Annotated in this window: 45 protein-coding genes and 1 pseudogene (1 of these 46 only partly in view); 23 read left to right on the forward strand and 23 right to left on the reverse strand. The window is 63.9% G+C overall.

Annotated elements, in window-relative coordinates; translation table 11 throughout:
- Positions 1 to 845 carry the 3' portion of a diacylglycerol/lipid kinase family protein gene (locus RY1_RS14235; protein WP_072804218.1) on the forward strand. It extends 502 nt beyond the left edge of the window, so only the last 845 of its 1,347 coding nucleotides appear in the window; its start codon lies off the left edge, out of view; its stop codon occupies positions 843 to 845.
- 9 nt (positions 846 to 854) lie between these two features.
- Here the strand turns inward: RY1_RS14235 and RY1_RS14240 are convergent, their stop codons facing one another.
- The 8 genes from RY1_RS14240 to RY1_RS14275 all read right to left on the reverse strand — a co-directional run bounded on the left by RY1_RS14240 (position 855) and on the right by RY1_RS14275 (position 11,153).
- Positions 855 to 2,543, reverse strand: coding sequence for a SulP family inorganic anion transporter (locus RY1_RS14240; protein ID WP_072804285.1), 1,689 nt, complete (start codon positions 2,541 to 2,543; stop codon positions 855 to 857).
- Between the two features lie 14 nt (positions 2,544 to 2,557).
- Positions 2,558 to 5,317 (reverse strand): cation-translocating P-type ATPase, encoded by a 2,760-nt coding sequence (locus RY1_RS14245; protein ID WP_072804219.1) that lies wholly within the window; start codon positions 5,315 to 5,317, stop codon positions 2,558 to 2,560.
- 6 nt (positions 5,318 to 5,323) lie between these two features.
- Positions 5,324 to 6,202 (reverse strand): polyphosphate kinase 2, encoded by an 879-nt coding sequence (gene ppk2 / locus RY1_RS14250; RefSeq protein WP_072804220.1) that lies wholly within the window; start codon positions 6,200 to 6,202, stop codon positions 5,324 to 5,326.
- An 18-nt stretch (positions 6,203 to 6,220) separates the two neighbouring features.
- Positions 6,221 to 7,711 (reverse strand): hypothetical protein, encoded by a 1,491-nt coding sequence (locus RY1_RS14255; protein ID WP_072804221.1) that lies wholly within the window; start codon positions 7,709 to 7,711, stop codon positions 6,221 to 6,223.
- A gap of 161 nt (positions 7,712 to 7,872) precedes the next feature.
- Positions 7,873 to 8,106: a three-helix bundle dimerization domain-containing protein gene (locus tag RY1_RS14260; RefSeq protein ID WP_072804286.1), complete on the reverse strand. Its 234-nt coding sequence runs from the start codon at positions 8,104 to 8,106 to the stop codon at positions 7,873 to 7,875.
- Between the two features lie 85 nt (positions 8,107 to 8,191).
- The gene (locus RY1_RS14265; RefSeq protein WP_072804222.1) at positions 8,192 to 9,280 is read right to left on the reverse strand and encodes a galactokinase; all 1,089 of its coding nucleotides are present in this window, start codon (positions 9,278 to 9,280) and stop codon (positions 8,192 to 8,194) included.
- Positions 9,277 to 10,374, reverse strand: a complete 1,098-nt coding sequence (gene galT / locus RY1_RS14270; protein ID WP_072804223.1) for a galactose-1-phosphate uridylyltransferase — start codon at positions 10,372 to 10,374, stop codon at positions 9,277 to 9,279. The genes RY1_RS14265 and galT overlap by 4 nt, the downstream gene beginning before the upstream one ends.
- The gene (locus RY1_RS14275; RefSeq protein WP_072804287.1) at positions 10,371 to 11,153 is read right to left on the reverse strand and encodes a DeoR/GlpR family DNA-binding transcription regulator; all 783 of its coding nucleotides are present in this window, start codon (positions 11,151 to 11,153) and stop codon (positions 10,371 to 10,373) included. Before RY1_RS14275 ends, galT begins: the two co-directional genes overlap by 4 nt.
- Before the next feature lie 167 nt (positions 11,154 to 11,320).
- Between RY1_RS14275 and RY1_RS14280 the strand changes: the two genes are divergently transcribed.
- Both RY1_RS14280 and RY1_RS14285 read left to right on the forward strand, forming a co-directional pair.
- A complete protein-coding gene (locus RY1_RS14280) occupies positions 11,321 to 13,027 on the forward strand; it encodes a sodium:solute symporter family protein (RefSeq protein WP_371829473.1) in 1,707 nt (568 codons plus the stop codon).
- 13 nt (positions 13,028 to 13,040) lie between these two features.
- On the forward strand, positions 13,041 to 13,328 hold the full coding sequence (locus RY1_RS14285; RefSeq protein WP_072804225.1) for a hypothetical protein: 288 nt from the start codon (positions 13,041 to 13,043) through the stop codon (positions 13,326 to 13,328).
- A gap of 10 nt (positions 13,329 to 13,338) precedes the next feature.
- Here the strand turns inward: RY1_RS14285 and RY1_RS14290 are convergent, their stop codons facing one another.
- Entirely contained in the window at positions 13,339 to 14,097 is a 759-nt protein-coding gene (locus RY1_RS14290; protein WP_139279852.1) for a hypothetical protein, read from the reverse strand.
- 160 nt (positions 14,098 to 14,257) lie between these two features.
- On the reverse strand, positions 14,258 to 14,869 hold the full coding sequence (locus tag RY1_RS14295) for a DUF4352 domain-containing protein (RefSeq protein WP_072804227.1): 612 nt from the start codon (positions 14,867 to 14,869) through the stop codon (positions 14,258 to 14,260).
- Positions 14,870 to 15,026: 157 nt separating this feature from the next.
- Here RY1_RS14295 and RY1_RS14300 point away from each other — a divergent pair, with 157 nt between their 5' ends.
- Positions 15,027 to 16,229 carry a sensor histidine kinase gene (locus tag RY1_RS14300; RefSeq protein ID WP_245819662.1) on the forward strand — a complete coding sequence of 401 codons (1,203 nt, stop codon included), beginning with the start codon at positions 15,027 to 15,029 and terminating at the stop codon, positions 16,227 to 16,229.
- A 36-nt stretch (positions 16,230 to 16,265) separates the two neighbouring features.
- Positions 16,266 to 16,919 (forward strand): response regulator, encoded by a 654-nt coding sequence (locus RY1_RS14305; protein WP_072804229.1) that lies wholly within the window; start codon positions 16,266 to 16,268, stop codon positions 16,917 to 16,919.
- A gap of 4 nt (positions 16,920 to 16,923) precedes the next feature.
- On the opposite strand, the gene RY1_RS14310 is transcribed toward RY1_RS14305, so the two are convergent.
- Together RY1_RS14310 and RY1_RS14315 are read right to left on the reverse strand one after the other, a co-directional pair.
- On the reverse strand, positions 16,924 to 17,718 hold the full coding sequence (locus RY1_RS14310) for an IclR family transcriptional regulator (RefSeq protein WP_139279853.1): 795 nt from the start codon (positions 17,716 to 17,718) through the stop codon (positions 16,924 to 16,926).
- 5 nt (positions 17,719 to 17,723) lie between these two features.
- Entirely contained in the window at positions 17,724 to 19,223 is a 1,500-nt protein-coding gene (locus RY1_RS14315) for an APC family permease (protein WP_072804230.1), read from the reverse strand.
- A 328-nt stretch (positions 19,224 to 19,551) separates the two neighbouring features.
- Between RY1_RS14315 and RY1_RS14320 the strand changes: the two genes are divergently transcribed.
- The 12 genes and pseudogenes from RY1_RS14320 (at position 19,552) to RY1_RS14375 (ending at position 29,492) form a co-directional block, all read left to right on the forward strand.
- Complete coding sequence (locus RY1_RS14320; protein ID WP_072804231.1) at positions 19,552 to 20,133, forward strand: MauE/DoxX family redox-associated membrane protein; 582 nt, start codon at positions 19,552 to 19,554, stop codon at positions 20,131 to 20,133.
- 26 nt (positions 20,134 to 20,159) lie between these two features.
- Complete coding sequence (locus RY1_RS14325) at positions 20,160 to 20,771, forward strand: thioredoxin domain-containing protein (RefSeq protein ID WP_072804232.1); 612 nt, start codon at positions 20,160 to 20,162, stop codon at positions 20,769 to 20,771.
- 31 nt (positions 20,772 to 20,802) lie between these two features.
- The gene (locus tag RY1_RS14330; protein ID WP_072804233.1) at positions 20,803 to 21,492 is read left to right on the forward strand and encodes a methylamine dehydrogenase light chain; all 690 of its coding nucleotides are present in this window, start codon (positions 20,803 to 20,805) and stop codon (positions 21,490 to 21,492) included.
- Entirely contained in the window at positions 21,489 to 22,802 is a 1,314-nt protein-coding gene (locus tag RY1_RS14335; RefSeq protein WP_072804234.1) for a hypothetical protein, read from the forward strand. The genes RY1_RS14330 and RY1_RS14335 overlap by 4 nt, the downstream gene beginning before the upstream one ends.
- Positions 22,799 to 24,403, forward strand: coding sequence for a multicopper oxidase family protein (locus tag RY1_RS14340; RefSeq protein ID WP_072804235.1), 1,605 nt, complete (start codon positions 22,799 to 22,801; stop codon positions 24,401 to 24,403). The genes RY1_RS14335 and RY1_RS14340 overlap by 4 nt, the downstream gene beginning before the upstream one ends.
- An 11-nt stretch (positions 24,404 to 24,414) precedes the next feature.
- On the forward strand, positions 24,415 to 24,753 hold the full coding sequence (locus RY1_RS14345; RefSeq protein ID WP_072804289.1) for a plastocyanin/azurin family copper-binding protein: 339 nt from the start codon (positions 24,415 to 24,417) through the stop codon (positions 24,751 to 24,753).
- The gene (locus RY1_RS14350) at positions 24,750 to 25,058 is read left to right on the forward strand and encodes a cupredoxin domain-containing protein (protein WP_174565381.1); all 309 of its coding nucleotides are present in this window, start codon (positions 24,750 to 24,752) and stop codon (positions 25,056 to 25,058) included. Before RY1_RS14345 ends, RY1_RS14350 begins: the two co-directional genes overlap by 4 nt.
- A gap of 28 nt (positions 25,059 to 25,086) precedes the next feature.
- Positions 25,087 to 25,923, forward strand: coding sequence for a methylamine utilization protein (locus RY1_RS14355; protein WP_072804290.1), 837 nt, complete (start codon positions 25,087 to 25,089; stop codon positions 25,921 to 25,923).
- 113 nt (positions 25,924 to 26,036) lie between these two features.
- Positions 26,037 to 26,144, forward strand: a pseudogene (locus RY1_RS30365) (BatC protein); the annotation flags it as partial.
- Positions 26,144 to 27,403, forward strand: coding sequence for a cupin domain-containing protein (locus tag RY1_RS14365; protein WP_072804237.1), 1,260 nt, complete (start codon positions 26,144 to 26,146; stop codon positions 27,401 to 27,403). The pseudogene RY1_RS30365 and the gene RY1_RS14365, both read left to right, overlap by 1 nt.
- Positions 27,400 to 28,278 (forward strand): ferredoxin family protein, encoded by an 879-nt coding sequence (locus RY1_RS14370; RefSeq protein WP_072804238.1) that lies wholly within the window; start codon positions 27,400 to 27,402, stop codon positions 28,276 to 28,278. Before RY1_RS14365 ends, RY1_RS14370 begins: the two co-directional genes overlap by 4 nt.
- Before the next feature lie 116 nt (positions 28,279 to 28,394).
- Entirely contained in the window at positions 28,395 to 29,492 is a 1,098-nt protein-coding gene (locus RY1_RS14375; protein WP_245819670.1) for a YbfB/YjiJ family MFS transporter, read from the forward strand.
- Here RY1_RS14375 and RY1_RS14380 read toward each other — a convergent pair.
- Positions 29,459 to 29,749, reverse strand: a complete 291-nt coding sequence (locus tag RY1_RS14380; protein ID WP_072804239.1) for a hypothetical protein — start codon at positions 29,747 to 29,749, stop codon at positions 29,459 to 29,461. The two genes, RY1_RS14375 and RY1_RS14380, sit on opposite strands and share 34 nt — an antisense overlap.
- A gap of 140 nt (positions 29,750 to 29,889) precedes the next feature.
- On the opposite strand from RY1_RS14380, the gene RY1_RS14385 reads away from it, so the two are divergent.
- The 3 genes from RY1_RS14385 to RY1_RS14395 all read left to right on the forward strand — a co-directional run bounded on the left by RY1_RS14385 (position 29,890) and on the right by RY1_RS14395 (position 32,152).
- A complete protein-coding gene (locus RY1_RS14385) occupies positions 29,890 to 30,303 on the forward strand; it encodes a CoA-binding protein (protein WP_072804240.1) in 414 nt (137 codons plus the stop codon).
- Between the two features lie 74 nt (positions 30,304 to 30,377).
- Entirely contained in the window at positions 30,378 to 31,061 is a 684-nt protein-coding gene (locus tag RY1_RS14390) for a TerD family protein (protein ID WP_072804241.1), read from the forward strand.
- A 95-nt stretch (positions 31,062 to 31,156) separates the two neighbouring features.
- Entirely contained in the window at positions 31,157 to 32,152 is a 996-nt protein-coding gene (locus tag RY1_RS14395; protein ID WP_072804242.1) for an MBL fold metallo-hydrolase, read from the forward strand.
- On the opposite strand, the gene RY1_RS14400 is transcribed toward RY1_RS14395, so the two are convergent.
- The 6 genes from RY1_RS14400 to RY1_RS14425 are packed head-to-tail and all read right to left on the reverse strand — an operon-like array spanning position 32,110 to position 41,044.
- Positions 32,110 to 33,195 carry a DNA polymerase IV gene (locus RY1_RS14400; RefSeq protein ID WP_072804243.1) on the reverse strand — a complete coding sequence of 362 codons (1,086 nt, stop codon included), beginning with the start codon at positions 33,193 to 33,195 and terminating at the stop codon, positions 32,110 to 32,112. The two genes, RY1_RS14395 and RY1_RS14400, sit on opposite strands and share 43 nt — an antisense overlap.
- A 31-nt stretch (positions 33,196 to 33,226) precedes the next feature.
- The gene (locus RY1_RS14405) at positions 33,227 to 33,727 is read right to left on the reverse strand and encodes a hypothetical protein (protein WP_072804244.1); all 501 of its coding nucleotides are present in this window, start codon (positions 33,725 to 33,727) and stop codon (positions 33,227 to 33,229) included.
- On the reverse strand, positions 33,724 to 34,578 hold the full coding sequence (locus RY1_RS14410) for a ParA family protein (protein ID WP_072804245.1): 855 nt from the start codon (positions 34,576 to 34,578) through the stop codon (positions 33,724 to 33,726). Before RY1_RS14410 ends, RY1_RS14405 begins: the two co-directional genes overlap by 4 nt.
- Before the next feature lie 31 nt (positions 34,579 to 34,609).
- Complete coding sequence (locus tag RY1_RS14415) at positions 34,610 to 37,528, reverse strand: Z1 domain-containing protein (RefSeq protein ID WP_072804246.1); 2,919 nt, start codon at positions 37,526 to 37,528, stop codon at positions 34,610 to 34,612.
- Positions 37,525 to 39,003: an ATP-binding protein gene (locus RY1_RS14420; protein WP_072804247.1), complete on the reverse strand. Its 1,479-nt coding sequence runs from the start codon at positions 39,001 to 39,003 to the stop codon at positions 37,525 to 37,527. Before RY1_RS14420 ends, RY1_RS14415 begins: the two co-directional genes overlap by 4 nt.
- The gene (locus RY1_RS14425) at positions 38,996 to 41,044 is read right to left on the reverse strand and encodes a hypothetical protein (protein ID WP_072804248.1); all 2,049 of its coding nucleotides are present in this window, start codon (positions 41,042 to 41,044) and stop codon (positions 38,996 to 38,998) included. Before RY1_RS14425 ends, RY1_RS14420 begins: the two co-directional genes overlap by 8 nt.
- A 151-nt stretch (positions 41,045 to 41,195) precedes the next feature.
- Between RY1_RS14425 and RY1_RS14430 the strand changes: the two genes are divergently transcribed.
- On the forward strand, positions 41,196 to 41,858 hold the full coding sequence (locus tag RY1_RS14430; RefSeq protein ID WP_072804249.1) for an SIMPL domain-containing protein: 663 nt from the start codon (positions 41,196 to 41,198) through the stop codon (positions 41,856 to 41,858).
- A gap of 36 nt (positions 41,859 to 41,894) precedes the next feature.
- Here RY1_RS14430 and RY1_RS14435 read toward each other — a convergent pair whose 3' ends face one another.
- The 3 genes from RY1_RS14435 to RY1_RS14445 all read right to left on the reverse strand — a co-directional run bounded on the left by RY1_RS14435 (position 41,895) and on the right by RY1_RS14445 (position 45,997).
- Positions 41,895 to 43,286, reverse strand: coding sequence for an LLM class flavin-dependent oxidoreductase (locus RY1_RS14435; RefSeq protein ID WP_072804250.1), 1,392 nt, complete (start codon positions 43,284 to 43,286; stop codon positions 41,895 to 41,897).
- Between the two features lie 117 nt (positions 43,287 to 43,403).
- Complete coding sequence (locus RY1_RS14440; protein WP_072804251.1) at positions 43,404 to 44,762, reverse strand: NtaA/DmoA family FMN-dependent monooxygenase; 1,359 nt, start codon at positions 44,760 to 44,762, stop codon at positions 43,404 to 43,406.
- A gap of 14 nt (positions 44,763 to 44,776) precedes the next feature.
- Positions 44,777 to 45,997 (reverse strand): LLM class flavin-dependent oxidoreductase, encoded by a 1,221-nt coding sequence (locus RY1_RS14445; RefSeq protein ID WP_072804252.1) that lies wholly within the window; start codon positions 45,995 to 45,997, stop codon positions 44,777 to 44,779.
- A 188-nt stretch (positions 45,998 to 46,185) separates the two neighbouring features.
- Between RY1_RS14445 and RY1_RS14450 the strand changes: the two genes are divergently transcribed.
- Positions 46,186 to 49,458, forward strand: a complete 3,273-nt coding sequence (locus RY1_RS14450; RefSeq protein WP_139279854.1) for a DEAD/DEAH box helicase — start codon at positions 46,186 to 46,188, stop codon at positions 49,456 to 49,458.
- Positions 49,459 to 49,619: 161 nt separating this feature from the next.
- Positions 49,620 to 50,906, forward strand: coding sequence for an NtaA/DmoA family FMN-dependent monooxygenase (locus RY1_RS14455; RefSeq protein WP_072804254.1), 1,287 nt, complete (start codon positions 49,620 to 49,622; stop codon positions 50,904 to 50,906).
- Between the two features lie 76 nt (positions 50,907 to 50,982).
- Here RY1_RS14455 and RY1_RS14460 read toward each other — a convergent pair whose 3' ends face one another.
- Positions 50,983 to 52,356, reverse strand: coding sequence for an NtaA/DmoA family FMN-dependent monooxygenase (locus tag RY1_RS14460; RefSeq protein WP_072804255.1), 1,374 nt, complete (start codon positions 52,354 to 52,356; stop codon positions 50,983 to 50,985).
- Positions 52,357 to 52,450: the final 94 nt, after the last annotated feature.

Genomic DNA, 52,450 nt, shown 5'->3' on the forward strand with positions numbered 1-52,450 from the left:
AAGGCCCGACCGTCATCGACGTCTCGGAACTCGCCCGGCAGGCGGTCGCGCAGGGAGCGGATCTGCTGGGAGTCGCGGGCGGTGACGGCACCCAAGCGCTCGTGGCGGCTGTCGCGGCCGAGAACGACGTACCGTTTCTCGTCATCAGCGCGGGAACCCGGAACCACTTCGCGATGGACCTCGGACTCGACCGCACCGACCCGACATTGTCGCTCGACGCGTTGCGAGACGGTGTCGAACTGCACGTCGACCTCGGCACCATCGACGGCCGACCCTTCGTCAACAATGCCTCGTTCGGGGTGTACGCCGAGATCGTCCGCAGCCCCGCATACCGCGACGACAAAGCAGCGACCGTGCTGTCACTGCTCCCGGATCTGCTCACCGGGCATGCCGGACCTCGGTTGGAGGCACAGATCGGCGACACCGTGGTGACCGAACCCCAGGCCGTCCTGGTGAGCAACAATGCATACGGTGCAAGCGATCTGGCGGGTCTCAATCGGCGCGACCGTCTCGACCGCGGCGTGCTCGGGGCCGTCACCGTTTCGGTGGCCAACACCCGACAGGCGGTCGGGTTGTTGCACCGCAACAATGTTCGTGGTCTGACACAGACAACGGCAGCCGAGGTGATCATCCGCGCAGACACTCCGGAGATTCCAGTGGGAGTCGACGGAGAATCCCTTGTCCTGCGTACCCCTGTGCGGTGCACCATCGAACCGAATGCCCTACGGGTGCAGGTGCCGCGAACGAGGCCAGGGGTACGTCCCGCGGAGCCCAACTTCGACTGGGGCGCACTGTTCGGCACAGCATTTCGATCCCGTTCCGCAGCGTCCGCAACTGCCGACTGATCTCTCCGGTCAGGTTCGACCGCGGAATGCCGCGACCGCAGACTCGACGGTGGGATAGAAATGCGACGAGTCGAACCTGTCGCCGACCCCGAAACGAATCAGCCGATCCTTGATCGGGCCCTTCATCTCCGCGAACACCAACCGAATGCCGTTCCCTTCGAGATAGGTGTCGAGATCGACCAATTCATCGACGGCGGTCGTGTCGAGGCCCGTGATCGGCTCGGCTGCCACCACCACCCACTCGACCGGGCTCGGCGCGGTAGCGGCAACAGAGCGCACGTACTCGTCGAAGATCTCACCGTTGGCGAAGAACAGAGGGGCGTCGAAGCGCACGATCACCATACCCGGAATTCGCTGCCCATCGGGATGTCGACTGACGTCGTGAAAACCGGGCCGGTCGGCCGGCTTGACGAGTTCGGTGCGATACGGCTGCCACGCCCGCGCGACCACCGCGACGAAGGACAATCCAATGGCGACGAGGATCCCTTGGAGCACACCCACCAGCGCTACCCCGAGGAAGGCAGCCACGGCGAGACCGAACTCCACGAAGCTCATGCGCCACATCCGGACCATGCCTCCCACGTCCACCAGGGCCATGGCAGCCACGATCACCACGGCGCCGAGCGTCGCATCGGGTAGATACGCGGTGACGCCGGGCGCCACGAGTACGAAGACCAGTACTGCGAGCGCCCCTACGACACAGGCCAATTGCGTACGAGCTCCGCTCTGTTCGGCTACCGGAGTTCGAGACCCGCTCGCGGAGATGGGAAATCCGCCGAACATTCCACCGGCGATGTTGGCCACGCCGACCGCCTTCATTTCCGTGCTGCCGTTCACGTCCTCACCGTGCCGCGCGGCGAAGGTTCGCGACAGCACGCCGGTGTCTGCAAACGCGATCAGTGCGATGCCGGCTGCCGGGCCGACGAGGCTTCCCACATCGCCCCAGTCCACACCGCCGAACGAGGGAAGCGGCAGACCTGCAGGCAACGCTCCGACCATCCCGATGTCGTCGGTCAGCCCAGCCGCCGCAGAGACGATCATGGCCCCGACCACTGCCACGAGAACGCCAGGGACCCTCGGCACCCACATACGAAATCCGACGATGACCAGGAGTGAGCCGATGCCCATTGCAGCCGCGACGGGGTCGATGCCCCCGGTGATCATGGACCGACCGATCTCACCGATCTCCCCGATGAGGCCGGACGCATCGACGGAGAATCCGAGAAGCTTGGGCAGTTGACCGACCACGACGATGAGCGCGATCGCATTCAGGTAGCCGAGGCGGATCGGCTTCGAGAGCAATTCGGTGACGAACCCCAGTCGCAGAAATCCACCCACCAGCAGAATCAGTCCGACGAGTACGCCCAGAATACCTGCCAGCGCGAGCGCACTGTCCGGGTCGTCGGTCAGCGCCAGTGGGAGTACCGCCGCCGCGATGAGCGGTGCAAGCGACGAATCCGGGCCGAGCACAAGTATTTTCGACGGCCCGACCACCGCATAGGCAAGCAACGGAACGATCGTGGCGTACAGACCTGCATACGCCGGAAGGCCCGCAGCCTCCGCGTACCCCATTCCGGCGGGAATGAGCAGAGCGGTCAGAACGAGCCCGGCAGTGACGTCGGGGCGCAGCCACTGACGCCGATACACACGAACGGTCGCTATCCCGGGCAACCGGGTGAGGCTCGCGGTCCAGGACATCGATCTCGACGCTGTCACTGCGTGCGTGCGTGGTGAGGATCCACTGCGACTCTGGCCGGAATGGCGTCGATCGGTCGCGGGTGCAGGCGACGGCGCACTGCCTTCTCCACCTCGACCACCACCGGGATGATCAGCGACCACCCGATGCATGCGAGCCACTGGCCACCGGTCAACGACGTGGTCATGAGAAGGTCTTGGAGAAATCCTGCCTCGACCGCGAAAACGGTCACGACCACGGGAATCGACAGAATCTTCACCGCGGTGAGAATCGGCGACGTGAGGCCGGATTCGGGATCGCGCCGCATGACGAGTCCGGCGAGGATGGAGCCCAACGACAACACCACGAATGCGGTCGTCATCGGGACACTTGCCTCGGTAGTACTCATCTCCCCCGGTGCGAGCAGCATCGCCGCAAGTGTGACGGCAAACTGCAACACCCCGTACGCCGACCACTGCACGAACGCATTTCGGTTGGCGATCGGCAACTGCGGATCGCGCGGCGGCTTGCTCATCAGATTGGGGGCAGGCGGATCGGACATGATGACGGCAACCGGAAACAACGTGATGAAGAAGTGCTGGAACAACACCATCAACGGGGTGAGCGCAACGCCGTCGTTGATGTCGAAGATGCTCGCGACGAGAAACAACAGCACAAGCGAGAACAGCTTGGCCATCTGATAGCGGATGTAGGACACGATCTTGTCGTAGATGTTGCGGCCCAGGCGAATCGCCGTGATCAGCGTTCCGAAATTGTCGTCGGTCAGGATCATCTTGCCCGCCTGTTTGGTCACCTCGCTTCCCGATCCCATGGCAACGCCGATGTCCGCCTTCTTCAGCGCTGCCGCGTCGTTCACCGCGTCGCCGGTCATCGCCACCACTGCGCCGTTCTCCTGCATGATGCCGGCCAACCGAAGCTTGTCCTGGGGCGTCACTCGACCGAACACGTGCAGGTTCGGTAGCGCCGCCGTCAGCTCCTCGTCGTCCATGGCCTGCAGTTCGGGGCCGCCTATCGCGCCCGGCCCGAGACCGAGCTCGGCGCCGATCGCGGACGCCGTGATCGCGTGGTCTCCGGTGATCATACGAACATCGATCCCCGCAGCGTGGGCGGTACGCACGGCGTCGATCGCCTCGGGCCGAAGCGGGTCGATGATCCCGACCATGCCGACGAACGTGAGATCCTCGACGAACGACATCGGGTCGGCCTGCACTGCACCTTCCTGCCCGTCGAGACGGCGAGCAGCGAATGCCAGTACTCTCAACCCCTTTTCGGACAGCTCACGGTTTGCGTCGTCGATACTGTCACGAACGTCGTCGAGCGGTACCTGCCGACGGTTCGCGTCGAACGCCGTGGTGCATCGGTCCAGCACTACATCGGGACCGCCCTTGACCAACTCCACGAACTGAGTTCCGCCGTCGACGTGTAGATGATGAAACGTGGCCATGAACTTGTACGCCGAATCGAACGGCACCTCGGCGACGCGCGGATACGTCCGACGTGTCAGCGGGGCATCGACGCCGACCTTGGCCGCCAACACCACCAGCGCCGCCTCGGTGGGATCGCCGACGACGTCTCCGCTGTCGGATACCGTCGCATCGCTGTCGAGGCACAACCCGTACGCGAGCAGAGTGAAATCGGGGACGGCATCACCCGCGATCTGGGTGATGCGTCCTGTCTTGCTGTACCCCTCACCGCCGACGGCGTACCAGCGGCCATGGAAATACAGAGACCGCACGGTCATCTGGTTCATCGTCAACGTGCCGGTCTTGTCGGAGTTGATCGCGCTGGTGGCACCGAGAGTCTCGACGTCCGTGAGGTTCTTGACGACGGCTTTCGCGTCGGCCAGCTGTCTGGCCCCGAATGCCAGCATCGCCTGCACGAATGTCGGCAGACCCGTCGGGATGGCGGACACGCCCATCGAAATTCCCAGCAGCAATACCGTCGAAAGGCTTTGTCCGCGCACGACTCCGAGTACCACGATGAGTGCAACAGCGGTCCAGGCGATGATCCCGAGCACCTTGGTGAGCGAATTCAGTTCGCGTTGGAGCGGAGACTTGCTCGGCGCCACCGCGGAGAGCATCGACGCGATCTGCCCCATCTGAGTACGCATTCCGGTTTCGGTGACCACCATGGTTGCCGTCCCGCGCGTCACCGACGTGTTCTGGAAAACCATGTTGCTTCGGTCGCCGAGGGGAACATCGGCCTCGCCCAGGGTGCGGGGATCCTTGGGAACGGGAGCGCTTTCGCCCGTCAGTGCAGCCTCCTGGGTCTCGAGCGTCGCGGACGTGAGCAATCGTCCGTCGGCGGGGACGATGTCGCCTGCCTCGAGATGAACGATGTCTCCCGGCACGAGGTCGGTCGCGGCGAGCTCGACCAGTACGGCATCGCGGGTGAGACGAACCTGCGGAGTCTGCATCTTGGCCAACGCGTCGACGCTGGCACGTGCCTTGAGCTCCTGTTGCGTGCCGAGCACGACGTTCAGAACGACGAGCCCCGCGACGATGATCGCCGTCGGCACTTCACCGATGAGAACACTGACGACGGCCACCGCCACCAACATCAGATTCATCAGATCCTTCAACTGCCCGAGCGCGACGACCCAGATCGACGCCGCGGGCTCGGATGCGATCTCGTTGCGACCGTGCGTCTTACGCCGCTCGTCGGCCTCGCCGGTCGTCAGACCCGAATCCCGGTCGGACGTCGTCGCGGCTACAACGGCGTCGGCGTTCTGCGCATGCCATGCTGCATGCGGCTTCGCGAGCTCGGTGGACACCACGACCGCTCACCCCTTCTCTTTCGATCCTCGATACGGAGTCGGGATCCAGTGCAGCGGCTGCCTCGGCGCCGTGTAACCGTGCGGGCCGCGCCGCTTCGGCAAGGTGATCTCGGTGCGCTCGAGTGGCGTGTACGGGACCTGGTCGAGGATGTGGGTGATGATGTTGAGCCGGCCACTCTTCTTGTCGTCGTTGACCGCGACATACCATGGTGCCCAGCCGGTATCGGTGAAGTGGAACATGTCATCGCGTGCCCGCGAGTAGTCGTACCAACGGGTGTACGACGCGATATCGAGATCCGAGAGCTTCCACAGCTTGCGCGGGTCGTCGATCCGACTCTGCAGGCGCAGTGTCTGCTGTTCCTCACTCACCTCCAGCCAGTACTTCAGCAGGATGACGCCCGAATCGACTATTGCGCGCTCGACCTCGGGGACGAGCTGAAGAAACTGCTCCGACTCTTCCTCGGAGCAGAACCCCATCACCCGTTCGACACCGACGCGGTTGTACCAACTGCGGTCGAAGATCACGACCTCGCCGCCGGCAGGCAGGTGCGGCAGATATCGCTGGATGTACATCTGCGACCTCTCCCGATCCGTCGGTGCGGGGAGAGCAACGACCCTGAACACCCTCGGACTGACCCTTTCGGTGATCGCCTTGATCACGCCGCCCTTCCCCGCGGTGTCACGGCCCTCGAAGACGATGCAGATCTTCGCGCCGGACGACTTCACCCATTCCTGCAGCGCGACGAGTTCTCCGTGCAGCGGGCGGAGCAGGCGCCGGTACTCCTTGTTCTTCATCGGCTTGTAGCGCGCCGATTCGGCGGGTCCGTCACCGTCGGACCGCGGCAGCTCGAACGTCGACCTGTGGTGTTTGTCCTTCTTCGCCACGGTTTCCCCTTCCCGCCGCTACCCGACGACCTTCGTACCGGCCTGGACCTTCGTATCGGCCTGGTCCTTCGTCTCGGCCTCGTCTGTCGTCTCGGGCGACTCGGTGGAGTCCGGTGCCGAGGCGGAGGCGCGGGCCGGCCGGAGGAGCACTTCGAGTCCCACGAGCGCCAACGCTGCACACAGAACGATCCACAACACGACCAACCCCGTTGGATAACGCCAGAACATCAGCAACACTGCAGCAATCCCGATGATGAGGCAGCGCAGCGGAATACGAAGCTGATACGCCAGACGCTCCACCTCGTTGGGCGGTCGGCCGCTCCCGGATCGGCGCACGTAATCCAGCGCCTGTCCGTATCCGCGACGGACGACCGAAGCAGACGTCGAACCGCCGACGAGGTAGCCGGCGATCGCAATCACGAGACCGAGGGCCGCTACTGCGCGCAGACTCGTGCGTAGCGGGACCAGGACGGTATCGATGACCACGGTCGCCGCGTCGGGCGAGAGGACATCGGTCGGAACGCTGTCCAAGTAGATCGCCCGCCCCACCAGCAGTCCGATCGCCAGGACGAGCATTCCCAGTGCGATCGACAACCCGGCAAGGGACAGCGTGCGGAGTCTGCGCCCCGACGGCGCGACGGCGACAGCTGCTGCGGCACAGGCAATTCCGAGCCAGGGTAGTATCACCGAGGCCTTGTCGAGCGCTGCGACGGCCCGCTGCGCCTTCACCAGCTCGGGCGACTGGAACAGAACGAACTGTTTGTCCACCGAGGGGACCTTGTCGACGAATGCGAAACCGCGTTCGGTGAGTGCGGCTTTGACGTTGTCGATGACGGTACCCAGGGAGATGCTGACCGTGCCGCTCTGATCGACCGCAACGGAACTGAGACCGTAATTGCCGGTCATCACCGCGACGAGCGCATTGTGGGCGGCCCGGTTCGCCTGTATCCACAGGTCCTCGAACTGCTGCGATGCCACCAGCGAACCGACTGTGTCGTGCACGAAATTCTGTGCCTGGCCGGCGATCACGGGCGCGAGGCCGACAACGGCCTGATCGAGACGCGGCGCGTTCGCAGCCACATTCGAGGCGTCGGTCAGCGCAGTCAGCGCTTCCTTGGTGAGCCCCTCGACGTCGATTCGGGCAAAGATCTCGTCGGTGATCTGGTTGGTGACCTCCCCCTGAATGGCCGGGTTCTCACCGAGGGGAGCAATGGTGCTGACATACCGGTCGGTGTCGAGTATCTGGCTTCGGGTGAAGCGAGCAGTGACCGATGCCAGCGCGAGAACCGCGACGAGCACGAGCAAGATCGTCACCGCAGTCCACCGCAGCCGGTTCCTCGGTGCACGCACGGCCGGTTCCGCAGTGACACCTGACTTTTCGACTCCTGACTTTTCATCGCGTGACTTCTCGTGCGGACGAGTCCGAAGCGTGGCGACTTCCTCGCGCAGCCTGATCAGCTCGGCGCGTTCGCTCTCGTCGAGAGCATCAGTGTTCGTTACGTCAGCCATCGCACGTCAGATCGATTCGACCAGCGGTTCATCGGACATCACCGTTCCCCTTGGCGGCAGCAGCACGAATTGAACTCGTGAATCGAGTGTCCTCCCGGAGATTCCCGCTGTCACGCAATTGCAGCGTTGACTTCGTCCGAACCAGCGTGTGGGAGCAAAAATCACCCGATGGGTGAGACGGGCGCGTCGGATTCGGGTATCGGGTGGTTCGCGAGATCGCGCCGAGCTGCCTTCTCCACGAGCAGCGGAACGAAATCGCGGATCCGACACTCGTCGAAGCGCTTGTGAATTGTGCGCACGGTGTGCCCTATCGCCCCCGCCGACACGAACGGGTAGCGGGCAGTCAACCGCTCGATGACCTGCTCGATCTGGAGACTTTCGTAGTCGCCAGCCATGAAAATCATGGTCTGCCCGGTATGCAACAGCGTCAATCACCCGCTACGGATGAGCCACGGGAACCTCGTCGCAGTTGTCCGGCCGTCACACGTGTACGCGCGACGCGCCTGCCCCTGCCCGCGCGGTGAACACGGTCGGCACGGGAAACCCACCGGCGGCGATGTCGGCTTCGATCGACTCGGCGATCTCTCCCACGGCATCGGCGGGCACCACCGCGATGACGCATCCCCCGAAACCGCCGCCGGTCATCCGCGCGCCGAGCGCGCCGTGACGCACCGCCGACTCGGCGATGAGATCGATGTGCGGGGTCGTGATCTCGAAGTCGTCCCGCATCGACGCATGGGACTGCGTCATGAGTTCGCCGACGCGTCGAAAATTCTTGTTCGTCAATGCCTCAGCGCAGTCCAGGACGCGCGTGTTCTCGCTCAGGATGTGCCGAACCCGCCGCCGATCGGTTGCGTCGTCTATACGCTCCAGAACGCCCTCGGTACCTTGCACGTCGCGCAGGGAGCCGACTCCCAGTGTCGCCGCAGCGCGCGTGCAGGATTCCCGACGCGAGGCGTACTCGCCGGTCGAATGCTGATGAGCCGCATTGGAGTTGACGACGAGAAGAGCCAGATCACTGCCGGCGAGGTCGAACGTCACCGGGCTCACCGACGACGTCTCGAAGTCGATGAGGAGTGCTCGATCGATGTGCCCGTTCAGCGACGCCAATTGATCCATCAGCCCTGTCGGGGCTCCGACGAAATCGTTCTCGGCCCGCTGCGCGATCCGCGCGGCGTCGAGAGGATCGAGTTCCACACCGGTTGCCGCAGTCATCGCCAGCAGAACTGCGCACTCGAGCGCGGCAGAGGACGAAAGCCCCGCACCGATCGGTACCTCGCTGCTGACGGACATCGTTCCGCCGACCACACGATGGCCTGCCTCGGACAATGCCCACACAACACCCGCGGGATACGCCGCCCAGCCCTGGACGTCACCGCGTCGCACATCGAGACCGAACGTGACGCCGTCCGCCTCCTCCTCGCTGTCGAGCGAGACGGTCCCGGAGTCGTCCGGTTCGAAGCGCACTGTCGTGCGTTCGTCCAGCGCGATCGGCATAGCGAAGCCCTGATTGTAGTCGGTGTGTTCGCCGATCAGATTGATTCGCCCCGGCGCCTCGGTGACGATCACAGCGCCAACTCCCCTAGTCGGCCGGCCATCTGTTCGGGTGTGACGTCGGTGATGAAAGCGTCCATCGCCGATTCCGACCCCGCTAGATACTTCAGCTTGGTCGCCGACCGCCGCACCGACATCAGCTCGATGTGAAAGTAGCCGTTCTCCTGGCCGCGATCCGGTCGGTACTGGTGCAGTGCCGAAATATACGGCAGCGCTGTGGGATACATTCGGTCGAAGCGTCCGAGAACGTCGAGGTAGATCGAGGTCAGCGAGTCGAGTTCTTCTCCGGCCAGTTCGGTCACGTTGTGCACGTGCCGATTCGGATAGATGTGCACCTCCACGGGCCAGCGCGCAGCGAACGGCACGAAGGCGGTGAAGTGGTCGTTGGAGGCGACGATCCGGGCGTCGTCCTCGATCTCACGAGCGAGTATGTCCGCGAACAGGTTTGCTCCGCCGTTGTTGTCCGCGAAGGCCTGCGCCTGCCTGAGCATCGACGCGGTTCGCGGAGTCAGGTACGGGTAGCCGTAGATCTGGCCGTGCGGGTGCGAGAGGGTGACACCGATCTCCTCACCCCTGTTCTCGAAGCAGAAGACCTGCTCGATGCCGTCGAGCCCCATGAGCGTCTCGGTGCGCTCACGCCACACGTCGACGACGAGACGCGCATGATCGCGACTCAACTCCGCGAACGAGGTGGTGTGGTCACTGGAGAAACAGATGACCTCGCATCGACCGACTCCGTTGGCGGACAGAGCGTTCGGCGACAACGCCTGGGCTCCTTCGCCTGCATGCGAGAGGCTCGGGAACCGGTTCTCGAATACGACGACGTCGTAGTTCGCGGCGGGTACCTCACTCGAATCGCCGCCGGGCGAGGGGCACAGCGGACACTGATCCGCCGGCGGCTTGTACGTGCGATCCTGCCGGAGCGCGGCGATCGCGACCCAGTCCCCCGTCTGACGGTCCCGTCGCACCTCGGACCGAGCGGTGAGCGACCTCGGCGTCAGTGGGCGAACATCAGGGACAGGATGAACGGTGTTGCCCGGCAACGAGTAGAACAGAATCTCGCGGCCGTCGGCGAGCTCTGCACGTGCGGACGTCTCCGTGATGGTCATATCTTCTCCGTCTCGGCTACGACAATGTTCTCCACGTGCGCGGCCAGCGCGACGCGGTCCTGCGGGTCGAGCCCGTCGTCCACCACGAGCGTGTGGACGTCCGAGATCAGCCCGAACACGTTGGTTCCGACCTCGCGGTACTTCGTGTTGTCGGCGAGCACCAACAGGCGACGGCCGGTAGCGACGAGTCGCCGATTCGTCTCCGCCTCAGCGATGTTCGGTGTGGTGAGTCCGGATTCGATGTCGAATCCGTGGACGCCGAGGAACACCGCGTCGACACGGAACGCGTCGAGCGCCGTGTTCGCGATGGGGCCGACGAGCGCATCGGACGGAGTGCGCGAACCACCGGTCAGATAAACGACCGGGTTCGGCTCGGACGGATGCCCGGTCAGTTCCGAGAAGATCGAGATCGAGTTCGTCACGACGGTGATCGAGCCTCGTCCGCGCAGCAGCTTCGCCAGCTCGAGTGTCGTGGTACCCGCACTGATCGCGATGGTCATACCGTCCTCGACGGCATCGAGTGCCGCGCGTCCGATGGCGACCTTCTCCGAGTGCTGCCGGGCGGCCTTCGCCGTCGACGGCGGCTCGACGCCGCGGTTTCCGCGCGCGATGGCACCGCCGTGCACTTTGCGCAGCTCCTGACGCTCGTCCAGTACGTCGAGGTCACGCCGGATCGTCATCTCGGACACGTCGAGAATCTCGGCCAGGTCGACGACTTTCACCGCGCCTTCCGCCCGGAGGACAGCCCTGATTCGCTCGTGTCGCTCAGCAGCGAGCATCCGCACCTACCTCTGAAGTCTGGGCACGAAGCCGGAGGAAACGAACATTACCAAACATCAGACAGCAGATTGCAGGCATTGCGTGTACGTAAATGTTCGGCTCTGTTACTTTATGTTCACATCGCTCACATCAGTGAGCCAGCTCACTCAACCAGGGAGGTTGACGCGTGACGTCGAACCTTGCGGCAGAAGGCGTGCTTTCGTTCAACACGAACGCGCTGGACTACGTACTCATCGCCGTATATTTCGTGTTCGTTCTGGGAATCGGATACGTTGCCCGCCGACAGCTGTCGACGAGCCTCGACTTCTTCCTCTCCGGGCGGCGCCTGCCCGCATGGGTCACCGGCATCGCATTCGTCTCCGCGAATCTCGGCGCCGTGGAGATCATGGGTATGTCCGCCAACGGCGCCCAACTCGGTCTCGCCACGATGCACTACTACTGGATCGGCGCGATACCGGCGATGCTGTTCCTCGGTGTCGTGATGATGCCGTTCTACTACGGCTCCAAGGTCCGAAGCGTTCCGGAGTTCATGCGCAAACGATTCGACTCGAGAGCCCACCTCGTCAACGCCATCAGCTTCGCCGTCGCGCAGATCCTCATCGCGGGCGTCAACCTGTTCCTTCTCGCGACGGTGGTCAAGGTTCTCCTCGGCTGGACGCTGTGGGTGTCGCTGATCGTCGCTGCCGCAATCGTTCTCACCTACACCGTGCTCGGTGGGCTCTCAGCCGCCATCTACAACGAGGTGCTGCAGTTCTTCGTCATCCTCGCCGCTCTCGTACCGCTGACCATCATCGGTCTGATCAAGGTCGGCGGCTGGTCGGGACTGAAGGAGAAGGTCGTGCCCACCGTCACGGACGGCACCGTCACCGCCTCGACCACCGAACAGCTCGCGTCGTGGCCGGGTCAGGCACTCAGTGGCTTCGACTCACCTGTCCTGTCGGTGATCGGCATCGTGTTCGGTCTCGGTTTCGTGTTGTCCTTCGGATACTGGACGACGAACTTCGTCGAGGTACAGCGCGCGATGGCGTCGAGTTCGATGTCGGCGGCTCGTCGCGCACCGATCATCGGTGCGATCCCGAAGATGTTGGTGCCCTTCGTCGTCGTCGTTCCCGGCATGATCGCCGCCTCCGCGATCGGCGACATGATCAACCTGAAGGAGAACGGCACCGGCGACATCACCTACAACGACGCCATGCTGCTCATGATGCGTGACATCCTGCCGAACGGCCTTCTCGGCGTCGCGGTCGCAGGCTTGATGGCCGCGTTCATGGCAGGTATGGCCGCGAACATCTCGGCATTCAACACCGTCTTCAGCTACGACCTGTGGCAGCAGTACATCGTCAAGGATCGCGAGGACGGCTACTACATCACCGTCGGACGTGTGGCCACGGTCGCGGCAACCATCCTCGCGATCTTCACCGCGCTGATCGCGTCGGGATACTCCAACCTGATGGACTACCTGCAGACCCTGTTCGGATTCTTCAACGCGCCGCTGTTCGCGACGTTCATCCTCGGAATGTTCTGGAAGCGCATGACTCCCGCAGCGGGCTGGATCGGTCTTGTCTCCGGTACCGGCGCAGCAGTTCTGGTGTTCATTCTGTCCGAGGTGGGCGTGATCAACCTACCGGGCCAGGGCATGCCGTTCGTTGCGGCCTCGGCGGCGTTCGTCGTCGACATCGCGGTGAGCATCGCAGTCAGCACGGTGACGCAGCCCAAGCCGGCCAAGGAACTCGTCGGCTTCGTCTATTCCGAGACACCCCGCGAGATGTTCACCGATCCGGCGGACGCGACCAACCCGTGGTTCAAGCGTCCGGTTCCGTTGGCAGGCTTCGCATTGGGCCTCGTCGTCGTACTCAACATCGTCTTCCACTGATAGGGATCTCGACATGACAACTCCCGAGAAGCAGAGCCCCGGCCTCGTTGCACGGCTCTTCGACATCCGATCCGTCATCGGAGCACTACTGGGCATCTACGGAATCCTGCTGACCCTCGCAGGGCTGTTCCCGTCCGCATTCGGCAACGAAACCCATTCGTCGCCGTCGAACAACGTCGTCGACATGAGCGTGGGGACCAGCGCCAACCTGTGGGTCGGGCTCGTCATGCTCGCCATTGCCCTGATGTTCGGCGGCTGGGCGCTCGCACGGCCCGCAGTGGTGGGCGACAAGGTCGACTGACCCACATGCTTCACTGCAGCCCCGCATTCTGCACCAGAGTGAGCAGGATGCGGGGATCGCAGTCGAACCTGGTGGTGTCGATCAGGATGATGCATGCCGGTTCCACACGTCGAGACGTCGACAGATGGTCGAGCGCGAAAATCCGGGTGCGGTAGCGTCTTTCGACGACATCCTCCCCTGGATGATGGACCATGATGCGGGGCCCGGCCCGGCCCGGTAGCGCGATGGACCGGGCGTCGGCGCTCGCGTCGAGTCGCTCGTCGTAGCTCATTCCATGCACGTCGATGCCGCCCCGACCGGAAATCTCGATCTTCGGCGCACCGATCACTCCCCTCGCCACCTGAATCAGGTATCCGGCACACCACACCAGTGCTGCGACCAGCGGAACCGACGCAGCGAGGTCGGCGGCGTCGCTCGGGTGCAGCTGGGCAAGCGCCGCTCCACTGGTGAGTCCCGCCAACCCGACGGAGACGACGTAGGTACCGAAGTAGTACCGTCGCGCATGCACGGTCGTCACACCTGCATTTCGGACGATTCCGGCCTCCCCGGTCGGATATCGTCGCCGAAAAGCTATCAGGTGGAAGACGATCGAGGTGCCCAGCAGCGCCGCGAGGAGCAGAACCGGAGTCTCGGAACCGTACGGCGGATCGAGAGCTGCGACCCACATCGACAACGCCCACGGGCCGAAGACGAACAGTCGGATCTGCGACGGTGCACGCCTCCGATCCGACCACACCGAGGATGTGTGCTGCGAGTCAGAAGCAGGCACTCCAACCTCCCGTTGCACTACTCATCGCACACCACCACCGGTATCGAAAGTCTGCATACTCGGTTGGACGTGCGGACCCCTCGATCGGTTCCATCCGTTCCGGCGCAGGTACGCGAAAATCCATACCCCTCCATGGATTTCCACGTACTCGGCGGCCCGTCTACTGAAGAGCGACGGTCGTACCACCCGAGAACAGGGAGTCGTGCAGCTCGATCTCCGCCGGGACCGTTCCAGCGGGGACGTCGAACACGATGGTCGCCTCGATCGAGTTCCCCGGATTGATCTGCTCGAATGCGATGCCCTGATCGAGGACGATCGTCGCCATGTCGTCGACCGAGAACTGCCTGCCCTGGCCGTCGAGCAGCTTCTGCGCCGACGTCGTGAAGCTCTGGGCCCGGTCGCCGATGTTGCGGACGGACATGGTCACGAGCACGTACTCACCTTGCGCGGTCTCGGTCATGAAGTCCTCACCGACGGTCGGCACTCCTGGCTGAGCGGAGACGACGACGAACTCGAACTTCCCGTCGCGTATTGCAGCTCCGATCCCCGGTGACCTCTCGCCGGCATCGGGCACCGCAGGCGAGGCCGGATCAGGCCGGCTCGAATCGGACTGGCTGGATGTCGCGCCCGGCGCGGTGGTGTCGCTCCCGCCGCTGTTGACTGCGGCGATCACGATGGCGACGGCGACGACCCCCACCAGTGCGGTCGAAATCTTGTGGCGAGCGAACCAATTTCGCTTCGGCTCGGTCGAGGTGGGCTGGGTTGTGGTCATGGCTGAAATCCCTTCGTTCGTAGCGATGGGACAACAACACCGCAGTCGGCCGGGGGCGCACTTCGGCAAATCGGACGAACCACCTCATCCTTTCGGTCGGAATCGGGACCGGTCGGCCGATACTGTTCTGTCGGCGGGCGACAGTATGGTTCCGATCATGAGTACACGCACACCTGGTCGGTGGCGCCGCCGCGCGTGGACCACCGCGGCGGTGACCGTCAGCGTGTTCTCCTCGTTGTTCGCGGTCACGTTCGCCTCCACGGCGGGCAACTTCCCGGTGTGGAATCACGCGTTGGGTTTCATCCTGAATTCGATCGCGGCGGTGGCGTTGATCTGGCGTCACGACAGGCCATTCGTGGTGTTGGGGCTGGCAGTGCTCGGGCCACTGTTCTTCGAAACCGATGCGACGGCTGCTCTCATCGCCCTGTACGCCGTTGCCCATTTCGCCACGGGGCGCGTGCTCGCGGTGTCGACGGCTGTGGTTCTGGCAGCGTGCGGAGTCTCGCTCTCGTACGACGCGTTCCGCCGCCGTGACTACTCGGTCCTGACTGTGGGCACGCAGCTCGTCAAGGACGGACCGATCCCGGACTGGAACGTTCCGCTGTGGATCGCCTGGCTCGTCGCGGCGGTCCTCGTCGGCGCGGTCACCGGCCTTGCCATCCTGCGCCGAACCCAGTCCGATCTCGACGCCGCGGTGAACACCCGCGACCGATATGCCCGGCAATCCGATGCGCTGCGCGAGGAAGCGATCATCGTCGCCGAGCGCACCCGCATCGCCCGCGACATGCACGACACCCTCGCCGCAAGCCTCAGCCGGATCTCGCTGTTCGCGGGCGGACTGCAGGTCAACAGCACCGAGGGCCCCGAAAAGGTGGCCAACAGTGCGTCTTTGATCCGGCAGACCGCGCACGAGGCGCTCGACGACCTGAAGAGGATCATCGGCGTGCTCAGGGGTGCAGGCGACTACACGGGCGGGCTCCGCAGCATCGAGGGCGTCTCGGACCTCGTGCACAGTGCACGCGACGCAGGCACACAGGTCACCTATCTCCTCGACGTCTCTCCCGGCGGCGTCGGAGCGTCCAGCAGCCAGGTCGCGTACCGCATCGTTCAGGAGGCGCTGACCAACGCACAGAAGCACGCGCAGGGCGCTCCGATCCACATCGCCCTGCACGGCAACGGCGACGTCGGACTCCGCGTGACCGTGCGCAACCATCTGACCGGCGACCCCGCTTTCGCGCACGGCGCAGGTACCGGTCTGACGGGACTGGGCGAGCAGGTTCGTCAGATCGGGGGCACGTTCGATGCGCGGGCTGCACCGGGCGAGTTCCTCGTCCAGTCATGGCTTCCCTGGCACAGCTGAGACGGTGTCGGTGTGCCGCCGTAAGGTTGGCGCACCATGACATCACCGGCCATCATCACCGTGCTCGTCGTCGACGACGACCGTTTCGTGCGCCGCGGAGTCGGTGACATCTTCGCCGCCACCAATGACATTCGCGTCGTGGCAGACGTCGACGACGGCGATCGAGTGCTCACCGCCGTCAACGCGTTCCGGCCGCACGTCGTGCTGATGGATCTGAAGATGAAGCGGATGGGCGGGCTCGAGGCCACCGAGCACCTCATGGCGCTCGCGCACCCACCTCGTGTGATCGCGATGACGGCGATGGACGTCGACGATCTGGTGGTGCGCGCCGTCGCGGCCGGAGCGCACAGTTTTGTCAGCAAGGACGAGGCTCCCGAGACGTTTCACCTCTCCGTTCGCGCGGTCGCGGCCGGCAACACGTTGTTCAGTGAGGACGCACTCAGGCGAATCGTCGCGTCGTCGGCGCCCGCACCGCGGGCCGTGTCCCCCGCGATGGGCACGCTCACCGAACGCGAGCGAGAAGTGCTGTGCATCATGGCATCCGGCGCTACCACCTCGGCCATCTCGAAGCAGCTGTTCCTCAGCGAGACGACGGTGAAGACGCACATCACCGGAATCTTCGGCAAATTGGGCGTCAACAATCGCGTCGAGGCCGCGTTGAATGCCTTCCGCGCAGGCTGGGTCACCTGAGGCCTCAGACCAACCCGCACAGCTCGCGAGCGCCTGCCTTCAAGAACTCGACGAGCCCGGCGCCGTCCGGTGACACGCGCCCCGCTACACCTTGCAGGCACAGGCCTCCCACCACGTCCGAGCCGCGCTCGCGTACCGGAACGGCCAGGGCGGCCCGCCCGATCCTCGACTCCTCGTTCTCGAACGAGACCTCGGTGGCGAGGATTCCCGCGAGTTCGGCGTGCAACGCCAACCCGTCGACCAGGGTGTGGGCGGTGACCGATCTCAACTCCACCGAATCCAGGTACCGAGGTCGATACGCCAGCAACAGTTTCCCGACGGCGTGAGCATGCGGATTGCGTGAGACGGTCGCCGCGGACACCACCTCGTGGTCCGGGTCCGTCTCGACGATCTTGAGCACTCCCCCGCGGAAGGACGCCAGGTACAGCCCGTGGCGGGTCTCGGCGCGCATCGCATCGAGCACATGTGCGGCGGTACGCACCTGCTCGGCGCCCGTTGCCGCGTACGCCAACTCCGACGTTCGACGGCCCAACGCGAAGCCGGCCAGATCCGGGGTTCGCGCCAGGAACCCGTCGGCGACGAGATAGTTGAGCATGCGATACGCGGTGGCCGGGGGCACCATCGTGTGTGCTGCGATCTGCTTCGCCGTGGCACCCGCGCCCAGGTACGCCACTGCCTCGAGCATGGCGAGCGCTTTCTGCACGGCTTTGGGTTGTTGCCCACCGAATCCCGTTCCCGAGCCACCACCGGATCCGACCCGCTCCGACCTGCCCGTCCGCGCGTCGTGTCGTTCGGTCACCACGTCTACCGTCCGTACGCAGTCGGCGTCATGACCGGCTTGCCGTCGTCGTCGATGCTCAACGAGGCCGCCCCAGGAAGAAGATCCTCGGTCTCGACACTGTCGAAGACTCCGATGGCGTCGATGCTTCGGGGCCGATATCGCCTGAGCACCGCGAACCAGAGGGTGCCCGATCCGCCGAGCGCGAGACACCATGCGAGGTACACCCACGCTCCCGAACGCGCTGAGTCGACCACGGCGAAGGTCAACAGGCCGGATCCCGCACCTGCCGCCGACAGACCGCACACGCGGGTCAGGATCGTGTGTTCACCGATGCGTTCCAGGAATCGGAGCGCCGCCAACGCAACCAGGGTGTAGCCGAGGATCAACGCGATCTCGACGACGACGTCGTAGTTGTCGGGCGCGTGATCGGGGTCGTGCCAGATCGATCCGACCAACGAAGCGGCGACGAACAGGACGACGGCGAAGTACGGCGTGCGGAACCGCGGATGCACCCGCTCGAAGACGCCGGGGATCACGCGTTCGATGCTCATCGAGAACAGCAGCCTCGATCCAGCCTGCGCGAACCCGAGGGTCGACGCGATCCAGGACGAGCAGACACCCACGTTGACCGCGAGTACGAGCAGCATGCTCGCGCCCGATTCGGTGCCCCCGAAGTAGGCGTTGATCAGCACGCCCGCGTGTCCGCTCATTCCCGCCCATCCCGCGAACACGTACAACGACCCGACGAGCAGGGGCGTCACCAGGATGGTCGAGGTGACGGTTCGCAGTGGCCGCCGCGCTTCGGGACCGAAGAAAGCGGCACTTTCGAACCCGGCGAGGCTCAACACCGTCTGCATCGCGAGGAACAGCACGAATCCGACGGGAGCGGTGGACGGCGTCACCGCCACATCGACCGGCACCGGTGACTGCAGCAGCACCACCGTGATGAACACCAGGGTGCACACCTCGATCACCAGAATCGTGCGGGCAGCGAATCGGACGCCGCGGATCGCCACCAGGGCGACCGCAAGCGCAACGAGGACACAGCCGCCGAGGGCAGCACCGCTGCCGAAGTCGATTCCGGCCTCACCACCGAGCTTCACGAGGTTCGCCCCGGCGTTGGACAGCACCGAGACCGACACACCCACGTATCCGACGAGCAGCGCGGCACCCGCGGTCAAGGTCGCTCGCTTTCCGAGGCCGTGCGCGACGAAGCTGTACAGCGAACCCGATGCGGCGAGCCGAACGGTGAACTGGCGGATGCACAGCGCGACCAGGGTCATCACGAGCGTGGCGCCGATGATCGCGAACAAGCCGCCGACTCCGCCTGCAGGCGAGGACATCCACAGCGCGATGAACACCATGCAGGTGGCCGGGGCCATCGTCGACATCGACTGTCCGACCAGATCGAACGGCGTCAGCTGTTTTCGACCGAGTGCGCGCAATGGCGAGTACACGGGGTCGGTTTCTCGCTCGGTGAGCGCGGCCTGGTGCAGAGCTGCGCTGAGGGCGCTGGTGTTCATGGGCATCCTGGTGGCGAGTGATTCGTTGAAACCAGAAATGTACGGCGGTCCGATTGCACCCGTGTTTCGTCGGTGACGTCCGATCGCACTTCAAGTGAGAATCGCGGCCCAAAATGCGGCCTCGCCGAGCGAAAGCATGTGGTCCACCGCACACTTCCGACGCGCAGTTCGCCCCGGAGCAGCGGAAATGCAGTCCCCTGGCTCCCCACACGGGCCCGCTCATCACGTAACTCACGAGTTGCATCGCCGACGCATCACGCTCGCATGATTTCCCTCGACCGCTCGTGAACTCGATCGGGTTCTTCGAATCAGGAGGTGGGGTGCCGCGATGGCATGGGCAATTCTTTCAAGTGTGATCGGCGCGGTGCTGCTGGTCGCAGGTGTGCCGAAGGTGGGCGATCGTGCACGGATGGCCCGCGTGGTTCGGGGCTACAAGCTGCTTCCCGACGCCATGGCCGCGGTCGTCGGGGCGGTGTTGCCATGGGCCGAGATCGTCCTCGGCGTCGTGCTGATTCTCGGGCTCGCCCCAGCGATCGGCGGCGCACTGGCCACTGCCTTGTTCGCCGCGTTCTTCACCGGATTGACCGTCAACCTGCTTCGCGGCCGGGTCGATCTCGATTGCGGATGTTTCGCCTTCGACTCGGGCAAGGACGAGGTCGAGCACATCGGTTGGGGGCACTCCGCCCGCGCCGGTGCCTTCATGGCGGCAAGTGCAGCCGTCGTCGTCACTCCGTCTCTGTCGGCTCTGGACCGGCTGGCCGGAGCGGGGATCGGACTGTTCGCCGTGGGGATCGTGTGCGTCGGGCTCTACGCACGTTCGGTGATGTCGTTCGGCCGCCGCCCGATCGACGACTACTTGAGCAACGCCGCGATCGAGATGCGCGCCATCTCGACCATCAGCCGGTACTGACAGATTTCGAGAAAGGTTTCCTTCGCATGACCGTTTTTCTGTTGACCATGGTTCTTCTTCTCGCGGCCGCGGTCGTCGGGCTTCTGTTGATGATTCTGGGTCTCGCACGCGAGATCGGACGCGTGCAAGTGCGTCTCGGCCCGCTCGGGGCCCGGATGATGGACACCGGCCCGAAGATCGAGCAGGTCGGGCCCACGTTTCACGGACTTCAGGACCACGTCGGTCGTTCCGTCAGTGTCGGCGGACACCGCGAGCGGCCGCAGCTGCTGCTGTTCACCGCACCGGGGTGCTCCACCTGTAAGTCCCTGCTACCCGGCATGAAAGCGATGGCCAAGGGCGAGGGCGAGGTGGACATCGTGATGATCTCCGACGGCACACCGGCCGAGCATGCGGAATTCCTCGCAGGTGCGGGGATCGGCAGCGAACTGAGCTACATCGACGGTCGCGACGTCGGGATCGCTTACCAGGTCGGGACGACTCCGTTCGGAGTGATGCTGGACGAGCACGGCAAGATCAAGGCCAAGGGACTGTGCAACCACATGGCGCAGGTCGAAAGTCTGCTCAACGCACTGGAATCCGGCACACCCTCCCTCCAGCACCTTCACACCCAGGCCGCCAAGAACCGCGGCGCTGCTTAGTTTTTCGACCGAGAAGAGAGAATGGAGAGACATGGATCATCATGACCACGACCACGCCAGTCCGACCGAACAGCGGTACCCGGTCGACGAGAACACCGTCGCCGAGCAGGCCGAGTGGATGGCAGGGCGCGGAGGAAGCTTCGCAAGTCGCTCGGGACGTAAACTGTCCGAGCGTGTTTCACGGAGGTCGATGATCTCGCGAATCGGCCGCTGGACGCTCGGCGCGTCCGGTGTCGCGATCGTCAGCTCACTGCCGGTCTCTCGTGCATACGCTCAGGAGACTCCTGCGGCGGCGGCTCCCGATCCGCAGGTTCCCGAGTACACCGGCAGCAACCCGGCCGAGTGCGACTACTGGCGCTGGTGCAGCATGGACGGAACATCCTGTGCCGCATGCGAAGGCGGAGGACTCACCACGTGTGCACCCGGATCGAAGCCAGGAGCAGAATTCTGGGTCGGTTGCTGCACCAACCCCGCCGACGGCAAGACGTATCTGATCGCCTACTACGACTGCTGCGGCGCACCGAGCTGCTCCAACTCGTTCTGCGGTGAACCCGACATGCAGGCCACGATGTACAACCCGGTCAGCGGAAGCTTCGACCAGGAGATCATCTGGTGTGTCTCCGACGAATCACAGTCGTACACCTGCACGATGGCTCCGATCGTCGGCGAGGACTGCCAGGCACGACCGGCTGCCCGCCCGAAGGTCGGTGCCGGATCGTGACACGTCACTCTCGCAGAGCCGCCATAGCTGCCGCTCCGCTCGCCGCTCTGATGGCATTCACGGCCTGCAGCTCCTCGAACGAGGACACCGAGGATTCGGCCTCGTCCACCGACGTCGTCTACCCCTCGGTCGAATTCACCGCCCCCGGTGAGGGAATCGGACTGGGCGAGGAAGACCAGGAGATCACCGGAGAGATACCGGAACCGGTACACGTCGGCGAGATCACCCCGATCCGCGCCGACCAGATCCTCGGAATCGAAGGAGGTTTCGGGAAGCTCGAACTGACGGTCGACGCCATCGATCCGGCGACGGGCGAGGTCACGACCCGCGTCGTCGTCGGACCCGGAATCTGGGATCCGGTCATTCACGGATTCGTCGGTGACAGTTCCAGTGATCCAGCAGTTCTGGCCGCCGAAGTGTGGAGGCCACGCGGGTCGCGCGGCGCCGCCGACTTCACCGTCAGCACCTACTCCGGTAACTTGCTCGAGCCCAAGGAAGCCGTACTGCCCGACGTAGCGCGCATCCACTCCCGCGAGGGGTCGAATGCGGTGACGTCGGACGGCAAGTACTTCGTCAGCTGGGACGACGGCCTCTACGGCATCCGGGTGGTGGATCTGGAGGCGGGTAAGGAGAGCGGGGCCATCCGCCTGGTGGGATGCGGGCCGTTCACCTGGATGGTCGGACACGATCTGTACAGCGTGTGCGAGGAAACACGAGAGCTGTTGCACGTCACCATCGATGCCGACGGCGTCCCGACCGAGGTCGGACGCGAGAAGGTCCTGCCGGACGACTTCGTCAGTACCCGCAAGACGACCTTCGCAGAAGAGGCGAAGAAGGCGCTCCTCGTCAGCGAGAACGGTGATGTCTTCGTTCTCGACGTCGCCGACGGACTCCCCACCGAGCCCGTCACCCCGATCGGAAACGCAGGTCTTCCGTCGGGACGCTTCGCGGAGAACGTCATCAACGCCGACGCGACTCGGTTGGCAATCACTTACACCGACAGCATCATCCACCCGGATTCGGCGCGGGGCGGCTCGGTGGCCGACGTCGTGATCTACGACGCCGCGAACCTGGCTCCGGTACGTACGTTGACGCTCGCGGACATCGGCATCACCAGTTTCTCGTCGATGGCCTACAGCCTGGACGGCAAGACGTTCTACGTGCTCGGCGACGGGCCCGAGGTCGACGGTGAATCCGCGCAGAAGCTCGTCGGATTCGACGCCACCACCGGTGCGCAGGTGAGTTCGGTCGATCTGAGCGGCAACGTCGGTGCGGTGACCGGTCTGGCGACGCCGGAGGAGATCGAATGAATCGACCGGACACCCGGTTGATGCTCGGCCGACGTCGGTTCCTGTCCTTGGCGACGGCAGGCGTCGGCCTGGCAGGAATCGGCGCACTCGGTGTGACCGGATGCAGTACCTCGGGTCGCGAGACCACCGACGGGGCTGCATCCGGTTCCACCGGCAAGCTCGACTACATCAAGCCGGCGGACCCGGAGGTCGCGGCCGCGGAAGCTCTGCGGTCCTCGACAGGCAGGACGGCCGCCTATGCGCTGACAGCCGGCCTTGCCACGGTCGACCTGGGTGGGCGGCTCGTGAACACCTGGTCCTACGGCGGCGGCGCCGTGGCTCCCGAGCTGCGGTTGACCGCGGGTGACACGATGCGCGCATCGGTCACCAACTCGGTGCCCACCGACACCAGCATCCACTGGCACGGGATACGCATTCGCAACGACATGGACGGCGTACCGCCGGTGACGCAGACCGCGATCGGGCAGGGAACCACGTTCGACTACTCGTTCATCACACCGGATCCCGGAACGTACTGGTATCACTCGCATTCCGGGCTTCAGGCCGATCGTGGTCTGTTCGGCGCACTGATCGTCGAGGATCCACGGGACGCATCGGGCGCCGACGCCGATGCCGTGCTCGTGCTCGACGACTGGGTGGACGGCATGGGCACCACCCCCGACGCCGTCATGGCCGCATTGAACCCCGACCTGCACGGTGGTGGCCACGCGGGACACGGCGGCGCCGCGGCACCGGCACCGGTCGGAGCCGACGAAGCAACGGTGGCGACGTCGTTGACGTCGGCGGGTCACGGTGAGTCCGACGTACTCGGCGGAATGACGCAGCACATCGCGTACCCGTTGCACCTGATCAACGGGCGTCCGCCGAACGATCCCGCGGTGGTCGAGGCGCAGGCCGGATCCCGGTTGAGGCTCCGAATCATCAACGCGGGAGCCGAGACTCCGTACCGATTCGCAGTCGCAGGTCACCGGATGACGATCGTCGCCGTCGACGGGTTCGACGTCGAACCGGCCGAGACCGACGCCATCGTGATCGGCATGGCCCAGCGGTACGACGTCCTGATCACCGTCGCGTCCGGCGCATGGCCGATGGTCGCCGCGGTGGAAGGACGCGACGGATACGCCTCGACCGTGCTTCGAAGCACCGATGCCACGCCGCTGGCGAATCCGGACGTCGGTGGTTCGATTCCCGAGCTCGGCCGTCAGCTGGTGCTCGAGAGCGCACTGCGTCCGGCCGAGAAGTCGAAGCTGGAGACCAGAACTCCCGACCGGGACTACCAGGTGGACCTGCTTCAAGCGGGTGATCGCTACGTGTGGGCGATGGCAGGAGCCGACGCAGGCAAACTGGTGATGAAACGGGGTGAGCGTGTTCGGATCACGATGAACAACACGTCCACGATGTGGCATCCGATGCACACGCACGGCCACACGTTCGCGGTCCCGGACTACGGCGGTCTGCGACGCGACACCGTGAACGTCCTGCCCGGAACGTCACTGGCGATCGAATTCGACGCCGACAACCCGGGTGAGTGGATGTTCCACTGCCACAACGCATACCACTTCGAAACCGGTATGACGGCGAACCTGATGTACATCCGATGAGAGGTATCGAAATGAAGAAGCTCCTGATCATGGTCGTCGCGCTCGCCGGCCTGCTCGGTCTGACAGCCTGCAGCGGCGACTCCGGCAGCGATGCCCCGGCCGCCACGGTGCGGGTCGAGAACATGAGCTACAGCCCGGCGTCGGTGACCATCAAGAAGGGCGAGACCGTCGAATGGATCTTCGACGACAACGGCCTTCCGCACGACGTCGTGGAATCCACCGATGAGCTGTTCAAGAGCGACCTGCTCACCGAAGGCAGCTACTCCTTCACCTTCGAGGAGGCAGGAACATTCGACTACCACTGCACCCCACACCCGATGATGCTCGGCACCGTCGTCGTCGAGGAGTGAGAGCTGTTGTCGCGATGTCGATTCTGTTGTTCACGGCCGGATGCTCGGCGGAGCCCGGCATCGACGCAACAGTGCTGATCAGCAACGTCCGCTTCGATCTTCAGGAGGTACACATTCCCGTCGGGGGCACCGTCGAGTGGCAGTTCGACGACGGCGGCCTTCTCCACGAGGTACATGCGGACGGCATCTTCGACAGTGGTGTCAACGGCGACAGCACCTTTCGGTTCACGTTCGACACGCCGGGTGACGTGGAGTACCAGTGCTCGATTCACCCGTACATGTCCGGGATCGTTCACGTCGGTTGACGTGACCCCATTCGGAAAGGAAATCTCGATGACCACAACGATCGATCACACTGCCCTACAACAGGACATGCCGCAGATCCGACCGACCCTGCAGAACTCCGTAGGCCCAGGCTCGCGTGCCGTCCTCGTCACCGGCGCAGCCGCGTTGGGCGCCGGGGCTGCGCTCGCGCTCTCCCCCGGCATCGCGTCGGGACTCACCGGCGCCGTCGTCGCGGCAGGCGCCATCACCTCGCTCGCTGCCAACTGGTCCACCTGCGGCATGTCCGTGGCGGGCGTCGTGGTCGCACCGAAGCAACCCGGCCGGAAGGGCTCGTCGACGCCGGTGCGGCGACTGGCCTGGCACGGTCTGGGTTCTGTCGTGACCGCGTCGATCACCGGCTCTGCGATCGGGTGGCTGGGCGGCGTCGTGTCCGGAGCCGTCCCGGTCGCCGTCATGCTCGGGGTGTGGGCGACGCTGTCGCTCGCCTACGGTCTTCACGAGCTCGGTCTCGCGAAGATGCCGACGCCGATGCGTCGGCAGCAGTTGCCTCGCCACCTGCGTCGCAGCATGGAACCGTGGAAGGTGTCGCTGTTGTTCGGCGCCATCATCGGACCGGGATTTCTGATCTACATCCGGTCGAGTGCCTACTACCTGATGGCGCTCGGCGTCGCAGCGGTCGGATCTCCGGCTCTCGGTGCGGCGTTGTTCGTGACGGTCTCGCTCGGGCGGTGCCTGCCGAGTGCGCTGGCGATCGTGCACACCCGACGCGGCGGTTCTATGCCGGGATTCCTGTCACTGATGTGCGTCGTGGATCGCCGAGTGCAGGCGATCACCGGCGCAGCTCTGATCGGGCTCGCCGTGTTCGCAGGTATCACGCTGATCTGAGCACGGCCGGTGGTCGCCAGGTGAGTGTTTGAAAGACTCGTGAAGTGTCAATCCCTGGTCCGGGTGGGGCAGTCCCCTCACTCGTAATGCATCCGCCGACCGAAAGGCATTCGATGAGCATCAACGACGACGACATCACCACCAGTGGATCCGGCGGCGAAGGTCCCGCCGACGGCGGCTCCAACCCCGACGGGCACGACGGCGGTGCGGACGGCACAGCTTGAGCGAGACGGACTCACACCAGCGCGGACCGGGCAACCGGTCCGCGCTCGGTCGTCTAATCGCCGTCGACGAGCGCACGTTCGCCGATCGTTACTGGGGTCGCGCGCCACTGCTGTCTCGCGCCGACGAGCTGCCGGGGACCTTCGACGATCTGATGACTGCCGCATCGGTGGACGAACTCGTCTCGCACCGAGGCGTCCGGACGCCGTTCGCGCGAATGGCGAAGGACGGTTCGCTCCTGGATCGCAGCACCTTCACCGACTCCGGCGGCTTCGGAGCCGAGATGACCGATCAGCTGGATTCGGCCGCGGTGCTGTCCGCATTCGCCGACGGGCACACACTCGTTCTCCAGGGGTTGCACCGGCTGTGGCCGCCGCTGATCGATTTCGTGTCCGAGCTGGTCGCGGACGTCGGCCACCCGGCTCAGGTCAATGCGTACATCACTCCTGCCTCGTCGCAGGGTTTCTCCCCGCACTACGACGTACACGACGTCTTCGTGCTGCAGATCAGCGGCGAGAAACGATGGATTCTCCATCCCCCGGTTCATCCGCACCCGCTGCCGAATCAGCCGTGGTCGGATCGCCGCAGCGCAGTCGAAGAACGCGCGCGTGCGACACCGGAGATCGACACCGTACTGCGCCCCGGCGACGTCCTCTACCTCCCACGCGGTTGGATACATTCCGCGCACGCGCTGGGTGAGACGACAATTCACCTCACCCTCGGGGTGGCGTCGCTGAACCGCTACGACATCGCGCATCACCTGCTCGGCCTACTGCAGGACGACGCGGCGCTGCGTGAGCCGTTGCCCGCCGGGTTCGATCCGACGGACGCGGACGCGGTACTCCCCTATGTCGATCGCGTCATCGACGACATGGCCGCCGCTCTCGAACGGATGAAGGGTGACAGCGTTGCTCGGCGAGCGATCGCGGAGCGTCTCGGCCGAAAATTCGTCGAGGTCACACGTCCCGAGCCGGTGAACCCGCTGCACACGGTCTCGTTCATGACCCATCTCGGCGCCGACAGTACCGTCGTCTGGAGGCGCGGGCTCGGCGCGACGATCCGCGCGGACGCGAAGTCGATCCATGTGCGGCTGCGGAAGAAAACGGTGTCGCTGCCTGCGGAATGCGCCGAGGCCGTATACCTTCTCGAATCCGGAAAGCCCTGTCGCGTCGGTGATCTCACCGGACTCGACATCGACAGCGCCGTCGTCGTTGCCCGACGGCTGCTCCGGGAAGGCGTCCTGGTACCGGCATCATGACCTGCAGCGACGCCGCCCGCGTTCGCGGTGACACGCTCGCCGGAACGGGCTCGCGCGGCGAAGGGTGGTTTCTACTCGAAATCGACGGTCCGTGGGGACATTCCGCTTTCCTGAACTCCGACAAGGTACTGGATCCGAATCTCGGTTTCGCGATCGCACGGCGAGCCGAAGTGGCAGGACTGCGCCCGCTCGCCATCCGTCGGCCGGGCAGACATCGCGGCGAAGGACGCTGGCGCTGGGCCGTGGTCGACTCCCGTGTCGGATCCGAAGGCATTCGCTGGGGCGAGGCGCAGGACGCCGAAGCAGTACTCGAGGTCGACTTCTCCGCGGGAACGCCGTCCACGCGCCTCGTCGTCGGCGTCTGCACCCACGGACGCCACGACCGATGCTGCGCGGTCCGCGGCCGCCGGGCCTTGTCGGCATTGATGGAAGATTTCGGTGAGAATACTTGGGAGTGCTCACATCTGGGCGGCGACCGATTCGCCGGCACGATGATCGTCTTCCCGCACGGGCTGTACTACGGAAACGTCGACGACGCAGACGCCGGTCACATCGTGCGGCTGCACAGCGAGGGGTTCGTCGAGCCGCGCTTCCTCCGCGGACGCAGCTCCCTGTCCGCACCCGTGCAGGTCGCGCAACATCACGTTCGGCAAGCATCGGGAGACAACCGAATCGATTCCCTCCACCCGATCTCCGAGGTGCAGGACGGCCTGTCCTGGACCGTGATACTCGACCACGACGGTCGACGCGTCGAGGTCGGGTTGACACAGGGACTGTCCGAACCGATCACAACCACCTGCGTCGCCACCAAGGCCGGTGCGGTACGCACCTTCGCGCTGGACTTCATCTCGGACGTCATCTCGGACGAGGGATGACGAGTTCGAGCGGCCCCGGCCGGTTCGGTACCGTCGGCCGAGTGAACGATCCAGCAGGGCTCATATCGAACGGTCGACGAGTATCGCTCGCGGCGGCCGCGGGACTCGCCGCCGCGATGGGCGTCGGCCGATTCGTGTTCACGCCCATCTTGCCGATCATGATCGACTCGGCGAACGTCTCGCCCAGCGCGGGCGCAGTCATCGCCACCGCGAACTACGCCGGCTACCTCCTCGGTGCCGTACTGCTGTCGATTCGTCCCGGCCTCAACACCACGAACGCTTTTCGCCTGTGGGCTGTCGTGTTGGTCGCGAGCGAATTGGCGATGGCCGCCGTCGACAACACCGTCTTGTTCTCGGTCCTCCGGTTCCTCGCCGGGCTGGCCAGTGCCGCGGTGTTCCTGGCGTGCGCCAGCACCGTCGCACAACACTCCAGGTCGTCGCCCGGCATCACGTTCGGTGGTGTCGGCGCGGGCATCGCCGCGTCGGGAGTGCTCACGCTGGTTGCTGCACCTCACCTTTCGTGGCAGGGCATCTGGGTGTGCTCGGCCGTGCTGACCGCGGTCACGATCGCTCCGGCGCTGACGCTGCGGGTTCGGGCCGAATCCCGATCCACCGACGGCCAAGGGATGCTGTCGGCTCCGGATCGGACGGTGTGGAGGGTACTGCTGGTCGTCTACCTCCTCGAGGGGCTCGGTTACATCGTCGTCGGGACATTTCTCGTGGCCGCAGTGGGTGGACACGGCAATTCTTCGGTGGGTCCCGCTGTCTGGATCGCGGTCGGGCTCGCCGCCATGCCTGCGACCGTGCTGTGGCAGGCAATCGCGCGGCGTATCGAGACGAGACGGGCGTTGGTCGCTGCGTTCGCGCTGCAGACGGTGTCGGCGCTCCTTCCTGCTCTGACGTCCAATTCGGTCGTCGCGGTTGTGTCGGCACTCCTGTTCGGTGGAACGTTCATGGGAATCACGATGTTGACGCTGAGCACCGCAGCGCGCCTGCCGATCGGGCGGACGGCTGCCACCCTGACCGCTGTCTACGGCGTCGGGCAGGTTCTGGGGCCACTCGTGGTGGCACCCGCGCTCGGGGATTCGTACACCGTTGCCTTCGTCGTCGCGGCGGTCGTTCTCGCGCTCGGGACCATCGGGGCTGCGGTCGCAGCCCGGCTCCAGGCAGTGACAGACGATCAACGTTGTGCAACACCTCCGTTGGGCGCCTGAGCCTGACCGTTACCGATCCCCGCTTTGCGACCGAAGGACCACTCGCCGTCGCTGCCGCACACGAGCACACCGTTGCGGTCTCCCGGCTTGGCATAGGTGACCGTCTCGTTTCCGTTCGAGTCGGTGTTGACGATCGGGCAGCCTCGACCCGGGCCGTTCACCGGATCGATGGGCTCGGCCTGTGCGACCGACGCTCCCAATGCTCCGAAGACGGCGGCGGCGAAAACGACTGTGGCGGTGATACGGCGGACGATCATTCAGTGCTCCTTCGAGTTGCTGTGTTGGACAAGAACAACTGTCGTCTGTTTCGTGCACGGTCGTAAGCACCCCAAGGGATGGACCTCACCCACCCCCCACACAGGAAGATCCACGTGACGGGCAGGTGTAGCTTTCGATCATGAGTACCTCTTGGCAGGACCCGAGCGCCGTGAACCTCATGCTCGACGAGCTGGAGACGTGGGCGGTGGTCGGCTTGTCCGGCAATCCGAGCCGGACCGCGTACTCCATCGCAGCGCTACTGCAGCAGCAGGGCAAGCGCATCGTGCCGATTCACCCCGACGCACCGACGGTTCTCGGCGAGCAGGGGTATGCGAGCCTCGCCGACGTGCCGTTTCCCATCGACGTGGTCGATGTCTTCCGCCGGTCCGAGTCGGCGGGCCAGTTCGCCGACGAGGCCGTCGCCGTCGGCGCGAAGGCGGTGTGGTTTCAGCTCGGAGTGATCGACGAGGCCGCGTTCGAGCGCACGACGGCCGCTGGTGTTCCGATGGTGATGGACACATGCCCTGCGATCGAATGGCGCCGCAGAACCTAGCTCGGGAGTGGAGCCTGGAGGGGCGACTAGGCTGAATCACGCAAACCGGACACCCTCTCGAAAGGCGCCTGCCCATGGCTATCGACTACACCCGCAAATCTCCGGCGCCCGGAACCCCCGGCGTGAACCTCAGCAAGGTCACGTTGTCCAAGGCAGCTCCGACGGTCAACCTCGCGAAGAAGGGCGAGTCGCAGGGAGCGATGCGCATCAACCTCAACTGGTCGAGCGGCACGCCCGACCAGCCGAAGAAGAAGGGTTTTCTCGCCAAGCTCGCGGCGGCGACGAGCGCGCCGAGTGGCGTCGACCTCGACCTCGGCTGCCTCTACGAGCTGAAGGACGGCAGCAAAGGCGTCGTACAAGCTCTCGGCAACAGCTTCGGATCGCTTCAGGCTCCGCCGTTCATCGCCCTCGACGGTGACGACCGCTCCGGATCGGTCACCGGTGGTGAGAACATGCACGTCAATCTCGCCGATCCCGACGCCTTCAGCCGAATCCTCGTCTTCGCCATGATCTATCAGGGCGCACCCAACTGGGCCGCCGTCGATGGCGTCGTGACGCTGTTTCCGACCAGTGGACCGCAGGTGGAGGTTCGACTCGACTCGGAGAGCAATTCGGCTCGCATCTGCGCCATTGCACTGCTGCAGAACACGGGCAGCGGCTTTTCGGTCACACGCGAGGTCAAGTACATCGACGGGGGTCAGAGCGAACTCGACAAGGCCTACGGCTGGGGAATGCAGTGGAAGGCAGGCCGCAAGTAGGGGCTCCGCACACCCGGATGCACGCGAAGAATCGCTCGAGTTCACTATGGAGGTAACTAGTACTCATTACGTGGACTAAGCAACGAGGTAGTGGAATGAGCGACGCGGCAGCAATCGGTGACGGCATCTTCCAGATTTCGGTTCCCATCACGGGCAGCCCGATCGGCAACACACTCGTCTACGCAATGGAGTCGCCGCGTGGGTTGATCCTCGTCGACGCTGGTTGGAACGACGACAACGCCTGGGACGGGCTGACATCGGGTCTCGAATCCATCGGCCATTCCATCTCCGATGTCGAGGGCGTCGTACTGACGCATTTCCATCCCGACCACACCGGTCTGTGCGGACGAGTCCGCGAGGCGTCCGGTGCCTGGATCGCGATGCACGAATCCGACCATGTTCTGTTCGAGAGCATGGTCGGCACCAGCTCCGACGAACGGCTGACGGCGGGCAAAGCCAACATGATCGCTGCAGGCGCTCCACTCGCCGACATCGACGAATGGCAGGGCGCCACACCGCACAATCCGACGAGTCGGGAGTCCGCACCCGATCGAATTCTCGTCGACGGCGAAACCATCGCACTGGCAGGCCGTGAACTGTTGGCCGTCCACACCCCAGGTCACACTCCGGGCCACGTCAGCTTCCTTTTGCCGACCTCCGACATCTTGTTCACCGGCGACCACGTGCTGCAGAAGACGACCCCGCATGTCGGGAACTTCGTCTACCCGCTGGAGGTGCGAGATGCGCTCGCCGAGTTCCTGGATTCCCTTCGACGCGTACAGACTCTCGGCGTCACCCGGGGTCTCGGAGCGCACGGTCTGTCGATCGACGACCTCGCAGGCCGTGCAGACGAATTGATCGACCATCACGAGGAACGACTCGACCACTTGTACGACGCGTTCGGCGACGAGCAGATCACCGTATGGCAGGTCGCCGAGCGGATGAAATGGTACAAACCGTGGGCCGCGATTTCGCCTCTGGGAAAGACGATGGCACTGTCCGAGGCTGCTGCGCACCTTCGACATCTCGTGGCGCGCAACCTCGTTGCTCAGGTTCCCGATTCGTCGCCCGCTGTGTTCGCGAGGGTCTGAGCCTCGGGCGGCGTCATCTGTAGCCGCACTCCCATCAGGCGTACTTTCCTCGAGTGATCGAGCCGATCGACGAGTGCGGCTGCGGCACCGGCGATCACCTCTGGGTCGAACGTCTCCTCCGCGAGTGCAGCAGTGGTGGTGTGGGTTTCGAAGGGAACGTATCGCACCTTCAGTGTCACCCTGACAGCCTTCCGATTCTCCGCCAAGAGGTCGTCGCGGACCTTCAGTGCCAGCTTTCGCACCTCGTCGGTGACGGCATTCCAGTCGTCGAGATCCTGCTGAAACGTTGTCTCTCGACTGTGTGACCGTGCGATCCACGGCTGCGACGAGACCGGCGAGGTATCGACGCCGCGACCCTTGGTACCGATCCACGGTCCCGTCTTCGGACCGAACTCGGCCGCCAGTACTGCATCGTCGGTGGCCGCCAACGCCGTCACCGTGGTGATCCCCATGCCTGCCAGCTTCTTCGCCGTCTTCTTGCCGATTCCCCACAGCGCATCGGTGCCCCGCTCCCCCATGACGTCGAACCAGTTGGCCTGGGTGAGTGTGTAGATGCCCTGTGGCTTACCGAAATCCGTGGCGATCTTCGCTCTGAGCTTGTTGTCGCCTATCCCGACGGAACAATGCAGCGCAGTCGCATCGAACACTGCATCGTGGACCCGGTGCGCGAACGCAACCGGATCCTCGGTCTCGACGCCGAGAAATGCCTCGTCCCAACCCAGTACCTCGACGACGACACCGAGACCGCGCAGCGTCTCCATCACCGCATCGGAGGCAGCCGTGTACGCGTCCGCATCGACGGGAAGAAACACCGCGTCAGGCAGCTTCTTCAACGCCACTCGCAGCGGCATCCCCGAGCCGACTCCGAACGCCCGAGCCTCGTACGACGCCGTCGACACCACGCCGCGCTCGGTCGGGTCTCCGCGGCCACCCACGACAACCGGCTTCCCTGCCAGTTCGGGGCGGCGAAGTACCTCGACCGCCGCGATGAACTGGTCCATATCGACATGAAGCACCCACCGTCGGCGCGTAGCGGTCGTCATGGTGTCATTCTGCGTCAGGCTCCCGCCGAGATCAGCGGAAGACGCTGCCCTTGGATGCGAGTGCCTTGACCCTGTCGACGGTCCATACCGCGATAACCTCCGGACTGCGCTTTCGCCCGGTCTCGCGACGAGTGTCGATCTCCTGCTCGGCGATGATGTCGCGAAGTTGATCGAGCGTCAGTTCACTCAACTTCTGTGCCAGTGCGTCCTCACCCGAGTCACGCAACACCACGAACGGGTCGAACAACCCCGGTTCGCGTGCCACCTTCTTCGCAGCAGGCGCCCTCTTCCGTGCCGGCGCCTTCGGCGGTGCGACTACCGCTACCTGTTCTCCGCCTTCTGCCGGTGCAACGACGAAAGCGGTGGCCAACGCCTTCGCGAACCGAGGTGTCCGTGCTGCCTCTTCGGCCACGACCTGAAAGAGCTTGGTCAACAGTGTTGCCGCTGTCGCGTCCGTGCTGCTCAGCTTCAGCAGTGCCCCGCCGAGTTCCTGAACTTGTACCCGCTGCTGTGCGTCGTCGGTGGTGGTCATAGCTTGGCTTCGGCCTCCGTCATGATGTTCTTGGTGATTTCACGCAGCTGGTCGAACTGACCCGCGTTGCCGTACTTGCCTTTCAACGTGCCGTACGGCTCGAACTGCGCAGATGCCGCGATCGAATTGGACTCGGCCAGGTAGACCGGAAGCACATTCTGAATGTGCTGGTCGCGGCGCAGGTTCCGAATCGTCGTCCGGTGGATCGACGAGTTCGACTTGTACTTGGTGATCACGAGTCCCAGTTCGACGATCGAGCGGCCCAGTTCCTCCCCGAACTCCTTGATTCTCGTCTGAATCTGCGGAATTCCATAGGTGGACAACACATCGGGAATTGTCGGAATGATGTACCCGTCGGCCATGGCCAAACCGTTCAGCGTGATCGGACCTACGTTGGGCGGGCAGTCGATCAGAATGTAGTCGTAGTACGCAGCAACGGGTTCGATCGCCTTGCGCAGAATGTCCACCGCACTCGTCGGTGAACCCTCGTTGACACGTAGAGCGCTGATGCGTTCCTGCAACCCGATCAGATCGAGCGACGACGGCAGCAAGTCGACCCCCGTCACCTTCTTCACCGGAGACACGGAGCGCTGAATGCTGGCCTGAACGTCGAAGTTCGACGTACCCTCCACCGCGTCACGGAACAGAGTCGCCAGTGTCAGGCCCTTCTTGTTCAGGTCGAACCAATCTCCCTCACTGATCATCATCGTCGTGAGGTTGATCTGCGAGTCCAGATCGATCAGCAGGACCTTCTGACCGAACTCTGCCGACATGAACTCAGCGACACCGGCCGTGATCGTCGTCTTGCCGACCCCGCCCTTGAGACTGATCGTCGTGATTACCTTCGCCATGCGGCACCGTTCCTGTTCATAACGTCACTTCTCACTGTGCATCGACGATCGCGCCTGCACCGGACTTCTTGACCCTGAACCCAACCCGAGGGTTGGGTTCGGACGCATAGGGCAGGGCGTAGGAGAACAGCGTCGCGAAGTCGAGGGGGTTCACCGGGCCTGTCTGCGCCTTTTTGTAGTGACGCGACTTCTCTTCGGGATCGTTCGCAAACAGAAGGATCAACCCACCGCGGGTCGGACGGTACAGCGCGGACGCGTTCGGCCCGCCATCCTTCTCCGGACTTCCTGCGATGTGCTCGATGACCTGCCGTTCACGGACTGCGGTGCCGCTGAAACCGGTTCTGTACTCCCGGTCCTGCCGCTTCCTGTTGACGATCGGAAGGGGTTCGTGCCAGCCCTTCACTTCCAATGTCGGTCTAGTCTTCGGAAGCGGGAGCAGCACCGCGAAGTCCACCAGTGAGCCCTCATCGATCTTCTCATTCATAGCCTTCAGATGAGGTTCGAACTCCCAGTTCACATCCCACACGAATTGCTTGACGACAGCGAGCACTACACGTGCATCGACGATGCCATATCTCGAGGCAAATTCGTTCCGGTGACCAGCGTTGGTGGTCAGTTCGAAAGTCGTTAGACTATCGATTCGACTCAGCAATGGCTCGACCGCTGCGAAGTGCTTCTTGTTGTTCGAGCCATCTCCCCGCGGTGGCTGCATCGTGAAACTGAAAGCCTCCCCGCCAACGCCTCGGTAGGCCAGCTCTGCGTTGTACATCTTGTTCGCCGCTGCCGGCTTCAACCACGGTTGCGACTGAAAGACCATGGGCGGCACGTCCATCGGCGTCAGCATGGGTTCGCCGTTGGAGTTCGACAACGAGAAGCGATGGAGTTCTTTTCTGAACTCTTCCTCGTCCTGGACGATCGTTTCGAACGCCGCGTACATGTCGAACGGTTTGCCCGCAGGACCAGGCACGTTGCGACCGATGAACAACCTGACCAGATCGCGATACCCTCGGCGGAACCCGAACCACCGACCCATCTGCATCAACGTATCCGCCTGCGGCGTGCGCCGTGTGTAATACGTGGTCGTCAGGCCCTCGACCGTGAATCCCCGGCTGAGTTTGGCCCCTCCTACCAGGATCTTCCATACCGGACGTCCTTGAAAATCCAGCGCGTCCTGGGTGTAGTCCTTCTCCGACTCCCCGTTGACCACGATGACCGGACTCGTTCCCTCCGAAATTCTGTCGCACGCTGCACCGACGAACTCTTCGAGTTCGGCGAACAGATGAGGTGACTCGTACCCGACCTCGGCCTTGGCCTCACTGACGATCGAGAAGTCGTCGTTCCACAGCTTCTCGAGCCTCGCCAGCCCCGACGCCCGGCTGTACCCCGCGGACTTCCACAGCTGCCGAAACTCCTCGGCGAGCGCTGCATGTTCGAGCTGCTTCACCGATTGATGTACCAACATCGTGTGATGCCCGTAGGGCTCGACCCCGCGAGCTTCTCTGAACAGCTTGACAGCACCGGCCAGAACGAATGAATCCAATGCGTTCAACTGCTCCGTCGACCGGCCGTCATCATCCCACGCCGACCACAGATCTCGAACGAACGCCGCCTTGTTCGAGTTGAAGGGAGTGCGCTCGACGTCGTCGAAGTCCTCGTTGAAGTCGTGGAAGTCGGCCCCACCCATGTAGGGACCTGGCCGGTCGAGACTGACGATGAAGTCGCGTGGGAAAATATTCACGCTGTCGACCGGGTCTACGAAAACATTGGCGAACGGCGTTGCCGTGTAGCCGATGTACTGCGCGCGCTTCAAGAACCCAAGCAACTCCGAGATTCGCTCATTGATGGCCGTTCGCTCGATCTTGTCTTTTGCCCACTTCTCAGGGTTGAGGGTATTCACCGAAGCCTGATCGGCCTCGTCGTCGATGATGAGCGCGGGGATCTGGTCGAGCTCAGTCGGCACTCGCTGCAGGTCCTCGACCAGTTTTTTCAACACCGTCGAGTTCTTCTTCACTATCGCGATGCGAACGTTGCTGGAGAAGAGGTTGACTGGATCGTTCAAGGGTTTGCTGTGGTCGGCGATTTCGTATTGCAGTGCCGAGAGGCCTTTTCCGAGAGACTTGAAGTCGTCGGAAGCGCCTGTCAGCCGCCGGATTGCCGGAGCCTTGGATGAGGTGTTCGGGTCGACGTCGTGCTCGACGAACTTGCCGTCGATCCAATCCTGATCCAGTGCATAGTCACCGTCCGCCCCGATGTTCTGCCTGCCGATCAACTCCATGTCCAGCCTGCGCTGAGTTTGGCTGCGCAACATCTCGATAGTGCCGGTGAGGACGATGATCAACCGGTAACCGGCATCGATCGACTTCGCGATGACACCGGCGAAGTTCGCGGTCTTTCCACTCTGGACGTATCCGACTACCAGCCCCTTGGACTGGTAGGGCTCGTCACGCGTCGGATCCGCCAATCGCTTGACGATCTCACGCGTCATCACGTCAAGTCGATCGACAGTCGCCGAATCCAGTTTTTCGGCAACAACTTTCGAATAGGCGCGCCAGTAGAAGTCACGCTCCTGCCGCCGCTTCTCCGTGTACCACGGAGCCCACGGCTGTGGCGCCGCGATGACAACCGGTCCACCCAGGACAGGAAAACGAGCGTTGATCTCGGCGTGCCCACCCGGGATGCCCAAGATCTCGTAGATTCGGGCTCGACGCTCCATCGTGTTGGGGGCGGTCCCGCCGGACCACGTAGCTTCCGAATCCGCATCCCAGCGCAGGAAACTGCTGGCAACAACGTTGTTCAACACCGTTGCCGAGTCGTCGACGAGTACCGAGACGATCGTCTCGATGTCGACTCCGTCCGGGTGGCCTTCGAGATCACGGACGTTGACAGGCCCGAGGACGTCCGACGGCGAGAAATCCCCGAACTCTCGCGCGATTGCCTCTTCCAACTTCATGTTTCGCCCCCCAGTTTCTCGCGACGAATCGTCATCGCCGAGACCAACACGTCCTGCCATGCCTTCAACTGCGCGAGCTGCCTTCCGCTCAGTCGCTGCGCCGTGAACATCTGGTGCACAAGCAGATACAGCAAAGTCTTCACCACAGGAGCGTCCGTGTTGTCCCGGCTGCGATGACCGAGCAGATCGGTGCGGAATCTCGCGTTGATCCAGAGAGTGCGGTTCTTCAAGTCCACCTCGAAAAACCTGTCACGCTGGAGAACTCGCCACTGAAGGGCCACCGGTTCCTGGTTGTCGTCGAAGGTGAACGCGTCGCTGAACGAGTCGAGAACATCCTCTGGGAAACCCGAACTCGGCTGCAGCGCGGTGATCGGTTTGGGAGTTCGGGTGCGTGCCGCCGTGGTAGTTGCGACCGCATCCGCCACAACCTGCGCAAGCACCGACTGCAACGCGGCGGAGACTGTCGCGTCGAGCGTCACGCCTGCCTTCTCCGGATTGATCCGAACATGGGCCATCGACGAGTCGTCGAGATCGATGGCCACACGGGCCGGGCCGTAGTCGGGACGCGCATGCCACAGACCGTTCCAGCCACCGACCTGCAGCAACCGCCGATTGCGGTAGAAATACAAACCCTGCCGATCACGACCCGGTGCGCCGAACAGCCGGTATTCCGGCAGGCTGCTTCGCGCAGGCCAGATATGCGACGTGACAGCAACGGACCCGGCAGACAGCTCCACATCGGAAGTGCGCGGGTAGCCCTCCTTGCCGGTGCCCGGGTACCCGAATGGATCGATCGGTCGGACGGAACGAAGCGCACCGGCGCGCTTGTATCCGACATCGAAGACATCGACGGTCATCCGCACCGACCCGTCGAGAATGCGATGGAAGACGATGCCGAGATGCTGCCGGACGTCGTCGACAGCCGTCTCCAACCAGCTGACCTGCTCGTCCTCATCGGCGGACATGAGGAACGTAGTGATACCCCGCCACTCGACGATCGTGCCGTTCGCGAAGGGGAAGCGCGGTGTGGTTTCGTCGAAAACCGAGCGTGCCTCTTCCGCTTTCAGTGTCGAGACGGTGTGATCGGCAGAGTCGATCATGCGGCCGACGGCGGCGTGATTCGCTGACTTCGACCACACGACCAGCGTTGTGGCCTGACTGAGCGATGCTGCCTTCATTCCGACACCGAAGTGCCCGAGATCGCTCGCCGCGTAGTCGCGCCTGTTGCCGTAGGTCATCGCAGCATCGATCGCGGAGTCGTCCATGCCCCTGCCGTCGTCCACGACCTTCACTCCGGTGATGCGCGTGCCCTCGCACACGAACCGCACCAAGATGTGCTCGGCCCCCGCGTCGAGACTGTTGTCGACGAGATCTGCGATCGCTGTCGGAAGGGTGTGGTGCAGACCGATTGCGCGGCTCAGAGACGGATCGGCGACTGATTCTCGGCTGCCGACCACCTCCATGGATTCACTCATGTGCGTTTCCGGAATGCATCCAGGCCTCTTCGAGTAGTGCCACGACGTGTTCCTCGCTGCTCGATTCGTATGCGCTCAACAGCCGGCGGGGTCTTGTTTCCCCGTACAGACCGATCGCGTCGGCAAGGACACGGACCAGATGCCGCTCGGCAATTCCGGACGGCTGCGGATGTCCGATCGCGGCCAGTGCACGGCGCAGCGGGTCGGCTTCGGCGGCAATGAATTCCGGTCGTACCACCGCAAAGGTCCGATCCGGCGAGAACTCCAGAAGTACTTCGTCCCCCACATGAGCGTCCAACTCTCGGAGGAATCTGCCGATCGTTCCGGAAGTGGGCTGGGCGCCCGTCCATCTGACCATCTGCGTACCGAGTCGGCTCTTCAACTCGACCGTGTGCCCGCGCTCACATCCCACTGCCGCTGCCACTCCTGCGGGCAGTGCAAATCCGGAGCCGCGCAGTTGGTCGGCAGTCACCACGATGCGGTACCGCCACGCCAGACCGATTCGATAGAGCCGCCTCGTCTGCTCCGGCCGCTTGGTGGCTCTGCCCGCGCGTCGGCGCACGATGCCCTCGACGGCCTCGAACTGCTCGGTATCCGGCACGACGGGAATCGGTACCGCTGTCTCCCAACCGATCAAACGCCAAAGACCGTCGGCCCCGGACACTGCGCGCTCGTCGAGTTCGAGCGCACGCTGCACGGACGCAGCCGGCTTACCGGTCCGGCTGCGCTCGGCAAGTTGCGTCGAATTCTGCGGCTCGCCGATTGCCTCCAAGGTCCCCACGAGCGCGTCGGCCAGCTTCTTGGTGCGCGTCAGTACCGATTCCTCGACCACAGGAATATCGCACCACTCGAGCCAGGAGCGAAGTTCGTCCGAGGGCATGCCCGTCAGTCCCGCGAGTTCGAGGAATGCCACGACACCGTTGGGCGACTCCAGGTCCTCCAGCAGCGACTCAGTGCGCTTCTTGGCACCTGCTACGTCAGGAGCCGCCGCCCAGCCTTCCGTGACTTCGAAATAGTCGTCCAACCGATCCAGAACGAGCCACAACGGCACATCGATACTCGGTACCGTCCGACCGATCGTCGGATGCACCGCTATCAGACGCTCCACGGACGCCACCGGCTGAATCTCGATACGAAGGCTCGCCAACAGATTGCCGACCGCCGTTCCGTAGCCACACGCCGCATTGATCTTGGCCTTGGCGTGCGACTCGATCGAGCTGGCGGCGGGCTTCGACAGATGCAATTTGGTGCTGAGTTCCCCGAGCGAAATCGGTTCTCGCGCGAGAAGCCGGAGGCCGATGGCCATCGATTCACGATCGTCGAGCTGGGTGAGGATGTTCTCGATCTCGTCGGCCGGATCCCCCTGCTCGACGTCAGGAAGATCGAGTGAACTGATCGCGGAGATTCGAGCGGCCAACTCTTGAATCTGCTCCGGCGATTCGTCTTCGATGTCGACCGCCAACAGAGGTCTGTCGTGTTGACCACGCAGCCTCCTCCACGACGCGAGAGCCGCCAGGTCGTCGAGGAGCTGAGTCACCACCGGCGAACTCTCCTGGCCCTCGTTCTCGATAGCCCCGCGAGCACGTGGATCGACCAGGACCGAAACTTCCAGCAACGCATACGCAACGTCTCGCACCGTCTGCTCGCTGGTACCGGGGATGACGAACAGATCCTGCGCCGTGCTCGTCAGCAGGCCCTCGACAGTCTTGCCCTCCGTCAGGCGTCGGACCGTCGTCGACGCACGCGTTTCGAGACCGAGGACCGACATCGGAAGTTCCGCCTCGACCGCAGGAAAACCTGCGGCGAATGTCAGTGCTTTGTGCCCGGATACGAACAGCTGGGCGAGCTCGGCCAGAACCTTCTCCAGGTCGACGTCCTGTGCCGTCGTCGACGGACCGTCCTCGAGCCACCAGGTCTCACCAGGGGCAAGAGATTCCAACAAGGCCGCTCGCTCGGAGACGTAGTCGTCGAGCCAAGGCATGAGCTCGACCCACGGAACTGCACGGAGTTCGGCTACGGGAAGCGAGTTCACACCCAACATCTACGCTCTACTCCCCCGTGAATCCACATCGATTGGTCAAAGATAGTGCACAGACCACGCGGCCGCTTTTCGCGGTTCGTGCCCCGCCAGGTCGCGACGACACATTCATTCATACGAATGACCAGCCGGTTGCTGTGTCAGACTCGATGGCATGGATTCGCACCCGGTCGAGATCACCGTCGTCGGCGAGGCTCGAGCGACGTTCATGCCCGATCGCTGCACCGTGTCGTTGGCCGTCAGGACCGACGGTCGTTCGGCCGAGGCTGCCGCGGAACCGGCGCACCGACTGGTGGAGGAGCTCACGGGACTGATCGTTCCCCTGTACAACGAGTCGGACGGCCCGATCGACGCGTGGTCGCTCGACCAGGTACGTCATTCCCGCAACCGTCCGTTCAATCAGGACGGTGAACAACTCGCCTACGTCTACCACGCGGTGGCCACCATCGACGTGAAGTTCAGTCAGATCGATGTCATCGACGCGTTCGTGTACGCGGTGTCTGCGTTGAACGGCGTCGACGTCGGCCATTTCGAATGGTCGCTGACCGACGACAATGCAGCAGAGAAGACCCGCGACGTTCGAACCCTCGCGGTGCTCGACGCTGTCGAGAAGGCCGAGATCTACGCCCAGAGCGTCGGCAGGACCGCCATCACCGCGTTGGCGATCGCGGATCCGGGTCTGCTCGGAGTCGGTGCCGCCACGCCCGAATATGCACTCGCTGCCCGCGCCTACACGAGCGCCGACGACGGGTTCGAGTTGAAACCGCAGGCCATCACCATCCGGGCTCAGGTGCATGCTCGGTTCGCGGCAAGTTGACGTCCCCCGTGCGCACCGGGTGACACCTCGCTGTAGTTAGGCGGATACGGGCGGTGACGCCGCGAACGCTCCGCGCCATCGAGCCGCCGGATGGCTCGACTCCACCCGATTCGATCGCCCGAACAGCTTGCCCCGCAACGCACCCGGTGCATACTCGCGCTGAGCGAGCCCGCGCTCCTGCAGCACCGGAATGACCTGATCGACGAAATCGACGTACGTACCCGGCGTCGTCAGATATTGAATGTTGACCCCGTCGACGCCCGCGTCCTGCCACGTCTCGAGCGCATCGGCGATCTGCTCGGGTGTCCCCACCAGACGCGTCGTGTCCTGCTTCTGCTTGACGAAATCGGCGATCGTCACCTCGGTCCCCACCTCGGCGGCATTGATCAACGCCTCGATCGACGACTGTGTCCCCTGCACCTTGCCCGCCAGGTCAGCGATCGGCGTATCGAGAGGCCAACCACCGAAATCGATGCCGATGCCGCCACTTCGATGCGCCAGAAGCCCTTCCACGCTGAAGGACTCGTCCAGATCGGCGGCCTTCGCTCGCGCCTCGGCCTCGGTCGAACCGACCACGAAACTCAGCCCCTGGAAGAACTTGATGTCCGAGGCGGATCGACCCGCTTCGACGGCAAGTCGTCGAGTGTCGTCGATGACCTTCTTCGCACCTCCTGCCGACGCCGCACTGATGAAGATTCCCTCCGCGTGCCTCCCCGAAAAGCGGCGTCCGCGTGCCGAACTGCCCGCTTGGAAGATGACCGGCGTACGTTGCGGGGACGGTGCAGACAGGTGCGGACCCTCGACGGAGTACCGCTCTCCGCGGTGATGAATCTTGTGAATCTTGTTGGGGTCGGCGTGGATCGACTTCGCCCGATCCTGCACCAACGCATCGTCCTCCCACGACCCTTCCCACAGCTTGTAGACGACCTCGGCGTACTCCTCCGCCCAGTCGTAGCGGCGGTCGTGCTCTTCACGGTTGTCCAGACCGTAGTTTCGCGCCGAGTTCTCCAGCGCGCTGGTGACGATGTTCCATCCGATCCTCCCGCCCGACAGATGATCGAGCGTGGAGATCTTGCGCGCGAACGAGAACGGATGATCCTGCAGCACAGAACTGGTGACGACGATCCCCAGATCCGTTGTCGCAGCTGCCAATGCGGAAGCAATCGTCGACGGATCGTGATTGGGGATCTGCAGCCCCTCGGTGACATGGGTGTCCCACCCACCTCGATAGTCGTCGTAGAGTCCGATGACGTCGGCGAAGAATATGGCGTCGATCTTCCCTCGCTCCAACACTCCGACCAGTTCGAGCCACGGGTCGAGCGTGTGGAACTCGGTCTGCCGCGAATCCTCTCGTGTCCACGAACCATAGGAGACATGGGTGACGGTATTCATCGTGAATGCGTTGAACAACAGGCGTGGTCGGCTCACTCGGTACTCCTACGATCTTCGTTCGGTTGGTGTCTCGACACTACGAATCCTCGTGCAGTCTCGGAACCCTTTCGATCATCGAGAACCCGAGTTCATTGTCCGCACGTCTGCACGCGGTTACCCCGAGGTCGACCCCACCCGATCACCGAGAGGCGCAAGACCCAGGTTGTCCCGCAACGTGGTTCCGCTGTATTCGGTCCGCAACGCACCGCGATCCTGCAGCAACGGAACAACGGAGTCGACGAACTCGTCCAGTCCCCACGGCACGAGATGGGACCCTATGATGAAGCCGTCGGAGCCGTCGTTCGAGACGAAGCTGTCGATCTTCTCCGCAACCTGCGCGGCTGTTCCGACGATGGGCCCGCGTTCGAACTGATCGATGACGACCTCGCGTAGATTCAACTTCTTCGCCTCGGCGACGGCGCGCAGATTCGCCACCGTCTCGAATCGGTCCTGGTAGACGAACGCTTTGCCTTCGATGATGGGATGCGCATCGGGGTCCGGCTCCACCGAGGGCAGCGGGCCTTCGGGGTCGTAATCGGACAGATCGCGATTCCATATCTGCTCGAGCAGGATTCGGGCGGTCTGCCCGGTGACCTGCTCGCGTCTGACCTCGCGGTATTTCTCGATGGCCTCGGCCTCTGTGTCACCGAGCACGAAGCTCGCCGACGGCAGAATCTTGATGTCCTCGGCGTTTCGCCCCTGCCGAACCGCGCGGGATTTGATGTCCCGGTAGAAATCGGATGCTTCGGGCAACGAGCCGTACGGTGAGAAGATCGCGTCGGCGTTTCCTGCTGCGAAATCCCTACCCTGCGGAGAGACACCGGCCTGGAGAATCACCGGTCGCCCCTGCGGCGTGCGCGGCACGGGAAAGGTCCCCAAGATGTCGAACTGGTTGCCCCGATGCGCGAACTCGCCTGCACTCGCTCGCGCGATGAACTGACCGGATTCGCGGTCGGCAACGACGTCCTCACGCCCCCACGAGTCCCACAACTGCCGGACCACCGACAAGAACTCCTCCGCCCGTTCGTATCGTTGCGAGCGATCCAGAAAGCCTCCGCGACGGAAGTTCTGACCCGTGAACGCATCGAACGACGTGACGACGTTCCACGCCGCCCTGCCGTCCGACAAGTGGTCGAGGCTGGCGAGCTGACGCGCCAGTTCGTACGGCTCGTTGAACGTGGCGTTGATCGTGCCTGCCAGACCCAGATGGTCGGTGACGGCGGCGAGAGACGCCAACACGGTCAGCGTGTCCGGTCGGCCGATGATGTCCTGGTCGAACACCTGCCCGGCGCGCTCTCGGAGCGCCAATCCTTCTGCGAGAAAGAAGAAGTCGAACTTCCCACGCTCCGCGGTGCGTGCGGTGTGCTCGAACGTCGAGAAGTCGATCTGGCTGCCGGCCTGCGGATGCCACCACGCGGTGTGGTGATTGACGCCGCCGAGGTAGGCGCCGAGGATGACCTGCTTGCGTGTCATGAATATTGTCTCCTTCAGGCCTGTTGGGCGGCATAGCGATTGGGCACTGACACAGGTAGTCCGAGTGTTCCGCGCAGCGTCGAAGCCGAATACTCCGTCCGGAAGATTCCTCTACGCTGCAGGACCGGAACGAGACTGGATCCGATTGCCTCCACGTCGTCGACCGCAACTCCGGGACGCAATCGGAATCCGGTGTATCCCAGCGACTGCCACGCGACGAGCTGATCCGCGAGATCCTCGGCGGATCCCGTGAATACAGCTGCATCGGAGACGAATTCACCGCCGTCGACTTCGTTCAGCCTGCGCACTCGGTCGGCTCCGCTCTCGGAATCACCGTCGAGGAACACCACGAGGTCGGCGTAGACGTGCAGTGGCTCACCCGAGCGGTCCACGGCAACCTCGGCCGCACGGACTTCGTCGAGGATCAACTGTGCCCGGACGTCGTCTGCCGGGGTGACGAACACCAGATCGCCTCCCCGAGCGGCCAGCTCGTAGGGGACGCGCTGGTGGGCGAGCAACGCCACCACCGGCTGCCCCTGTGGCGGCCTCGGCGTGATCGACGGCCCCCTGACCGAGAAATGCTCGCCGGTGAAGTCGATGTGATGAACCTTGTCGCGGTCGATGAACCGCCGCGTGGCGACGTCCCGGATCTCCGCGTCGTCCTCCCAGCTGTCCCAGAGCCTGCGGACCACCTCCACGTGATCGGCCGCGTCGTCGAACAGCTGCTCGAAGTACTCGGGCAGCCTGCCGTCGTGCAGCGTCGCCAGATCATCCTCGGTGAACACAGGGGCTTCGCGGCGACCGAAGTGGCCCGCTTCCGCTGCCCCACCCGAGGCCTTGACCTGCCATCCGGCTCGTCCGCGCGAGGTGTAATCGAGCGTCGCGACAGCCGCCGACACGTGGAAAGGTTCGGTGTGGGCGGTGGTGATCGTCGGAATCAGGCCGATGTTCGCGGTACGCGGTGCGACCCTCGCTGCGATCAGATGTGCGTCGAGGCGCACCCGAACCCGATCGGTACGTACCTCCGCAGGCAGCAATGCATCACCCGGTACGGTCAAACTGTCTTCGATCGTCACGAAGTCCGCGAGCGCGCGTTCTGCGGTGGTCACCAACTCGGTCCAATATCGAGGTGAGGTGAGCTCGTGGGGTCTCGAACGTGGTTCACGCCAAGCCGCAGGATGCCAACCGGCGCCGTCCAGAGCGATTGCCAGATGTAGGGGACCGGGGGACGTCATCGAACACACTCCTCGTCGAGCAGTCGCCGTGCGCCGACCGACGCACGCTCGACTTCCGACTCTGCCCGAAGGACGCCCCGTCTCGACACCCTTCCGCTCGAGCTGATTCTGACTCGAAATGCCATGCGTCTGTGACCAGCCGATATTCGGTGAGAACTTGTCGGTGGGTCGACCTACCCTCTGCATCCGTGACGATCCCATCGATGGAAAACCTCAGCTCGGGCGCCCTCGAACATCGCTTCGGCACCGAAACACTTCACCGTGGCACCGCGTACTTCGACGAAGGCCGAGTCGGGTACATCCAGTGGAACCCACTGTCCTCGACACTGTCCGCCTCGGTACAGGGCAATCGAGCCACGCCGTATTCGGCGTCGGTGTCCGTCTCCACCAGGCAGGGACAGATCTACGCTGTCGACTACGGGCACTGCAACTGCCCGGTCGTCTTCAACTGCAAGCACGTTGTCGCGGTAGTCCTGCAGGCCCGCAAGGACAGTCGCACAGTCGAGCTCCACGCTGACGGCACACGATCCATCGACCACTGGTCCACTGCACTGGCACCGATACGGGCAGAGAACTCCCTTACCACCACGGTTGCCGGGCTCCGAGTAGGTCTTCGACTCTCACTGCAGCCCCCGATCGAGGGAGCAGGGGCGGTGCGAGTGCTCGCTCGTCCGATCAAGGTCGACCACCGAGGTTCGTGGGTGGCCAGTGGCATCTCGTGGTCGTCCATTCCGCTGTCCACCGAGCGACATGTGGAGCGGCAGTTGGACATCCTCCGTGAACTCAGCGCCCTCTACCAGGTGCGGTCCTACGGTAGAGCCGCATACTCGTTCTACCGATCCGGTACCGATTCGATCGACCTCGCGGACGTCTCCGGCAGGCTGCTCTGGGATCTGCTCGGCGAGGCTCACGAATCCGGACTCACCTTGATGAACGCACATCAGCCATCCGGTGAGATCCCGCCGCCGGCGACCGGGGAGTTCGCCGTCGACATCACCGGTGACCCCGCCGGTACGCTCACGCTGGCGGGTCGCGTCACAGTCGACGGGGCGGTGATTCCGCCCGGCCGACGCAGTTTCCTGGGCCGTGACGGTGCCGGCATCGTCTACTGGGACGACGGCGCGAGTCCCAACCCGAGCACCCGAGCGTTCCGGCTCGCGCGACTGGCCAGAACCGTGCCCACGTCGCTTCGCCGCGTCGCCGGATCGAGCGGTGTCATGACGATCCCGGCCGCCGATCGCACCGACTTCGTCGTCAACTATCTCCCGGCGCTCGAACGAGACAGCGTCGTCGTCTCCTCCGACCAGTCGTACACCGCACCCACGATCACCGGACCGGACCTGCACATCACCATTGCTCGGTCCGGCACGAACACCCTGACGATCGGCGGGTGCTGGCGCTACGAACTCGACGACGTCGAGTTCGAATTTCGCACCGACTCGTCACCGTCCGACAACGGAATTCGCGATCGGACATCCGAAACAGGGTTGCTGCACACCGTCCTCGACATCCTCGGCCGCCGGGAGATGCGTCCAGGAACATTCTCTCCGTTCACCGTCGAGGGAACCGATGCCGCGCTGTTGGTCGTCGACCGGCTGCCACTGCTCGATGGATACGACAATGTGCACATCACCGTGTCCGGCGACCTCCCCGATTTTCGGGACGTCGGCGAAGATGTAGGAATTTCGTTGTCCACCAGCGAACTTCGCGAGGACAACGACTGGTTCGACCTCGCGATCACCGTCACCGTCGACGGCACCGACATCGAGCTCGCGACGGTCATCACCGCCGTCACCCGCGGCAACACGCACCTGTTGCTTCCCGACGGCCGCTTCTTCTCACTCGATCGACCGTTCCTGGCGACACTGCGGCGCCTCGTCGAAGAGGCACGGTCCCTTCAGGACGACCCCGAAGGACCGCTGCGAATCAGCAGATATCAAGCATCACTCTGGGACGAGCTCGCAGAGATCGGGGAGGTGGCCCATCAAGCGGACGCCTGGCGGCGGCAGGTGACGGCTCTGTCGAGACTCGATTCGGTGCAACCGCAGACCGCACCGATCCAGCTCGACGCCGTCCTACGCCCCTACCAGCTCGACGGCTACTCGTGGTTGTTGTTTCTGTGGACCCACGGTCTCGGCGGCATCCTTGCCGACGACATGGGGCTCGGCAAGACCGTTCAGACGTTGGCGATGATCACGAAGGTCCGTGAGAACGGGCCACTGACCGCCCCGTTCGTCATCGTCGCGCCCACCAGCGTCGTGCACAATTGGGCGCGGGAAGCCGATCGGTTCGCGCCGAATCTGACGGTGGTCACGGCCGGTGAGACCCGAGCCCGCCGCCGCAGCAGTATTGCCGACATCGCGGCCGGCGCAGACGTCGTCGTGACCTCGTACACGGTGTTCCGGCTCGACTACGACGACTTCGACGCAGTCCCGTGGTCGGGGCTCATCCTCGACGAGGCCCAGTACGTCAAGAACCACAAGAGCAAGACCTACCACTGCGCCCGACGCCTGGCCGCCCCCTTCAAACTCGCCATCACCGGAACGCCCATGGAGAACAATCTGATGGAACTGTGGGCGTTGCTCTCGATCACCGCGCCCGGTCTGTTCCCCTCCCCGAACAAGTTCATCGAGAACTATCGAACTCCCATCGAGAGGGGCGGCAACTCGGAGAAGCTGAGCACGTTGCGGCGGAGAATCAAACCCCTCGTTCTCCGCCGAACCAAAGCAACCGTCGTGCAGGAACTCCCGCCGAAGCAGGAACAGACAGTCGAAGTGGATCTACATCCACGACACCGGAAGATCTACGAGACCAGGCTCGCACGGGAACGTCAGAAGATCCTCGGGCTTCTCGACGACTTCCAAAGAAACCGCGTCACGATTCTGCGGTCTCTGACCATCCTGCGGCAGCTGAGTCTCGACGCTTCTCTGGTCGACGAACAGTATGCAGATGTCCCGAGTGCGAAGATCGACGAACTGGTGACGCAGTTGACGGAGGTCATCGAAGGCGGGCACCGAGCATTGGTGTTCAGTCAGTTCACCAGATTCCTCGGACGAGTGCGCCAACGCCTGGAGCACGAGGGCATTCCGACGGTCTACCTGGACGGCAGCACCCGAGACCGCGGCGAGGTCGTCGAGAAATTCAGAGCAGGCGAAGCTCCGGTGTTTCTGATCAGCCTCAAGGCAGGAGGCGTGGGCTTGACGCTGACCGAAGCCGACTACTGCTTCGTGCTCGACCCCTGGTGGAACCCTGCCACCGAGGCACAGGCCGTCGACCGAGCCCACCGAATCGGTCAGACCCGAACAGTATTCGTCAATCGCTACATCGCGCGCGGGACGATCGAGGAAAAGGTGATGGACCTGAAGGAAAGAAAAGCACAGTTGTTCGCCAGCGTGCTCGACGAAGGCGGTGCGTTCGCCGGAGGTCTGACCGCCGACGACATCCGTGGACTGATCGAATAGAAGGTGGAGCCGAACTTCACGAACCCAGTAGGAATTCTTGATGCAGGCCGCTGGAACATGTTGCGAGGGAGCATCACTGAGTTTCGATCAGCCCGAACCTAACCCTTGGAACCACCAGGAACCTCACCGATACTGATCGCTACCGCAGCGTGAGGAAAACGATGACCGACGACCGCAAGATCCGACTGGGACTTCTGACGAACCCACCGGGTAATTCGTTGCCAGGCGAGCTTCGCCCCGGCGATGTCCGCCACCCCAGTTCCGTGCTCGATCACTACACGCATGTCGCTCGGACGGCCGAGGCCGCGTTGTTCGATGTGCTGTTCGCAGCCGACGGGCTGTCCTCGGACACCGAACTGGGCACCAGACCGGAGCCGGTCACCTTGTTCTCGGCCCTCGCATCGGTGACGGAGCGAATCGGTTTCGTACCCACCATCTCGACCACCTTCACCGAACCGTTCAATCTCGCGCGCCAACTCCAGTCGCTCGATCATCTGACCGGAGGACGCGTCGGATGGAACGCGGTCACATCGTCGGCGGGGGAACGCAACTTCGGCGACGCCGCACTGCCTGCACACGAGGATCGCTATCGGCAGGGGCTCGAACACGTATCGGTCGTATCCGGGCTGTGGGATTCGTGGTCCGACGACGGCTCCACCAAGCCGATCGATCACCGGGGCGAGTTCTACTCCGTACAGGGACCCCTACCGTTGCCTCGATCCAGGCAAGGGCGTCCGGTCCTGTTTCAGGCGGGCTCGTCCTCGGACGGCACCTCTTTCGCTGCTCGGTTCGCAGAAGGCGTCTACACCGCGCAGCAGACCTTGCGCGGCGCCCAGAGTTTCTACCGCGAGCTGAAGGCCAAGACCGCCGCTGCAGGACGCGACCCGAAGAACATTCTCGTCCTACCCGGAGTCTCGACCACCATCGGCGGCACCGAGGAGGAAGCGTTACGGATAGACAACGACTTGTTCGACGCCGGCTTCACACCGTCGTCTCTGACGGCTTTGTCGGGCCAACTGGCCGGTGTGGATCTCACCGGCATCGACCTCGACGATCACATACCCTCGCACCTGTTGCCTCCCGTCGAATCGGTCCAAGGACGACAGAGCCGATACGCGGTGTTCAGAGAACTGGCGGTCGAAGAACACCTCACACTACGAGAGCTCGTCAAGGTGCAGCAGCGGTCCGCAGGTCACGGCCGCGCAGTCGGCTCCCCCGAGCAGATAGCCGACCGCCTCGAGTCATGGTTCACCGAGCGAGGCGCCGACGGGTTCATCATCATGCCCGGCCAAGGGCCGGGCGGTATCGACGCATTCACCGAGCATGTGGTCCCGATCCTCCAGGAGCGCGGGCTGTTCCGTCGTGAATACGAGTCAGACACGCTCCGAGGCAACTTGGGCCTTCCTGCCGCCATCCGGCAGAACAGCCTCACACCTGCCAGTAGTTGACACCCGGCAGCTGACTCCGGCAACTGAGCGGTCCGGTGCATCGACTGCACCGGACCGCTCGTCGAGTTCCCGCCAGTCAGTTGGCAACCGGCGCAGGCACCGTCCGATCTTTCCCCCACGCCGGCACGAATCCGCTCGTGTCCACCGACGGGACTGGAAGTCCCAATTTCTCCCTCAGGGTCCCTTCCCGGTACTCGGTTTGAACCAGCCCACGATCCTGTAGCTCAGGAACGACCCGTTCGACGAACGAGTCGAGCCCGTCCGGTAACACGTGCGGATGCACACTCAGGCCGTCGAGAGCACCGGCGTCGAACCACTTCTGAATGTCGTCGACGATCTCGGTGACCGTACCTGCCACGACCCGATGCCCGGAGCTCTCCGACATGCCACCGTACGTGTCGTGAAGGACTTGCCGGAGCGTTCTCTGTCCGGTCTTCTCCGCGGACGCCAGAATCGATCGACTCAGTGCCGTAACCGGTTCCAGTTCGGCATACGGAAACACCCGATCGACGGACCGACGATCGAGCTCGACGTCGAGAGCTGCCGACAGGTCGGGAACGCGTCGGCTCAGGTCGTTCAATTCTCGAAGATGTTCGACGTAGTCCTGCGCCTCCTTCGCCGAGTCCGCGACAACGGGCACGAACCCGGGCAGGATCTTCACGTCCTGCGCACTCCTGCCGTACCCCACGGCCCCGGATTTGATCGCCGCCGAATACCGCACGGCCTTTTCGATATCTGTCTGACGGGTGTAGACGACGTCGGCGTGACGTGAGGCGAGGTCGATGCCCGGTGCGGACCCACCTGCCTGAGCGATGACGGGAACAGTCTGCGGGCTTCGGCTGGTCGTCAACGGGCCACGCACCGAGAAGAACTCGCCGCGATGGTCGACGGTACTGATCTGCCGTTCGTCGAACAACTCACCCGAAGCCTTGTCCGCCACGACGGCACCAGCGCCCCACCCGACCCACAGCTTCTTCGTCGCCTCCAGATAGTCGCCCGCGACGCGATAGCGGAGATCGTGCTCGGGAAGCGGCTCGTTTCCGTAGTTGGCGGCGGCACTGCCCAAGGTGCTGGTGACCACGTTCCATCCCGCTCGCCCACCGGTCAGATGATCGATCGCGGACAACTGACGTGCTGTGGTGTACGGCGAGTTGAAGGTAGTCGAATGGGTAGCGATCACACCGATCTCCGATGTCGACACACCGAGCGCAGTGATCAGGATCAGCGGATCCAACGGCCACTGCAGGGACATGTCCGCATCCTCGGGCAAGGCCAGCGTGTCCGCGAAGAACAATGAATCGAACTTCGCACGTTCGAGAGTGCGGGCCAGACCGACCCAGTAGTCGAGAGTGGTCACATCGTCAACATCCGCGGATGACAACCTCCACCCCGCAGTATGCCCACCCAGCTGACCGCGCAGTACCGCGTTGAGTATCAATCTTCGAGTCACGGTGCAACCCTACGAATTCTGCAGGCGGTGAACAGTGTTGCGCTCGAGCAGATCAGAACGAATCGGTCAGTGAAAAGGGGCCGGGAATGCAGAA

It is taken from the genome of Rhodococcus yunnanensis NBRC 103083, from assembly GCF_001895005.1.
In the GTDB taxonomy this organism is placed as follows: Bacteria; Actinomycetota; Actinomycetes; order Mycobacteriales; family Mycobacteriaceae; genus Rhodococcoides; species Rhodococcoides yunnanense.

Coding starts and splice junctions, on each gene's coding strand:
- RY1_RS14260 (WP_072804286.1), bottom strand. CDS start 8,106: ATGGCTGGCGACTACGAAAGTCTCCAGATCGAGCAGGTCATCGAGCGG.
- RY1_RS14420 (WP_072804247.1), bottom strand. CDS start 39,003: ATGAGTGAATCCATGGAGGTGGTCGGCAGCCGAGAATCAGTCGCCGAT.
- RY1_RS14380 (WP_072804239.1), bottom strand. CDS start 29,749: ATGATCGTCCGCCGTATCACCGCCACAGTCGTTTTCGCCGCCGCCGTC.
- RY1_RS14415 (WP_072804246.1), bottom strand. CDS start 37,528: ATGAAGTTGGAAGAGGCAATCGCGCGAGAGTTCGGGGATTTCTCGCCG.
- RY1_RS14255 (WP_072804221.1), bottom strand. CDS start 7,711: ATGGCTGACGTAACGAACACTGATGCTCTCGACGAGAGCGAACGCGCC.
- RY1_RS14425 (WP_072804248.1), bottom strand. CDS start 41,044: ATGTTGGGTGTGAACTCGCTTCCCGTAGCCGAACTCCGTGCAGTTCCG.
- RY1_RS14385 (WP_072804240.1), top strand. CDS start 29,890: ATGAGTACCTCTTGGCAGGACCCGAGCGCCGTGAACCTCATGCTCGAC.
- RY1_RS14400 (WP_072804243.1), bottom strand. CDS start 33,195: ATGACGACCGCTACGCGCCGACGGTGGGTGCTTCATGTCGATATGGAC.
- RY1_RS14330 (WP_072804233.1), top strand. CDS start 20,803: ATGGATCATCATGACCACGACCACGCCAGTCCGACCGAACAGCGGTAC.
- RY1_RS14390 (WP_072804241.1), top strand. CDS start 30,378: ATGGCTATCGACTACACCCGCAAATCTCCGGCGCCCGGAACCCCCGGC.
- RY1_RS14370 (WP_072804238.1), top strand. CDS start 27,400: ATGACCTGCAGCGACGCCGCCCGCGTTCGCGGTGACACGCTCGCCGGA.
- RY1_RS14320 (WP_072804231.1), top strand. CDS start 19,552: ATGGCATGGGCAATTCTTTCAAGTGTGATCGGCGCGGTGCTGCTGGTC.
- RY1_RS14285 (WP_072804225.1), top strand. CDS start 13,041: ATGACAACTCCCGAGAAGCAGAGCCCCGGCCTCGTTGCACGGCTCTTC.
- RY1_RS14445 (WP_072804252.1), bottom strand. CDS start 45,997: ATGACGTCCCCCGGTCCCCTACATCTGGCAATCGCTCTGGACGGCGCC.
- RY1_RS14275 (WP_072804287.1), bottom strand. CDS start 11,153: ATGCTCGCTGCTGAGCGACACGAGCGAATCAGGGCTGTCCTCCGGGCG.
- RY1_RS14295 (WP_072804227.1), bottom strand. CDS start 14,869: ATGACCACAACCCAGCCCACCTCGACCGAGCCGAAGCGAAATTGGTTC.
- RY1_RS14410 (WP_072804245.1), bottom strand. CDS start 34,578: ATGGCGAAGGTAATCACGACGATCAGTCTCAAGGGCGGGGTCGGCAAG.
- RY1_RS14315 (WP_072804230.1), bottom strand. CDS start 19,223: ATGAACACCAGCGCCCTCAGCGCAGCTCTGCACCAGGCCGCGCTCACC.
- RY1_RS14240 (WP_072804285.1), bottom strand. CDS start 2,543: ATGTCCTGGACCGCGAGCCTCACCCGGTTGCCCGGGATAGCGACCGTT.
- RY1_RS14405 (WP_072804244.1), bottom strand. CDS start 33,727: ATGACCACCACCGACGACGCACAGCAGCGGGTACAAGTTCAGGAACTC.
- RY1_RS14375 (WP_245819670.1), top strand. CDS start 28,395: ATGGGCGTCGGCCGATTCGTGTTCACGCCCATCTTGCCGATCATGATC.
- RY1_RS14340 (WP_072804235.1), top strand. CDS start 22,799: ATGAATCGACCGGACACCCGGTTGATGCTCGGCCGACGTCGGTTCCTG.
- RY1_RS14325 (WP_072804232.1), top strand. CDS start 20,160: ATGACCGTTTTTCTGTTGACCATGGTTCTTCTTCTCGCGGCCGCGGTC.
- RY1_RS14440 (WP_072804251.1), bottom strand. CDS start 44,762: ATGACACGCAAGCAGGTCATCCTCGGCGCCTACCTCGGCGGCGTCAAT.
- RY1_RS14355 (WP_072804290.1), top strand. CDS start 25,087: ATGACCACAACGATCGATCACACTGCCCTACAACAGGACATGCCGCAG.
- RY1_RS14345 (WP_072804289.1), top strand. CDS start 24,415: ATGAAGAAGCTCCTGATCATGGTCGTCGCGCTCGCCGGCCTGCTCGGT.
- galT (WP_072804223.1), bottom strand. CDS start 10,374: ATGACCATCACGGAGACGTCCGCACGTGCAGAGCTCGCCGACGGCCGC.
- RY1_RS14305 (WP_072804229.1), top strand. CDS start 16,266: ATGACATCACCGGCCATCATCACCGTGCTCGTCGTCGACGACGACCGT.
- RY1_RS14430 (WP_072804249.1), top strand. CDS start 41,196: ATGGATTCGCACCCGGTCGAGATCACCGTCGTCGGCGAGGCTCGAGCG.
- RY1_RS14300 (WP_245819662.1), top strand. CDS start 15,027: ATGAGTACACGCACACCTGGTCGGTGGCGCCGCCGCGCGTGGACCACC.
- RY1_RS14395 (WP_072804242.1), top strand. CDS start 31,157: ATGAGCGACGCGGCAGCAATCGGTGACGGCATCTTCCAGATTTCGGTT.
- RY1_RS14455 (WP_072804254.1), top strand. CDS start 49,620: ATGACCGACGACCGCAAGATCCGACTGGGACTTCTGACGAACCCACCG.